A 55153-nucleotide genomic window follows, 5' to 3' on the forward strand; every position below is an offset into this window, starting at 1 on the left:
ACCGTCAGCCGGTAGGTGGCCTTGAGGTCGGGCTGGTCGAAGCAGGCGAACATGCGCTTGGCGTCGGCTGTCTCGAACTGCGTGTACAGGTACACGGCGTCGTCGACCGGGTCGACGAACCGGTGCAGGCCCTCGCCGGTGTTCATGTAGCGGCAGTCGGCCTTGACGACCAGCTCGTTGGTCGCGGCCAGGTCCGGCAGCGCGACGCCGTTCTCCTCGGTGTAGCCGGAGACGTCCAGCGCCCGGCCGTTCAGCGTCGCGGAGCGGACGGAGCCGGCGACGATGTCGACGAACGTGCTCGCGCCGGGCTTGGTGGCGGCGAACCGGATCGTGGTCTTCGAGTCGAAGCTTCTCTCGCCCGGGCCGCCGTTACCGTCCGTGAGGTCGAGGGCGATGTCGTAGGACTCGACCTCGAGCAGCTCGGCACGCTGTTTGGCTTGGTCACGGGTCAGGTTAGGGGCGGGCACAGGCACCTCGGAAACGCTCGCGGTTGTCATTCTCGGTGATCCCGCTATCCAATCATGTCTCGGCGGGGAACAAGTGCACTCCGCGCGCTGTTGGCCGGATTGACCCCCCCCACCACCCACAGGGAGAACACTGATGACCGCAGCGCGCACACGCGTGGACTTCTACTTCGACCCCGTCTGCCCGTTCGCCTGGATCAGCTCACGCTGGATCCTCGAGGTGGAGAAGCAGCGCGACCTCGACCTGAACTTCCGCGTCATGAGCCTCGCGGTCCTCAACAGCGGGCGCGACCTCCCGGCGGAGTACCAGGAGCTGCTCGACAAGGCGTGGGGCCCGGTGCGCGTGGCCACGGCGCTCGCGCAGGAGAAGGGCGAGGCGATCCTGCGGGACTTCTACACCGAGTTCGGCATCCGCTACCACAACCAGGGCAACAAGGACATCCCCGAGGTCATCCGCCAGGCGCTGGAAGCCGTGGGCGCGCCCGCCGACCTCGCCTCCGCGGCCGACTCCGCCGAGTACGACGACGCGCTGAAGAAGAGCCACCACGAGGGCATGAACCCGGTCGGCATGGACGTCGGCACCCCGACCATCCACATCGACGGCGTCGCGTTCTTCGGCCCGGTGCTCAGCTCGATCCCGCGTGGCGAGGACGCGCTCAAGGTGTTCGACGGCGCCCGGCTGCTGGCGAGCTACCCCGACTTCTACGAGCTGAAGCGCACCCGCACCGGCGAGCTCAACTTCGACTGAGCTCGTCCCGCTGGGCGGCCACGAAATCCGGGTCGACCGGGTCGCCGTGCCCCGGGACGATCGTGCCGGGCCGCAGGGCGAGCAGCCGGTCCAGCGCGGACGGCCAGTCCGCGGGGTGCGCGTCCGGCCCGATCGACGGCGGTGCGCCCTGCTCGACCAGGTCACCGGCGAACACCACACCGGCGTCCGGCACGTGCACGGCCACGTCGTGGTCGGTGTGCGCCACGCCGGGGTGGACCAGCTCGACGGTCCGCCCGCCGAGGTCGAGCTGGACGCGGTCGGTGAGCAGGTGGTCCGGCAGCACCAGGCGGGCGGCCGCGAGCCGGTCGGCTTCCGGCTTGCCCGCCAGGCGGCGCACCCACTCGGCCCGGTCGGACTCGCCTTCGCTGACGAGCGCGTCGCGGCAGCGTTCGTGCGCCCACACCGGGCACGGCAGGAACGCCGCGGTGCCGAAGTGGTGGTCGAAGTGGGCGTGGGTGATCACCACCGTCCACGGCAGGTCGGTGATCTCGCGGATCTCGGCCGCGAAGGCCGCGCCCTGCACCTCGTCCCCGCCGGTGTCGATCACCAGGCACCGCTCGGTTCCGACGACCAGCCCGAGCGTCTGGTCCAGGTGCGCGTAGCGCCGGGCGAGGACGCCGTCGGCGAGTTCGAGCCAGGTCACGCGGCCTCCAGCAGGTCGTCGACGAGAACGGGGGCCGCGGTGTGTGCCGCTTCACCGCCGCTGGTGCCAGTCCGCTGAGTACCGGGTGCGGCGGAGTGGCGGTCCGGGCAATGGCGAATTCGCCGGCCCCGACCGGCACCTCCGCAGCCGGGCTGCGTCTCGCAGGCGGCAGCGGTGGCGTTGCGCAGGCAGCCGACGAGCACGGTCGCGCCGGTGCCGGCGGCCGCGGCGCACCCCGGATCCGGCCCGACCGCGGCCGGCCGCGGCACCCGGCCGCCGCGCCACCGCACCGGGCGCACCCGGCCACCCCGGCCCGTCACCAGGTCCACCGTCGTGCTGAACGACAGGACGTCCACGATGACCAGCACCGCGCACTCCCGCCCCAGCCCGGCGACCCCTTCCGCGCCCCACTCCACCCGCAGGTCATGCCCGTCCTGGGCGAACACGTCCACACCCCCAGCATGCCCGGCTCGGGTCCGGATGCGAGACTCCAACCCGTGCGCGTCTACTTGGGATCAGACCACGCCGGCTTCGAGCTGAAGAACCACCTGGTCGAGTACTTGAAGGGCCAGGGCCACGAGGTCACCGACATCGGCCCGGCCGTCTACGACGCCGCCGACGACTACCCGGCCTTCTGCATCGAGACCGCCCGCCGAGTGGTGGCGGACGAGGGCAGCCTGGGCATCGTCATCGGCGGTTCGGGCAACGGTGAGCAGATCGCCGCGAACAAGGTGAAGGGCGCCCGGGCCGCGCTGGCCTGGAAGCCGGAGATCGCCGCGCTCGCCCGCGAGCACAACCACGCGCAGCTGATCGGCATCGGCGCCCGCATGCACACGGTCGACGAGGCCACCGCGATCGTCGACACGTTCCTGTCCACCCCGCCGTCGGAGGACGCGCGGCACGGCCGTCGCGTGCAGCAGATGCTCGACTACGAGCGCACCGGCACGCCGCCGCCGCTGCCTGCCTGATGCCCGAAGGGCACACCCTCCACCGGCTCGCCCGCCTGCACCAGCGGCGCTACGCGGGCGCGCCGGTGGGCGTCTCCAGTCCGCAGGGCCGCTTCGCGAGCGAGGCGGCCCTTTTGGACGGCCGGGTCATGCTCGGGGCCGAGGCCTACGGCAAGCACCTGTTCCACGACTTCGGACCGCTCGGGTCCGTGCACGTCCACTTGGGACTCTACGGCACGTTCACCGAGGCGAAACTGCCGGAAACCACGCCGGTGGGCCAGGTCCGGCTGCGGCTGACCGGCCGGACACATTGGACGGACCTGCGCGGCCCGACCCGCTGCGAGCTGCTGACCCCGGACGAGGTCGACGCGATCAAGGCGCGCCTCGGCCCGGACCCGCTGCGCCGCGACGCCCGCCCGGATGAGGCGTGGCAGCGGATCTCGGCCTCCCGGACCTCGATCGCCGCGCTGCTGATGGACCAGTCGGTGATCTCCGGTGTCGGCAACGTGTACCGGGCCGAGGTCCTGTTCCGGCACCGGATCAACCCGATGGTGCCCGGCCGGGCGCTGGACCACGTGCAGTGGAAGGAGATGTGGACCGACCTCGTGGCGCTCATGCGCAAGGGCGTCCGGATCGGCCGCATCGACACCGTGGACGACGAGCACCTGCCCGAGGTCACCGGCCGCGCGCCGCGGCAGGACCGGCACGGCGGCGAGGTCTACGTCTACCGGCGCACCGGGCAGCCGTGCCTGGTGTGCGGCACGCCGGTCGCGCACACCGAGCTGGCCGGGCGGAACCTCTACTGGTGCCCGGTCTGCCAGACGGCATGACCGAGCGGGCCGGACTGCGCGTCCGGCCCGCCGTCGGGTGAATCAGAAGTCGCCGAAGCCGCCGAAGTCCCCGCCGCCGAAGTCGCCGCCCATGTCGCCGCCCGCGTCGCCACCGGCGTCACCCATGTCGCCGCCGTCGGCTCCCGCGTCGGCCATGGCGTCCTCCTGGCCCGCGTCGTAGCCGGACTCCCACGCCGAGGCGCTCGCGATGCCGGCCATGCCGCTGAACATCGCGCTGAACAGGAACATCGAGCCCAGGCCCCACGCGCCGGCCACGAGCGCCGGCTTCCACCACGGCTCGCTGTACCAGCCCTGCGGCACCGGGCGGCCGGCCACGCGGCCGCCGGGGTAGTAGTACGGCGTGTTGTCGCCCGGCTTCGGCGAGGCCTCGTAGTGCCTGCCCTCGACGTCGACGCTGCGGTGCTCGGTGACCTTGCCGGCGCGCTCGCGCTCGGTCTCCTCGGGCAGCTTCGGGCCCGGGTCCATGCCCATCGCCTCGCGGGCCGCGCGCACGTAGTAGAGGCCCTCCAGGGCGGTCTCCTTGACGAGCTTGGCCTGCTCGGCCGTCTGCGCCTGCTCCAGCTGCGAGCCCGCCGCGTTGTAGCGCTCGGACGCGTCGGCCAGCGCCTGCTTCGCCGGCTCGTTCGAACCCACGAGGTTCAGCACCTGCCCGCCGAGGCGCTCGACCAGGCGCCGGGCGTCGGCCTTGGCGTCGTCGAGCTGGCGCCGCCGGGTGGCGGCCTGAGCCTTCGCGAAGTAGGCGATGCCGCCCACGATGAGGACGAGGAGCACGATCACGGTGATCGTGGTGCCCATGGCTTACTCCCGGAAGTTCGGTGTCTTGAACCGGACAACGCGGGCGCTACGCCGATGGTTCCCAGGTTCCGCACAGCACCCGCACCGGCACTTCCTCGGTGAACACGCCCTCGGGTTCGGCCGCCAGGAGCGCGGCCCGCAGGTCGGTGTCGAAAGCGCGCCGACCTGCGGCGTCGAGCTTCTCCAGGGCGCCGGCGGAGTAGAAGGCGCCGACCACCTCGTCGAGGCCGAGCCGTTCGGTGTGATCAAGACGATGTTCCCGCACCCGGGTGAACCCGGCCCGTTCGAGCAGGTCGCGGTAGCGCGCGCGCTCGTCCTCGCTGCTGCCGCACGCGGGGAACTCCAGCGCGCCCAGCCAGCGGGTGGACACCTGCCGGATCGCCGCCGCCCACGGGCTGCGCTGCGTCCACACCGGCGTGCCGTTGGCGATCACCGCGACCCCGCCGCCGGACCGCAGCAGGCGGGTCAGCGCGGCGAACAGCGGACCCGGATCCATCCAGTGCAGTGCCTGGCCGATGGTGACCAGATCGAGGCTGCCGCCGCCGAGCAGCGGCTCCAGGGCCGGCACGTCGCTGTCCGCGCCTACGACCCACACGATGTTCGGGACCTCCGCGGCGCGGGCGTGCGCGAGCATGTCGGGTGAGGGGTCCATGCCGATCACCGCGCCGGCCCTGGCGGCCATCGGCACCGTCAGCTGCCCGGTGCCGCAACCCAGGTCGAGCACCCGGCCGAGCGGGAACTCCGCCGCGAGCAGGTCGAGGACCTCCGGCCGGTACCCGCGGCGGAACTTCGCGTAGTTCGACGCCACCTCGCCGGCGAATTCCTGGATCATCCGCCCAGTCTGTGACCTGCGGGAATCGCGGCGCAAGCGGTTCCGCTCTCGACGAAAACTAGAACAGGTTATAGTCTCGGGCGCATGAAGTTCACCCTCTCGGTCGCGATGAACCCCCTGGACCAGTTCACCGAGTTGGCGCGCACCGCCGAGGAGTGCGGCTTCTCCTCGATCGCGCTGCCGGACTCGCTGTTCTACTCCGAGCACGTGTCCGCCGAGTACCCGTACACGCCCGACGGCAGCCGGTTCTGGACCGCGGACACGCCGTGGGCGGACCCGCTGGTGGCGGTCGCGACGATGGCCGCGGTGACGGAGCGGATCGAGTTCTACACGTCGGTGCTCAAGCTCGGCTCGCGCAACCCGGTGCTGCTCGCGCGTCAGGTCGGGTCGGTCGCGGTGCTGTCCGGCAACCGGTTCGGGCTCGGGCTCGGGGTGGGCTGGTCGCCGGAGGAGTTCGAGTGGTGCGGCGCGCCGTACGCCAACCGCGGCAAACGCGTGGACGAGGCGATCGAGGTGCTGCGGCTGATCCTGGACGGCGGGATGGTCGAGTACCACGGCAGGTTCTTCGACTTCGACAAGCTGCAGATGAGCCCGGCGCCGTCGGAGCACGTGCCGTTCTACATCGGCGGGCACACCGAAGTGGCGTTGAAGCGGGCCGCGCGGGTGGGCGACGGCTGGTCCTCGGCGATGATGAAGTTCGACGACCTGCGCTCGACGATCGCGCGGCTGGCCGAGTTGCGCGCCGAGTACGGGCGGGCCGACGTGCCGTTCGAGGTCCAGGCGGTGTGCATCGACCGGTTCGGGCTGGACGGCTACCGCGAGCAGGCCGAGATCGGCGTGACGGACATCGTGACGCAGCCTTGGGTGTTCGAGGGCATCGGGTTCGGCGACCCGATCGGCCCGAAGAAGGACGCGATCCGCAAGTTCGCCGACGAGATCATTTCCCGGTTCTGAAGGGGTGTGCCATGGGTGTTCAGGTGTGCTGGGACGTCGATGCCGAGCAGCCGCCGGCGCGGGTCGCTTCGTGGAAGTCGATGAACGCGACCTGCCGCGGCGCCAAGGACGAGTGGCTGGCGCTGTTCGCTGACGACGCGGTGGTCGAGGACCCGGTCGGCAAGTCGATGTTCGACGAGGAGGGTCGCGGGCACCACGGGCACCAGGGGATCGCGGCGTTCTGGGACCTGACGATCGCGAAGGTGGAGCGGTTCGAGTTCGTGATCAAGGATTCCTTCGCGGCGGGGGACGAGGTGGCCAACGTCGGCACGATCACGACGTACCTGCCCGGCGGGTACCGGGTGGATACGGACGGCGTGTTCGTGTACCGCGTGGGAGCGGACGGGCTGGTCCGATCGATGCGGGCGTTCTGGGAGACGGAACGCGCCATGGCGACGGCGCGGCAGGTGAGCGGGTAGGCGGGGCGCGCGATGCCGGGGAGGGCGTGTCGTCGCTGGCTGCCTCAGGCTGATCGGTGAGCGGCAGGGTGCGCCCCGTGGGAACCACTAGACGAGGCGCTTGGTGAAGCCGGCGTCGATGAGGCGTTGCAGGGCGGCCCGGACGGTCGCCGGGAGCGGTTGCGGGATGGCGAACCCGCGCTCGGCGTAGGCGGTGATGCGTTGGGTGTCGCCGACGAGCATGTTGATCACCCGGTCGTCGTCGGCGATGGTGTGCAGGTATTCGTCGAGGGTTTGTGGCTTGGCGGCGCAGACGACGTCGACCTCGGGCCAGAGCTTGCGGCAGGTCGCGTAGGCGCGGCGCTGCTGGTAGGGGCGCGAGACAAGGGTGACCTCGCGGATGTCGTGGTCGCGGAGCAGGTCGCGGGTGAAGGTGATGTTCTCGCCGGTGTTGGTGGCGCGGGTCTCGAGCCGGATGGCCGTCGCCGGCACCCCCAGGGCGCGCGCGTGCTCGCCGAAGTGGACGGCTTCCCCACGCGGGAACATCCCGACGGTGGTGGGCGCGTTGGCCCCGGTGAAAACGACCAGCGGGAACCGGCCCGCGTGGTACAGCTCAGCGACGTACCCGGCGACGCCGAGATCATGACTCCCGAGCCCGATGCCGACATCCGTCCGCCGGGGCTCGTGGCGCAGGTGGTGGTAGTGCCAGAGAACCTCGGCGTCGGCGCGCAGCTGTTCGTCCACGTCGCTTGTCTGCCTCACGCGAGGTTGCGCAGCAGTGCTTGGTACGTCAGGTCCACCTGACCTTCCTCGACGTGGACGATCCGCGCCCCCGGCCGTGCGGCGATCACCGCTCGATCATCTCCTGGGCCTCGACGTGCAGCGGATCCGCCGCCGCGCGCGTGCGCTCAACGAAGCGCCTCACCGTGTTCTCCTTGCTGCCGAGCAGCACGATCTCGTGGCACGTGGCGTCCACCTCGGGCGAGGCCCTCGAGTTGTTCGATGAACGGCGTCCGGCCCAGGAACTGCGGAATCACCACGTCGTGGCCGGATGCCAGGTGGGTGCGTGCGGCAGCGAGCGCGACACCGCGAGCAAGCCGGCCGGCGGCGCGCGGGTCGTCGCGCCGGCGGCCGATCAGGTTTCGTAGACGGTCGACGTCCAGGTTCAGCGCCAGCAGATGCTCGTCCACATACCGCCCAGCGAGCGTCGACTTACCACACGCGGGCGGCCCGTTGAGCAAGATCAGCCGCGGCACCGGGCGACGGTACCAACGACCCGCGAACAACGAGAGCGGGCGACGGGAATCGAACCCGCACCACCAGTTTGGAAGACTGGGGCTCTACCATTGAGCTACGCCCGCATGCACCCGCATCGCACGGGCGCGTCTGCGAGTCTAGCGGGCCACGCTAGAGTGATCGCACCGCCCCGGGCTCTGGGGCGACCGGGATGTGGCGCAGCTTGGTAGCGCATCCGCTTTGGGAGCGGAGGGTCGCAGGTTCAAATCCTGTCATCCCGACCACGCCGGCCGGCTCGTGGTCCTTGGGGCTGTTCGGCCGGGGCCGACCTGATCCGTTTCTAGCGTGAGCGGCATGAACGTCACGGACGAGCACGTCGTGATCAGCCCGAGCATCCTCTGCTTCGGCACCCCGGTCGTGCTGCTGTCGACCGGGAACGCCGACGGCAGCGCCAACCTCGCGCCCATGTCCTCGGCCTGGGCGCTCGGCCAGGTGGTCGTGCTCGGGCTGGCCGCGGCGTCGCACACGGTGGCCAACTTTCGCGTCCGTCCGGACCTCGTGATCAACCTGCCGGGGCCGGACCAGTGGCGGGCGGTGGAGCGGCTGACCCCGCTCACCGGGGCGGACCCGGTGCCGGAGCACGAGCGCGGCGCCTTCCGCCACGAACCGGACAAGTTCGGGGCGGCTGGGCTGCAGCCGGTGGACTCCGACCTGGTCCGGCCGCCGCGGGTGGCGGACTGCCCGATCGCGATGGAAGCGCGTGCGGCCGAGGTGCGGGAGGGCTGCACGGGCGGCTTCGTCGTGGTGCAGGCGGAGGTGCTGCGCGTGCACTGCGAGTCACGGCTCGTGGTGCCGGGGACGCAGCACGTCGATCCAGGGGAGTGGAGCCCGCTGATCTACAACTTCCGGCACTACTTCGGCCTCGGGCCGGAGCTGGGGCACAGCTTCCGCTCGGAGACGCCGCGGAGTTAGCGATGTGGTCCCGCTGGGGTGGTGGCGACGGGCCGGGTGGTGGGGCGGCGGGCAGTGCTGCTGGTGGCTGGCCGGACGACCGTGGGCTGCTGCGGGGTGCACTGGTGGCGTGGCGGGCGGCCCGGGGCGCTTTGCTGCGGCGGGGGGCGGCGCGGCGGTTGGTGGGGCTGGTGCCGCGAGTGCTGCTGGTCGCGTGGTGGCCCGCTTCGCTGGGGTGGGTGGTGGCCGGCCCGGCGGCGCGGGCCGGTGCGGCGAGTGCTGCCCATGGCTGCCTTCCGCGGCGGAGGGCGGCGGCGCTGACCCCGCGAACCACCAGCCGTCAGGAGTCCTGCTCCCGGCGGGCTCGGGCTCGGCGTTTGCCCTCGTGCATTGCCTGGACCCGGGCGATCGGGATGGTGCGGCCGTGCTCGATCAATTCCTCCGGCAGGCTCTGCGGCTCCGGCAGCGAGTCGGCCCACGGATCCCCGGAACCCAGCAGCCGGACGGCCTCGCGCAGGGTGAACGTCGCCGGGTGCACGTTGTCGAGCTCCTCCCATGGCACGGGGAACGACACCGGCAGCCCGGGGCGCACCCGCGGGCTGTACACCGCCACGACCGTCGCGCCGCCGGCGCGTGTCGAATCCAGGAACACCTTGCCGCCGCGGTCCTCGCGGATGAACGCCGTCGTCGCCAGGTCCGGGTCGAGCTTCTCGGCGCGGGCGGCCAGCGCCCGGGTCGCCGCGGCGGCCTGCTCAGCGTCGGCGCCGCGCACCGGCACGAAGATGTGCACGCCCTTGGACCCGCTCGTCTTCACCGCGCCCGCCAGCCCGCAGTCGGCCAGGGCCTGGCGCACCAGGTGGGCCGCGCGCACCGCCAGCCCGAACGCCGCCGACCCCTCCGGCGGGTCCAGGTCCAGCACCAGATGCGTGGGCGTCTCCAGGTGCCCCGCGAGGCCCAGCGTCGGGTGGTACTCGATCGCCCGCTGGTTGCCGAACCACAGCAGCGTGCGGCGGTCGTTGCACAACGCGTACGACACCTGCCGGTGCGAACTCTCCGCCCACATGCTCACCCGCGGCACCCACTCCGGCGTGTACTTCGGCAGGTTCTTCTGCATGAACGGGTCCTGGCCGCGCAGCAGCCGCACGACCGACAGCGGCCGGTCCCGCAACGCCGCGACCATCCGGTCGGCGACCGCGTCCAGGTAGTCGACCAGATCGCGCTTCGTGGCGCCGGCATCGGCGAACAGTGACTGGTCGAGGTTCGTCAACGACACGCCGTCCCGCACCTCTGCGCTGCTCATGGCCCCACTCTTGCCGATCCGGGTCGCCGCGGCCACCCCTGGCGGGGTTTGCCCGCACCCGCGCAGGGGTAGCGATTCCTCGTGGACATGGGTGAGCGGTACCGGCTCGGGGAGCGGATCGGCGGCGGTGGCAGTGCCGACGTGCACCGCGCGTGGGACCGCGTCGCCGAACGCGAGGTCGCGGTCAAGCTCTTCCACGCGCGCCCGACGCCCGCCCAGCAGCGGCGGCAGGCGCGGGAGTTCCGCATCCTGGACCGGCTGCGGCACCCGGCCCTGGTGCCGCTGTACGACTCCGGCGTCCGCGACGGCCGCGTCTTCTTCGTGATGCGCCTGGTCGACGGCCCCACCCTGGCGGACCGCATCGCCGAGGGACCGCTCTCCGTGGACGAGACCATCGAGCTGGGCGCCCGGCTGGCGGACGCGCTGGCCTACGTCCACCGCGCCGGCATCACGCACCGGGACGTCAAGCCCGCGAACATCCTGCTCGCCCCGGACGGGGCCGTGCTCGGCGACTTCGGCATCGCGCAGGGCCACGACACCACCCGGTTCACCACCACCGGCACCGTCGTGGGCACCGCCGCGTACATGGCGCCCGAGCAGGTCCGCGGGGAACCGGTCGGGCCGTCCGCGGACGTCTACTCGCTGGCGCTGGTGCTGCTGGAATGCCTGTCCGGGCGGCGCGAGTACCCGGGATCGCTCACCGAGTCGGCGGTGGCGCGGTTGCTCCGCCCGCCCGCGGTGCCGGACGGCCTCCCACCGCACCTCGCGGACTTGTTGCGGCGCATGGGAGATCGCGACCCGGACGCGCGGCCGTCGGCGCGGGAAGTGTCGGCCGTGCTCGGCGGGGTGACGCGGCCGCTGGCCGTGGTGAAGCCGCGTCGCCGGCTGGCGGTGGCCGCGGGCTCCGCGGTGACGGCCGCCGCGGCCGCTCTCGCCTTCGCACTCCTCAACGGGTCCACCGCGGAGGTCCCCGCCTCGTCCGTTCCGGCGCCCGCCCCGGTTTCGGCCGCCCCGCCGCCGGTGACGAGCGACGCGCCGGCACCGGTGGCGAAGACGGCCCCGGTCACCCAGGCCGAGGAGACCACGGCCGCCCCGGACAACCGGGGCAACGGCGAGGACAAGGGCAAGGACAAGGACAAGGGGCAGCAGAAGAAGCCGCACAAGGACAAGTGATCAGACCGCCTTACTCATGTGCACCAGCGCCCCGTCGAGGAACGGCTCCTCGCGGTCGACCCGGTAGCCCAGCCGCCGGTAGAAGCGGATGTTCTCGGTGAACAGCGCGTTGGTGTAGAGCCGCACGCCGTGCAGGCCCATCGACTGGGCCAGGAGGTCCGCGTGCCGCATCAGCAGCCGCCCGTATCCGGTGCCCTGCGCCGACGGCCGCACGGCGACGTTCTCGATCAGCAGGTGGTCCACCGCCGGGATCATCTCGATCAACGCGACCAGCTGGTCGTCGTCGTAGAGCAGGTCGATCCGGTGGGCGGTCACGGCCTGCCGGTAGTCGGTCTGCATCGGCAGGGGTTCGCGCCGGATCAGATCCGCCCACTTCGCGTACGCGGCGTGGACCAGGTCCCGGATCGCGTCGGCGTCCTCGGGCGTCGCGCGCCGGAAGAGGTATTTGTGTTGCGGCATTTCTCCTCCTTCGCGGCGGTGTGGTTGCCCGCGGACCTCGGGGGTACCCGGTGGCCGCACGAACAGCCGAGCAACAGGAGAACGAATGGCGCAGCACGCCGGACTCCGGGACCTCGCCGCCGCGGGTCGCGCCGAGGCCGACGCCTACCGGGGCGACCACGACCGTCCGCTGGGCGGCTATCTCGTCGTCATGATCGTCTACACCTCGCTCGTGGTGGCGGCGGCACTCGCGGCCGTGCTCACCGGCCGTAAGCTGCCCCGTGACCTGCGGGTTTCCGATATCGCCCTGATGGCGATGGGTACCCACAAGCTGGCCCGGACCATCAGCAAGGACGCCGTCACCAGCCCCCTGCGCGCCCCGTTCACCCGATACGCTGACACCGGCGGCCCCGCCGAGGTCATGGAGGAGGTGCGCAAGCCCTCCGGGCTCCGGCACAGCGTCGGCGAACTGCTCAGCTGCCCGTTCTGCCTCGACATGTGGGTGGTGACCGGGTTCACCATCGGCCACGTCTTCGCCCCCCGCCTCACGCGCCTGGTCGCGTCGGCGCTGGCCGCGCTGACCGGCGCCGACTTCCTGCAGCTGGCCTACGCGAAGGCGCAGCAGATCGCCGAGGACTGACCCGCCCGGGTGTCGCGGAGGAGAAGCAGGGGTACTCGCACCGCGGACAGGAGGTGCGATGACTGAGCTGATGACCCGGGAAGACGCGGCCATCGAGGTCCACGACCCCGCGAGCGGTGAGCTGGTGGGACGCGTGCCGAGCGCGACCGAGCAGCAGGCCGCCGCGGCGGTGCGCGCGGCGCGGGCGGCGTTCGCGGACTGGGCGCGGACCGCGGCGGGGGAGCGGGCCACCGCGTTGAAGGCCGCGGCGGCCGAGCTGCGCGAGCGGGCGGACGAGCTGGCCGCGATGAACCACCGCGAAACCGGCAAGCTGCTCGACGAAGCGCGCGAGGGCGTGCTCGCCGGAGCGGGAACCCTGGAGCAGTACGCCGAGCTGGGCCCGGCCCACCGCGGGCGGAGCCTGCAGGGCGGCTGGGACGCGACGGACCTGATGGTGCCCGAGCCGCGCGGGGTCGTGGTGGCGCTGACGCCGTGGAACGATCCGGTCGCGGTCGCGTGCGGGCTGCTCGGCGCGGCGCTGGCGACCGGCAACGTCGTGGTGCACAAGCCGAGCGAGCGGTGCCCGCACGTGGGACGGATGCTGACCGAGCTGCTGGCGCGGCACCTGCCGGCGGACGTGCTGTCCTGCGTGGACGGTGACGGCCGGGTCGGGGCGTGGCTCGCGGAGTCGGCGGACGTGGACGTGATCGCGCACGTCGGCAGCACCGCGACCGGCCGGTCGGTGGCGGTGGCCGCGGCGCGGACCGGGGCGAAGGTGCTGCTGGAGAACGGCGGCAACGACGCGCTGATCGTCGACGCCGGGGTCGATCCGCGGTGGGCGGCCGCGCAGGCCGCGCTGGGGGCGTTCGCGAACGCCGGGCAGATCTGCGTGTCGGTGGAACGGATCTACGTGCACCGCGCGGTGGCCGGCGAGTTCCTGGACGCGCTCGTGGCGGAGGCGCGCAAGCGCCCGTCGGAGGTGCCGATGGCGCCGCTGGTGGACGAGCGTCAGCGCGAGCACGTGCACTCGCACGTCGAGGACGCGGTGTCGCAGGGTGCTTCGCTGCTGGCCGGCGGGACGTTGCCGGACGGGCCGGGCGCGCACTACCCGGCGACCGTGCTGAGTGGATGCACGCCGTCGATGCGGGTCCTGACGGAGGAGACGTTCGGGCCGGTCGCGCCGGTGCGCGTGGTGGACAGCTTCGACCAGGCGCTCGAGGAGGCGGCCGACGACCGGTACGGCCTGACGGCGACGGTGCTGACGGAGTCGATGGCGCACGCCCAGCGCGCGTGGCGGGAGCTGCCGGTGGGGACGGTGAAGGTGAACAACGTCTTCGGCGGCGCGCCCGCCGGGGCGGCCCACCCGCGGAAGGCCAGCGGCGAGGGGTTCGGCTACGGACCCGAGCTGCTGGACGAGATGACCGTCACGAAGGTCGTCCACATCGGACCCGCAGGCGGCTGACCGGCGGACGTCCGGTGGCGCCCCGCTGCCGGACGTCCCTAGGCCGATTCCCGCAGGGTGAGCGACACCGGCAGCACCTGCCGCCGCGGGGGCAGCGTTTCGCCGGCCAGCAGGGTAGTCAGGGTGGCCACCATCTGGCGCACCTGGGCGGCCGGGTCCTGGTGCACCGTCGTCAGCGGGGGGTTCATCGCGGCGGCCAGTGCCGGGTGGTCGTCGAAGCCGACGACCGCCACGTCGGCCGGGACTCGGCGGCCCGCGGCGCCCAGTGACTGCAGCACCCCGGCGGCCATCACGTCGCTGGCGACGAACACCGCGTCCAGCGTAGGCTCCCGGGCCAGCAGGCGGTCCATCGCGATCCGGCCGCCGTCCAGGGTGAAATCCGCCTCCTCCGCCAGGCCCGCCGAGTCCAGTCCCGCGTCGGCCAGGGTCTTGCGCCACCCGGACAGCCGGTGGACCGCCGCGGTCTGGTCCTGCGGGCCGGCGACCGTCGCGATGCGACGGCGGCCCCGGGAAACCAGGTGCTCCACCGCGAGCCGCGCGCCGGACTCGTTGTCGAAGTCGATCACGTGCACCCCGCGCGCCACCCCGCCCGCCGGACCGCCGAACACCACCGGCAACCGCAGCAGCCGCAGCGCCCGCGGCAACGGGTCCGCCTGGTGCGGCGCGAACACCAGCGCGCCGTCGACGTGCCCGCCCTCCAGGAACCGCAGCGTCCGCGTCAGGTCGGCGCGCCCGTCGCAGAACATCAACACCATCTGGATCCCGGTCGCGGCCAGCTCCCGGTACCCGGCGCGCATGACCGCCGTCCGGTACGGGTCCCCGAGCAGGACCTCCTCCGGCTCGGACAGCACCACCGCCACCGCGCCCGTCCGCCGCGTCACCAGCGACCGCGCCGCCTGGTTCGGCGAATAGCCCAGATCGGCGGCCGCCGCGCGCACCGCCTCCCGGGCACGCGCGCTGACGTTCGGGTCGTCGTTCAGCGCCCGGGACGCCGTCGAGCGGGAGACCCCGGCGAACGCGGCGACGTCCTCCAGCGTCGGCCGGCCCTCGTGGTTGCCGTGTGCGGTCACCGGGTCACCTTCCGCCATTGATGGGAGCGCTTCCAACAATAGCGCATCTTGACAAGGCTGGTGACTAGCGACACACTCAACCCCGTTCTGGGAGCGCTCCCAAAATCTCTCTCCCCGGAACCCCACGAGTTAGGGAAACGACGTGCGACATCTTCACAAGGGCGTGAGCTTCGCGATCGGCCTGGCTGTGCTCGGCGCGAGCCTGGCCGCCTGTGGTGGCGGCGGCTCGTCCGGAACCTCCGGCGACGGACGGATCGAGCTGTCCATCGGCACCTTCACCGAGTTCGGGTACGAGGAACTGATCCCCGAGTACGAACGCCTGCACCCCAACATCAAGATCACCCACCACAAGACGGGCGAGGGCGGCCCCTACCACCAGAACCTGATCACCAAGCTGGCCGCGGGCAACGGCCTGGAGGACGTGGTCGCGGTCGAGGAGGGCCACTTCTCCGACATCATCGACAAGTCGTCCAAGTTCAACGACCTCACCGAGATCGGTCCCAAGGACGTGACCGCCGACCGGTGGCTGAACTGGAAGTACGAGGCCGGCAAGGACTCCGACGGCAGGCTGATCGGCTACGGCACCGACATCGGCCCGCTGGCCCTGTGCTACCGCAAGGACCTGCTGCAGGCCGCCGGGCTGCCGTCCGACCCCGAGGGCGTCAAGTCGCTGTTCGCGACCTGGGAGTCCTACTTCGCGGCCGGTGACCAGTACGTGCAGCGCACCGGCGGCAAGGCGTGGTTCGACGCGTCCTCGCAGCTGTACAACTCGATGGTCAACCAGCTCGAGACCGGCTACCTGGACCGCAACGACGACCTCACCATCGAGTCCAACCCGGGCATCAAGGCGGCCTGGGACCGCATCACCGGCGCGATCCAGCGCGGCCAGTCCGCCAAGCTCATCGCGTTCGGCAACGAGTGGAAGACCGGTTTCCAGCAGGGATCCTTCGCCACCACCGTGTGCCCGTCGTGGATGCTCGGCGTGGTCGAGGAGAACGCCGGGCCGGGCAACGCGGGCAAGTGGGCGGTCACCGACGCGTTCCCCAACGGCGGCGGCAACTGGGGCGGCTCCTACCTGACCGTGCCCAAGCAGAGCCAGCACCCGAAGGAGGCCGCGGAGTTCGCGGCGTGGCTGACCGCGCCGGAGCAGCAGCTCAAGGCGTTCCAGGCACGCGGCAACTTCCCCAGCCAGACGCAGGCGCTGTCCTCGCCGCAGCTGCTGCAGCAGACCGAGCCGTACTTCGGCGACACCCTGGTCGGCCGGCTCTACTCCGAGCAGGCCAGGAAGGTGACCCGCGCGCAGTACAAGGGCCCGGGTGACGGCCAGATCCAGGAGAACGTCACCAGCCCGGCGCTGCAGGCGGTCGAGCAGGGGACACCGCCCGACCAGGCCTGGCAGCAGGTGGTCGACGAAGCCAAGAAGATCGTGAAGTGAGCCGAGGGGGAACAGGCCGATGACCACCGTGGCGGAGAAACCGCCGAGGCAGGACGTGCCGCCGGAACCGGCGAGACCGACGCTGCGGCAACGCCTCTCGCGCTGGGACGTCAAGTTCTCGCCGTACCTCTACATCGCGCCGTTCTTCGTGGTGTTCGGCCTGACCGGCCTGTTCCCCCTGCTCTACACGGGCTACGTGTCGCTGTTCGACTGGGAGATCGGCGACGACGACCCGAAGTTCATCGGGCTGCAGAACTTCGTGACGCTGCTCGGTGACCCGCAGTTCTGGAACGCGGTCGTCAACACGATCTCGATCTTCGTGCTGTCCAGCGGGCCGCAGCTGGTGATCGCGGTGCTGCTCGCGGCGCTGCTGTCGCTGCGGCTGCGCTTCCCGGCGAGCTGGCGGGTCGGGATCCTGCTGCCGTACTCGGCCAGCCTGGTCGCGCTCGGCATCATCTTCGCGAACCTGTTCGGCCCGCGCTACGGGCTGGTCAACGCGATGCTGGAGACGTTCGGGCTGGACCGGGTCGAGTGGCAGGCCAACCGGTTCGCCAGCCACCTGGCGATCGCCACGATGGTCAACTGGCGCTGGACCGGCTACAACGCGCTGATCGTGCTGGCGGCGATGCAGGCGCTGCCGCGGGACGTCTACGAGGCGGCGGTGGTCGACGGTGCCGGCGCGGTCCGCCGGTTCTTCTCGATCACGCTGCCGATGCTGCGGCCGACGCTGATCTTCGTGGTGATCACCTCGACGATCGGCGGGCTGCAGATCTTCACCGAGCCCAAGCTGTTCGACGCGATGCCCGGGTCGAACAACGGTGGTTCGCAGCACCAGTTCCAGACGCTGACGCTGTACCTGTACCAGTCCGCGTTCGAGAGCTTCGACCTCGGCTACGCGTCGGCGATCGCGTGGCTGCTGTTCCTGCTGATCGTCCTCATCGCGCTGGTCAACTTCCTGATCACCCGGCGGCTCGCCGCGACGACGGGACTGAAACGATGACCGTACGGATACTTCCCCGGCGGCGGGGCGGGTCGCGCTTCTTCGTCTACGCCACGCTGATCGCGTTCGTCGCCGGTTCGCTGTTCCCGTTCTACTGGTCGTTCCTGGTGGCCAGCCGCGACACCGGCATGCTGTCGGACCACCTGCCGCCGCTGCTGCCGGGCGGCAACTTCTGGGCCAACGCCAGCCGCGTGTTCGACGCGGTGCCGTTCTGGAAGGCGCTGGGCAACAGCCTCATCGTGGCGGGCACGGTGACACTCACGACGGTGCTGTTCTCCGCGCTGGCCGGGTTCGCCTTCGCCAAGATGCGCTTCCGCGGCTCCAACGGCCTGTTCGTGTTCATCGTGGTGACGCTCGCGGTGCCCACGCAGCTGGGCGTGATCCCGCTGTTCATCATGATGTCCGAACTCGGCTGGGCCGGGCACCTGCAGGCGGTGATCGTGCCGAACCTGGTCACCGCGTTCGGGGTGTTCTGGATGCGCCAGTACATCGTGGACGCCGTACCGTACGAGCTGATCGAGGCGGCGCGGGTGGACGGGTGCAGCGTGTTCGGCACGTTCGTGCACGTCTGCCTGCCCGCGATCCGCCCGGCGGCCGCGGTGCTCGCGATGTTCACGTTCATGATGTCGTGGAACGACTTCCTGTGGCCGCTGATCGTGCTCGACGCGGGCAACCCCACCGTGCAGGTCGCGCTGGAGAAGCTGCAGAGCGGTCACTACGTCGACTATTCGCTGGTGCTGGCCGGGACCACGCTGGCGACCATTCCGGTTCTGATCGTCTTCCTGCTGCTCGGGCGCCAGATCGTGTCCGGGATCATGCAGGGCGCGGTGAAAGGGTGAGCATGTCGGTTCTGGGTGAAGAGGTCACCGCCGGGCTGGAGTTCCCGCCCGGGTTCGCGTGGGGGGCCAGCACGGCGGCCTTCCAGATCGAGGGGGCGACCACTGTGGACGGTCGCACCGACTCGATCTGGGACGCGTTCTGCCGCCGTCCGGGCGCGGTCGCGGGCGGTGACACCGGGGAACCGGCGGCCGACCACTACCACCGGTTCCGCGACGACGTCGCGTTGATGGCCGAACTCGGGCTCGGGGTGTACCGGTTCTCGCTGGCCTGGTCGCGGGTGCGGCCCGACGGCGGCGAAGTCAACCCGAAGGGGCTGGACTTCTACGAGCGGCTGGTGGACGCGTTGCTGGACCGGGGCATCACGCCCTGGGCCACGCTGTACCACTTCGACCTGCCGCAGGCGCTGGAGGAGCGTGGCGGCTGGGCCGTCCGCGACACCGCCTACCGCTTCGCCGAGTTCGCGGCGTCGGCGGCGGACCGGCTGGGGGACCGCATTCCCTTCTGGTCCACGTTGAACGAGCCGTGGTGCTCGGCGTTCCTGGGCTACGCCAAGGGGATCCACGCGCCGGGGCGGCAGGAGCCGCGGGCGGCGGTCGCGGCCGCGCACCACCTGCTGCTCGCGCACGGGCTCGGGCTCGCCGAGATCCGGCGCGCGGCGGACGTCCAGGCCGGGATCACGGTGAACCTGTACCCGGTGCGGGCGGCTTCGGATTCGGCGGCGGACGCCGACGCGGCGCGGCGGGTGGACGGGTTGCAGAACCGGCTGTTCCTCGACCCGGTGCTGCGTGGCCGGTACCCGGCGGACCTGCTGGCGGACCTGGAGCCGTTCGGTCTGGGCGAGTGCGTCCGCGACGGGGACCTGGCGCTGATCGGGGCGCCGATCGACCAGATGGGGATCAACTACTACCGCGGCTACGAGGTCACCGGCACGCTGCGGCCGGGCGTCGAGCCGGGCGGGCTGGAGTGGGTGGGCGCGGACGGGATCGGGTTCGTGCCCGACGCCGCGGCCTCGGTGACGCACTCGGGCTGGTCCGTGCAGCCGGAGGGGCTGACCGAAACGCTGGTGCGGGTGCACCGCGAGTACCCGGCGGTGCCGTTGTACGTCACGGAGAACGGCGCGGCCTACGACGACTCGGTGCGGCCGGACGGCTGGATCGACGACGTCGAGCGGGTCGAGTTCCTGGCCGCGCACCTGCGGGCGGCGCACGCGGCGCTCGCGCAGGGGGTCGACCTGCGGGGGTTCTCGTACTGGTCGCTGCTGGACAACTTCGAGTGGGCGGAGGGTTATTCGAAGCGGTTCGGCCTGGTGCACGTCGATTACCGGACGCAGGTCCGCACGATGAAGCGCAGCGCCCACTTCTACGCGCAGGTGATCCGCGCCAACGCCGTGCCGGTCACGTCGTGACGGCGCCTCGTCACTCGTCGTCGGGTTTCGAATCGCCGTCGAGGTCGGCCGCCAGACCCAGGTGTTCGACGAGCCACTTGTCGAACTCCATCGACGCGCGGATCCAGCTGACCGTGCTGTTGACGAAGTGTTCCAGCGCGACACCGGTGCCGATCAGCATCGACTCCTCGCCGATCAGGCGGACCGTCCCGTCGTCGTCGGTGTGGGTGTAGACCTTGGGGAACAGCGTGCGGCGGTTCCAGTCGTCGATCGCCTCCAGCAGCATCGGCTTGTGCTCGATGGCGTGCGGGCGGTCGTAGAAGGCGCGCACGGCGTAGGTCTGGTTCTCCTGCTCGCCCCGGAAGAGGAAGTAGATGCGGTAGTGCTCCCACGCGGCGCCGAGGTCGCCGTCCTCGTCGAGGGCGTGCTTCAGGTCGATCTGGTCCAGGAGCTGTTCGACCAGGCCCTGGTCGGGCACGACGAGGTCCGGCACGGGGGAGGGATCGGTGGTCATCGTGGAGATCCTTCCGCATGCCGCCGGCTCACGCCGGGGTGGCCGTCGGCAGTGGGGTGGTCGTCAGGTCGGGCAGGGCGGGCGCCAGGTCGGCCATCAGGGCGGTCGCGTTGTCCCGGCCGCCCGCGGCCAGTGCGGCGTCCACCAGGGCCTGCGCGCTGTTCGCCGGCACCCGCAGCAGCTCGGCCATCGCGGCACGCGCCAGCGGCTTGTGGACGCCGTCGCTGGTCAGGAGGAGCCCCGCCGGGCCCACCGCCTCCGCGCGGCCGAACTCCTCCGGCCGCGCCGTCCGCACGCTGGTCGTGACCAGGTGCTCCATCCCGGGGGTGGGCACCTGGCCACGATCGCGGAAGTACTGGGCCACCGTGTGGTCCCTGGTCAGCTGCCGCAGCGAGCCGCCGTTCCAGGCGTAGGCCCGCACGTCCCCGACCCACGCCACCCGGTAACCACCGTCGAACGGGGTCGCGACCACCAGCACGCAGTCGCCGGCCGCCTCCGCCCGCACGGCCCGCTGGGCGGCGGCCAGCGCGGCCGCGGGGCCCTGCGACGCGGGCACCTGGACGGCGGTGGACACCGCGACCTGGGCGGCCCGCGCGGCGGACCGCTCGTCCCCGACGCCGTCGGCCAGGGCGAACACGACCTCCCCGGTGCTCGGGTCGGTGTAGGCCGCAGTGGCGTCGGCGTTCACCGAACGCGGGCCGCGGGCGGTCGCGGTGGCCCACACGGGGCTGGAGGTGAGGCGGTACATGGTGACCTCCTTCGTGCTGTTATACCTCCACTTTCCGCGTCGCGCCTGAGGTCAGCCTGTGACCGGCGTGAACCCGGGCTGTGAGCCAGCTCAACTCACCGGCGCCCCGCATGCCCTGCCCGTCGGCGGGGTAGTACTTGATCTCGCCGGCCGCGACGGAGGCCCGGAACTGCTCCAGCGTCGGTGAGTCGTCGCCGCCGTCCCAGCCGCCGATGGCGATGACCGCCTTGCCGCCGACTGCGACCCGCCGCCGCCCGCTTGGTCGTGGTCTGGGACAGCGCCGTGGTGAGCTCCGCCGAGGAAAGCTCCCGGCCCAGGCCGCTCATCGTGCTGCTGACCGGGCCGGACGCCGGGGTGGAGCCGGTGTGCGCGACGCTCGCGGTGGTCACCGCATACGCCGCGCCGCCCAGGCCGAAAACCAGCACCGCCGCCGTGACGAGCACGGTCCCGATCCGCTTGAACTGCGTTACGCCGACCAGCAACCCGGTCGACACCAGCAGCCCGAGCGCGACGACCGCGAACTTCAGCCACGGCAGGTAGTCCGGCGTGCGGGCCAGCAGGATCTAGTCCCACACCGCGGCGACCGCGACCATCCCGGCCAGCACCGCGCGGGCGGAGGAGTTCGCCCGCGCCCGCCACAGCGCCCGGCCCGCGATCGCGATCAGCGCGGCGATCGCCGGGGCCAGCGCGACCGAGTAGTACGGGTGGACCGTGCCGCTCATGAAGCTGAACACGCCCGCCGTCACCACGAGCCAGCCGCCCCACCGCAGCAGCGACAGCCGGGTGCGGTCGGTGCGCGGCGCGCGCCGGGTGAACCACAGCCCGGCGACCAGGCCGAGCACCGCGGCGGGCAGCAGCCAGGAGATCTCGGTGCCGAAGGCGGAGCCGAACATCCGGAAGACGCGGGTGCGGCCGCCGAAGCCGGTGCCGCCGCCGCCCATGTTGCCGTCACCGCCGAAGATGCGGCCCAGGCCGTTGTAGCCCAGCGCCAGCTCCAGCAGGCTGTTCGTGGTCGAGCCGCCGATGTAGGGCCGGGCCGACGCGGGCCAGAGCTCCACCAGCGCGACGTACCAGCCGGCCGAGACGACCACGGCGACCAGGGCGCCGAGCAGGTGCAGCACCCGGCGGCGCACCGAAGCCGGGGCGGCCACCAGGTACACCAGCGCGAACGCCGGGAGCACCAGGAACGCCTGCATCATCTTGGTCAGGAACGCGAAGCCGATCGCGACATCCGCCAGCGCGAGCCACTTCCCGCTGGCCTTCTCGGTGGCCCGCACGGTGCAGTAGGCGCCCGCGAGGAGCAGCAGCACCAGCAGCGCGTCCGGGTTGTTGAACCGGAACATCAGCACGGCCACCGGTGTCAGCGCGAACGCGGCCCCGGCGAACAACCCTGCCACGGGACCGGAGGTGCGCTTCACGGTCGCGTACAGCAACCCGACCGAGGCGACGCCCATCAGCGCCTGCGGCGCCAGCACGGTGAAGCTGGGGTCATGGGGTGAACTCCCGCTCGTTGGTGGACCGGGTCAGTGCTGCCGGCGCGGGTGGAACACCCAGCCGCGCAGCAGGACGAATCGCAGGACGGCGGCGAGGTTCGCCGGCACCAGGACGGCCAGCTCGAGCACGAGTCCGGGCGCGGTGAGGCCGTGCAGCAGCGCGAGCGATCCGCTGGTGAGGACGAGCCCGAGCCCGAACACGATCAGGCCCTCGAACTGGTGCCGTCCCGCGCCCTTCGCGCCGCGCACGCCGAAGGTGAACCGGCGGTTGGCGGCCGTGTTGGCGATCGCGGTGACGCCCAGGGCCAGGAAGTTGGCGAGCTGCGCACCCGTGCCCAGGCGCAGCACGAGGAACAGCACGAGGTAGGCCAGGGTGCTGCCGACGCCGATCGCCGCGAAGCGGACCAGTTGCGTGGCGAGCCGTGGTGGCACCCCGGGCGCCGCGACACCGATCGGCAGCGTGCCCTTGGGAACGCGCGCAGCAGGCGGGCCACGCCCTTGAGGTCGGCGGTGGCGGTCGCGACGATGTCCACCGACGAGTCCGGGTCGTCGACCCAGTCCACCGGGACCTCGTGGATGCGCAGGCCGGCGCGCTGCGCGAGGACGAGCAGTTCGGTCTCGAAGAACCAGCCGGTGTCCTCGACCAGCGGCAGCACTCCGCGCACCACACGCGCGCCGCGGGCGAGCCGCGAGCCGATCGCGACGTCCGAGTGCCCGGAGATCAGCGGGGCGACGAGCGGCGCCAGCGCGGCGAGATCGGTCGACAGGTCGACATCCAGGTAGGCCGGCACCTGGGCGTCGGAGGCGGACCAGACGGCGTTGAGCGCGCGCCCGTGGCCCTTGAGGTCCAGGTGGTGCACCTCGACCTCGGCGAACTCGCGCGCGAGCCGTTCGGCCACCAGCAGGGTGGTGTCGGTGCTCGCGTTGTCGGCGATGGTGATGCGGAAGCGGTAGGGCAGGGTGGCGACCAGGTGCGCGTGCAGCCGGCGGACACTCGGTTCGAGGTCGGTTTCCTCGTTGTGGACCGGGATGACGACGTCGAGAACCGGGTTGGCGGTCCGGGTGTCGATGCTGGTGGTGCCGGGGCTGTGCGCTGACTTTGCAGAAGTCTTGTGCTGCCTAGGAAGTCAGGTCGTACACCGTGACACCGTCCACAGTGGTCGCCGTGAACGTGGCCGCCACCCATGCGGCGATCTCCTCCGCCGCGTCGCTGCCGCCGGTGCTGTTGATCTCCGTGGGTTCGCCGATGAAGTAGTGGATCCGCCCGTCGGCGACGTAGGCCTGGAACTGCTCCAGCGTCGGGGACGGGTCGGTGCCGTTGAACCCGCCCAGCGCCATCACCGGGAAGCCGGACGCCAGCTGGTAACTCGCCGCGGGGTTGGAGCCGACCGTGGCCGCCACCCACGTGTAGTTCTCCGCGTCGGCCTGCAGCAGTGCGGTCATCTCCGCGCTCGGTGTCGTCGTGATGAGCAGGCTGCCGACACCGCCGCCGCGAGGACCGCCTCGTCCGCCGAACCCACCGAACCCGCCGCTGTCCGGCCCGGCCGAGGGGATCGCCCCGGAGTGCGGCGTGGCCGCGGTCGCGACGGTGTACGCGCCGGACCCGAGCAGCGAACCGACCAGCGCCACCACCGCGACCACGCGGGCACCGGCGCGCGGCAGCCGGTCGGACACCAGGATCAGCACCGCGGCGGCCAGCCCGGACAGCAGCACCACGTACTTCAGCCACGGCAGCCACGTGGATTCCCGCGTCAGCAACAAGTACGCGGTCAGCGCGGTGAGCCCGACACCGCTGGACAGCAACCCGGACGCGATCGGGTGCGCCCGCGCCCGCCACAGCCGCACGGCCCCGGTCCCGGCGAGCGCGGCGACCGCCGGGGCCAGCGCGACCGTGTAGTACGGGTGGATGATCCCGCTCATGAAGCTGAACACGCCACCGGTCACGACCAGCCAGCCGCCCCACAGCACCGCCGCGGCACGCGTGCGGTCGGTGCGCGGCGCGCGCCAGGTCAGCCAGACGAGCGCGCCGAGCGCGATCGCCGCCGCCGGCAGCAGCCAGGCGATCCCGCCGGCCATCTCGCTGCCGAACAGCCGCGCCCAGCTGCCGTCGCTCTGCGCGCCGCCCAGGCTGCCGACCTCGTCGCCGGTGATCCGGCCGACGCCGTTGTAGCCCAGGGTCAGCTCGAGGATGCTGTTGGTCTGCGAACCGCCGATGTAGGGCCGCGCGGACGCCGGCCACAGCTCGGCGACCGCGAGGTACCAGCCGGCCGAGACGACCACCGCGCCCAGCGCACCGAGCAGGTGCAGCAGCCGCTTGCCCAGCGACGTGGGCGCCGCGAGCAGGTAAGCGATCCCGAACGCGGGCAGCACCAGGAACGCCTGCAGCATCTTCGCCAGGAAGCCGAACCCGGCCGCGACCCCGGCCAGCGCCAGCCACTTCGGGCTCGCCTTCTCCAGCGCCCGCACCACGCAGTACGCGCCGAGCACGAGCAGCAGCACCAGCAGCGCGTCCGGGTTGTCGAACCGGAACATCAGCGCGGCCACCGGGGTCAGCGCGAGCACCGCGCCGCCCAGCAGGCCCGCGGCCGGTCCGGACACCCGGCGCACGGCCGCGAACAGCGCCCACACCGAGCCGACGCCCATCAGCGCCTGCGGCACGAGGACGCTCCACGAGCTCAGCCCGAACAGCCGCACCGACAGGCCCATCACCCACAACGCGGCGGGCGTCTTGTCGACGGTGATCGCGTTGGCCGCGTCGCTGGAGCCGAAGAACCACGCCTGCCAGCTCTCGCCGCCGGCCTGCGCGGCGGCCGAGTAGAACGCGTTGGCCCAGCCGGACGCGCTCAGTCCCCACAGGTAGAGCACGGCGGTGACCAGCAGCAGCCCGGCCAGCGCCGGGCGCACCCAGACCGGCCGGGGGCGCGGACTGGCGGGTTCGGGGGTCGGGGGTGCGGAGTCACGCTCGGCGAGGGCCGTCATGACGTCACTGTCACCGGCCGAGCTTGGTCGTCGTTGTGGCGTTCCTGTGCGAAACCTGTGCGTGGCAGCCGCACCTCGAACTCGGTGCGGCCGGGTCTGCTGTGGACACCGACCGTGCCGTGGTGCGCGTGCACCACCGCGGCGACGATCGCCATGCCGAGACCGGTGCTGCCGGCCGCGCGGGAGCGCGAGGAGTCGCCGCGCGCGAAGCGTTCGAAGACGTGCGGCAGCAGGCCGGGGGCGATCCCGGGGCCGTCGTCGGTGACGGTCAGGACCGCGGTGCCGTCCGCGGACACCGCGAGCCGCGTGGTCACGGTCGTGCCGGGCGGGGTGTGGGTGCGGCCGTTGGTGAGCAGGTTGCCGAGCACCTGGTGCAGGCGCTGGGCGTCGCCGGTCACCACGACCGGGTCCGGCGGCAGTTCGAGCCGCCACCGGTGCTCGGGCCCGGTGATGTGCGCGTCGCCGACCGCGTCGGCGACCAGGCGGGTGAGGTCGACATCCCCGGCGTCGAGCGGGCGGCCCGCGTCCAGGCGGGCGAGCAGCAGCAGGTCGTCGACCAGCGTCGTCATGCGGTCGGCCTCGGACTCGACCCGGCTCATCGCGTGCGCGATCTCCGGCGGCACGCGCCCGCCGCCGCGCCGGGTCAGCTCGGCGTACCCGCGGATCGCGGCGAGCGGGGTGCGCAGCTCGTGGCCGGCGTCCGCGACGAACTGGCGCACCCGCATCTCGCTGTTCGCACGGGCGTCGAGCGCGTTGTCGATGTGCACGAGCATCCGGTTCAGTGCGTGGCCGACCTGCCCGACCTCGGTCGAGGGATCGGTGTCGGTCACCGGGACGCGCACCGACAACGCGACGTCGCGGCGGTCCAGCGGCAGCTCGGTGACCTGCGCCGCGGCCGCGGCCACGCGGTCCAGCGGGCGCAGGGTCCGGCGCACGACGAACGCGCCCACGAACCCCGCGCCCAGCACGGCGATCGCGGCGACCGCGGCCAGGATGATCCCGACGGTGACCAGCGTGTCCTCGGCCTGGTCCAAGGGCAGGCCGAGGATCAGCACGGCGCCGTCGTCGATCGTCGCGATCACCCGGTAGTCGCCGCCGGACAGCGAAATCGTGTGTGCGTGACCGTCGACCGGCACCTCCAGCAGGGCCACGGCGTCGGTGGCGGGCAGCGCTTGGGCCTCGTTCTCCGGCGAACCCGGGATCTGGGCGAGGGTCGCCGCCGCGCGGACCTGGCCGCCGGAGAGCTGCGCGTACAGCGTGCCCTCCGCGGTGCCCGGGATGTGCAGCGGATCGTCGCCGGCCGGCCCGTCGAAGTGCCGGGTCCGCTCGACCGCGTCGCGCACCTGCGCGTCGACCTGCTGGGTGAGGAACCTGCTCAGCGCGAACTCGCTGATCACGCCGACCACCAGGCACACCACGGTGAGCAGCGCGACGAGTGCCGCGATCAGCTTGGTCCGCAGCGGCCGGACGCGCCGCGGTCGCGTCCCGGCCCGCGGATGCGGGGTCATGCCACGACGATCCGCCTGGATCGTGTGGAGTCCTTGTGGAGTTCCTGTGCGGCGGCTGTGTCCGGCCGGGCACAGAAATCCTTTGGCCCTGCCACAGTCCGCGCACAGCGGAGCCGCTGAAGTGGTCGACGCGCAAGACCGTCGCTGCGATCGCCGTCGCGATCTACGCGGCCGGCGGGTCGGCCGACGCCTCGGCGACGGAACGCGCTGCACGGCGAGTACGTCGTCTCCGACGGCAACGGCGGCTACACCGCCCACACGCTGACCGAGGGCGACCAGGCCGGCACCGGCACCCCCGGCGGCAGCCAGCAGGGCGTCCTCCCACGCCGCGACGACGGCACCGCGGACTCGGGTTCGAGCTGACCTCGGTCCACGGCGCGACGGTGGCCGGTGTGGAGCACGACTTCCGTGGTTGCGCCGCTAGCGGGCCCGCGCGCGGAGGTGGATGCGTTCGCCCTGCCGGCCGAACAGGCTGAGCACCTCGACGCCGCCCCGGCCGGCCGCGCCGAACCAGTGCGGGATCTGGCAGTCGAACTCGGCCGCTTCGCCTGCGGCCATCACGAAGTCGTGGTCGCCCAGCCGGACCCGCAGCCGCCCGCGCAGCACGTAGAGCCATTCGTAGCCGGCGTGGGTGCGCAGGTGCGGTTCCTCGTCGTGCGCGGGGATGATCATCTTGTACGCCCGCGGCTCGCCCTGGTGCCGCGACAACGGGATCAGCACCCGGCCGTCCTTGCGCGTCGGCTCCTGCGGCACGCGTGGATCGACGATCCGGGGCGCGGCGACGATCTCGTCGAGCGGGATGCCCAGCGCCGTGGTGACCGGCAGCAGCAGTTCCAGGCTCGGCTTGCGCTGCCCCGATTCCAGCCGGGACAAGGTGCTCGTCGAGATCCCCGTGGTCCGCGCGAGATCGGTCAGGCTGACGCCCTTCCGTTCCCGGGCGCGCCGCAGCCGGGGTGCGATCTGCTCGATGACGGCGCCGACGGCCGGTTGTGAGTCCACGGCACGCAGTGAACCAAGGCGTCCCGGTTTTGGCAACGTTCGTTGTCGGGACCGGCCGGATCTCCGGATGCTCGTGGCGGAGGTGATCCGACATGGAGAACACACTGTGGGACGCGGTGATCATCGGCGGCGGGGCGGCCGGTCTGTCGGCGGGGGTGGTGCTGGCGCGGGCGCGGTTCGCGACCCTGGTCGTCGACGCCGGCGAGCCGCGGAACGGGCCCGCCGGCCACATGCACGGCTACCTGACCCGGGACGGCATGGCGCCCAAGGAGTTCCTCGCCACCGGGCGCGACGAGTTCACCCGCTACGGCGGCACCGTCGAGCGGGCCACGGTGGCCGCCGCCCGGCGCGACCCGGACGGCACGTTCGAGATCCGGCTCGGCGACGACCGCGTCCTGCGGGCGCGCTCGGTGCTCGTCGCCACCGGGCTGACCGACGAGCTGCCGGACATCCCGGGGCTGGCCGAGCGGTGGGCGTCCGAGGTGCACCACTGCCCGCACTGCCACGGCTACGAGGTGCGGGGGCGGGCGGTGGTGGTCATCGGCAGCGCCCATCTGGCGGCGCTGATGCGCCGGCACAGCCCCTCGGTCACGTTCTGCCCCAACGGCACCGAAGTCGGCCCCACCGAGCGGCACCGCCTCACCGCGTACGGCGTGCGCGTGGTCGACGCGCGCGTCACGCGGGTTAGCGACGGGCTCACCCTTGAGCTCGACGACGGCGGGACGCTCACCTGCGACGCGATCTTCGTCCAGTCCCGGCCGGTGCCGCACGACGCCGTGCTCAACGCGCTCGGGGCGCGCCGCGACCCCGGGAGCGGGCTCGTCGACGTCGACCGCCAGGGTGCCACGGACGTGCCCGGCCTGTGGGCCGCCGGCAACGTGGTCAACCCGAGGGCGCAGGTCGTCGCGGCCGCGGGGCGGGTGGCACCGCGGCCATCGCCATGTCCTCCTGGCTGCTGGAGCGGGAGCTCGCCGGGGGCGCGGCCCGATGATCGCCACGCAGACCCGCAACCGGCTGCTCGCCGGGGTCTACCTGCTCGGGTTCAGCCTCTTCGCGATGGGCACCGCGGAGTTCCTGCTGGCCGGGGTGCTGCCCGCGGTGGCCACCGACCTGGACGTCCCGCTGTCGTCCGCCGGGTTCCTGATCACCGCGTTCGCGCTCGGGGTGGTGCTCGGCGGGCCGCCGTTCGCCGTGCTCAGCCTGCGCTGGCCCCGCCGAGCCACGCTGGTCGTGACCCAGGCCGTCTTCGCCGCGAGCGTGGTCGCCGGGCTGCTCGGCGACTACCCCGTGCTGCTGGTCAGCCGGGCGGTCTCCGGCATCGCCTACGCCGGATTCTTCGCGGTGGCGTCGGTGACCGCGATCAGCCTGGTGACACCCGACCGGACCGCCCGCGCCTCCGGGGTCGTGGTGAGCGGGCTCAGCGTGGCGATGGTCGCCGGCGGGCCCGCGGGCACGCTGCTGAGCCACTTCACCGACTGGCGCGGCGGCTTCTGGGCGGTGGCGGCGCTCACGGTCGCCGGGATCGGCGGGTGCCTGCTCGGCATCCCGGCGGCGCCGAACCACGCGGCCCGGCCCAGCGTGGCGCGCGAACTGGCGACCATGCGGAAACCGGCGTTGTGGCGCCTGTTCGCGATCACGATCCTGACCACGGCCGCCTACATGATCACGTTCAACTACCTCGCGGCCATGCTCACCGTGCCCGGGGTGTGGATCCCGGCGATCCTCGCGCTCTTCGGGGCCGGCGCGTTCGCCGGGCTGTCGATCGGCGGCCGCGTGTCCGATCGGCGTCCGCACCTCGCGCTGGTCACGGGTGCCGCCGCGATCGTGGTCCTGTCGGTGGTGATGGCTGTCGCGGTCCGGCACGGATGGGTGGTGGTGCCGGTGGTCTTCCTGCTCGGCGTGGCGGCGTTCGTGCTGAACCCGGCGATCTACGGGCGCGTCTTCACCGTGGCGGCGGACGCGCCGACGCTGGCCGGCGCCACCACCGTGTCGGCGTTCCAGCTGGGCATCAGCATCACCCCGGTCCTGGCGGCCGCCGCGCTGAGCCGGGGCGCGCCGCTCACCTCGGTCTGCCTGATCGGGGCCGCGCTCGCCGCCACCGCGATGCCGCTGATCCGGCTCGACCGGCGCTAGGCCTCGTCCGCGATCCGGGCCAGCATCGCGCGGAACGCACGCTGCTCGGCCGCGCTCAGCGCGCCGAGCAGTTCGTCCTCCAGCGCGCGGATGCCGGCCCGGGCCGCGGCGTGGCGGGCTTCGCCGTCCGGGGTCAGCCGCACGATGTGGGAGCGCCGGTCGGCCGGGTCCCGCTCGCGCACGACCAGACCGGCCTCGGCGAGTTCGTCCAGCAGGCCGATCAGGCGGGTCTTGTCGTAGCCGATGGCCTTCGCCAGCGCGAGCTGCGACGTCGCCGGGCGCTCGGCGAGGCTCGACAACGCCGCGTACGCCCACATCGAGAGCCCGTGTTCACGCAGCACGGGCTCTTCCGCCTTCATCAACCGCCGCACGATGCGCGCCAGCGAAGCGCCGAGATCCGTCACGCCCCGAATCGTAGAGTGACAAAACGATACGCAAGCGCGTACGATCAGCGCATGCAGACAATCACCGAGTCCATCTCGATCGCCGCCGCGCCCCAGACCGTCTTCGACCTCGTGTCCGACCCCGGGCAGCTGCCCAAGTGGGCTCCCGGCGTGGACGCCACGCGGGTGAACGTCCGCGCCTCCCGCGAGCACGGCACCGTCGACTTCTTCGCCGCCGACAACCCGGACGCCGGCGTCTACACCCGCGTGCTGCCCAACGGCCCGGGCGCGGAGTACCAGTTCACGATGTTCTTCCCGGACGGCACGCCGGAGACCGCGGTCGCGGAGCAGGCGTCGGTCGTGCGGGGCGAACTGGAGACCGTGCGCGCGCTCTGCGAGTGAGCGCTCAGGGCCGGTGGAAGTGCTCCACGTGCACGACGTCGTCCGGCACCCCGTGCTCGGCCAGCGCGGCCCGCACCGGCCCGGCGACCTCGGACGGCGCGCACACCAGCCACTCGTCCACCTTCGCCGGGTGCAGGCGCACCTCCAGCAGCGCCCGGATACGCCCCGGGTCCAGCCCGCCCGGCACGTACCGCTCGTACGAGATCGCCAGCGCCTGCCCGATGCTGTCGAACGGCCGCGACCCCCGCGAGTAGCGCAGCGACGGGTCGCGCTCGTCGGTCCGGTAGTGGGTCACCCGCAGCCGCCCCTCGAAGCGGCGCGTGTATTCCGACAGCTCGTCGGCGAACAGCGCGTCGTCCCCCGACCGGTTCACGTACAGCAGCGTCACCCGGCTGCGGGGCGAGGTCTCCAGCAGGTGCACCACGACCGGCAGCACCGGGGCGATCCCCGAACCCGCCGCCACGGCCACCACGTGCCGCGGCCGCGAGCGCAGGGTGAACGTCCCGGACGGCGGCCGGGCCAGGACCCGGTCGCCGAGCCGCAACCCCGTCGCGTATTCCGAGAACCGCCCGCCGGGCACCCGCTTGATCGCCACCCGCAGCTCCGGCTCGTCCGGGCACGCGCAGATCGCGTAGCTGCGCTCCACCGGCTCGCCGCCGATCTCGGCCCGCAGCACCAGGTGCTGCCCCGGCGCGAACCGGAACACCTCGCGCAGCCCGTCCGGCACGGCGAGGGTGACCGCGACGGCCTCCCCGGTCAGCCACCGCACGCCGGTGACGGTCAGCGGGTGGAACTCCGCGGGCGGCGCCTCGGCGACCGACGCCGGCGGCTCCGGCGCACGCGGCGCGGGGATCGCGGCGTAGCGGTAGAACGGCTGGCTGGGCCGCTCGGCGTGCATCCGGTGGTAGCCGGTCGGCCGCCGCCGGGGATGCCAGTCGTGGCACCACGACACGAGCGTGAGCGCGAGCCGCTGCGGCAGCAGGTAGACCACCGCCAGCTCCCACCCGTGCCCGGTGCCGACCACGGCGGCCAGCACGCACGGCAGGAACACGAGCATCGCGAGCATCTCGGCGCTCTCCGCGGTCGGCCGCCCGGGTGTGGACAGGTAGCGCCACGCGTACCAGAGGTCGACGGTCGCCCAGCGCGCCGGGAGCGTCCACGCCGGGCCGCGCGTGTTCCACGGCGTGAGGTGCTCCGGCGAGCCGGACCGGTGCTGGGTCAGGTGCACGTACCGGGCCGCGGGGAAGCCGCCGAACGGCGACACGAACGGCACCGTCAGCCGGCCGAGCACCTCGTTCACCCACGTGAGGCTGCCCGCCGCGTGGTGCGCGGCCTCGTGCAGCACGGTGAAGAGGGCGACCACGGCGAGGGTGTGCAGCGGGACGGTCACCCACGCCGGTGAGTGCCAGACGAGCGCGAGCAGGGTCGCCCAGCCCCACAGCGCGAGCCCGGCGACCAGCAGCCCGGCGGTCGGCACGACCACCACCGGCAGGCGCGTCCGGGGTTCCGCCAGAGCCTGCGGAACGCCCTGGACCTGGGCATCGGCTATCACGAACCGGGCTCCTGGGGACGGCGGGACGGCTGGACCAAGACCGTAGACAAAGGGTGTGGAAATGTAAACGGAGAGTCCGCGCCCGGACCCGGCGGCCGGGGAAGCAGGGTCCGGCCGGTGCTGTCAAGTCGCTGGCCTAGACTCGGCCTTTGGGCACCGCCGTGCCCGCTTGTCGGCTACCACCCGAAAACCAGGTTTTCACGGCTCGAGGAGAACACGTTGAAGAGCACCGTCGAGCAGCTCAGCCCGACGCGAGTCAAGATCAATGTCGAGGTGCCGTTCGACGAACTCAAACCGAACTTCGACCGCGCCTACTCCAAGATCGCCTCGCAGGTCCGCATCCCGGGCTTCCGGCCCGGCAAGGTGCCCGCCCGCGTCCTGGAGAGCCGGATCGGCCGCGCGCCGGTGCTCGATGAGGTCGTCAACGAGGCCATCCCGGCGAAGTACCTGGAGGCGGTCCGGGCCGGCGAGGTGCGCACCCTCGGCCAGCCCGACTTCGAGGTGACCAAGCTCGAGGACCGTGAGGTGCTGGAGTTCACCGCCGAGGTGGACATCCGCCCGGAGATCACCCTCCCCGACTTCAGCGGCCTGTCGGTCAGCGTCGACGACGTCGAGGTGACCGACGAGGAGGTCGAGGCCGAGCTGGACAACCTCCGCGCCCGCTTCGGCACCCTCAAGGGCGCCGAGCGCCCCGCCCAGGACGGCGACTTCGTGTCGATCGACCTGTCGGCCACCGTCGACGGCCAGGAGGTCGAGGAGGCCGCCACCACCGGCCTGTCCTACGAGATCGGTTCGGGCCAGCTGGTCGAGGGCATCGACGAGGCCATCATCGGCGCGAACGAGGGCGAGACCAAGACCTTCACCACCAAGCTGGTGGCGGGTGAGTACGCCGGCCGCGACGCCGAGGTGTCGGTGACCGTGCAGAGCGTCAAGGAGCGCGAGCTCCCCGAGGCCGACGACGAGTTCGCCCAGCTGGCGAGCGAGTTCGACACCATCGACGAGCTCAAGTCCGACCTGCGCGAGCGCCTCGGCAAGATGAAGAAGGTCCAGCAGGGCGTGCAGGCCCGCGACAAGATCCTGGACGAGCTGCTGGAGACCGTCGACGTCCCGCTGCCGGAGAAGGTCGTCGAGGCCGAGGTCGAGAACCGCAAGCACGACGCGATCCACGACCTGGACCACAGCGAGGAGAACCTCGCCAAGGTGCTGGAGACCCAGGGCAAGACCCTCGAGGAGTTCCACGCCGAGCTGCAGACCGAGGCGGAGAAGGCGGTGCGCACCCAGCTGCTGCTGGACACCGTCGCCGACGCCGAGCAGGTCCAGGTGGGCGACGCCGAGCTGACCGAGCGGATCATCTACCAGGCCCAGCGCTTCGGCATCAGCCCGGACGAGTACGTGCAGCGGGCCCAGCAGTCCGGCCAGCTGTCCGCGATCTTCGCCGACGTGCGCCGCGGCAAGGCGCTGGCCTCGATCGTGCGCAAGGCGACGGTCACCGACGCCTCCGGCGCCGAGATCGACCTGAGCGACCTCTTCGGGGACGAGGAGGAGGCCCCCGCGGCCACCACTGAGACCGAGGTCACCGAGGAACCCGCGGCTGCTTCCGAGAAATAAAGCTGTCAGCGAACTTGGGCGGTACCGGGCATGCCGGGCCGCCCGAGTTCGTTAGGGTCGGTTACAAGATCTCAGCATCTTCGACAGTGCACAGTGGATCTCCCTCCCCGGGAGAGCCACAGCGGTGAAAAGGCAGGCAGACGTGACGCAGCACAAGGCAGAGGCACGCAGCTCGACCGCGGGCCTCAATCTGACCGACTCGGTGTACGAGCGGCTGCTCCAGGAGCGCATCGTCGTCCTCGGCTCCGAGGTCAACGACGAGGTGGCGAACCGGATCACCGCGCAGCTCCTGCTGCTGTCCGCGGAGGACTCCGAGTCGGACATCCGCTTCTACATCAACTCGCCGGGCGGCTCGGTGACCGCCGGGTTCGCCATCTACGACACGATGCAGCTCATCGAGCCGGACGTGGCGACCTACGCGATGGGCCTGGCCGCCTCGATGGGGCAGTTCCTGCTGTCCTCGGGCGCCCCCGGGAAGCGCTACTCGCTCCCGCACGCGCGCATCCTGATGCACCAGCCGTCGGCCGGTGTCGGCGGCACCGCATCCGACATCGCGATCCAGGCCGAGGTCTTCGGCAAGTGGAAGCAGGAGCTGGCCCGGATCACCGCCGATCAGACCGGTCAGACGGTCGAGCAGATCATCGCCGACGGCGACCGGGACCGCTGGTTCACCGCCGAGGAGGCGCGGGAGTACGGCTTCGTCGACCACGTCCTCACCCGGGAGAACCAGCTCCCGTCCAGCAACGGCAGCCGCTGACCGGGCCTGACGAGGAGAAAGCTCTCATGAACAACTTCCAGCTTCCGCAGTCCCGGTACATCCTGCCGTCGTACGTGGAGCGCACCAGCTACGGCGTCAAGGAATCGAACCCGTACAACAAGCTGTACGAGGAGCGGGTCATCTTCCTCGGCGTGCAGGTGGACGACGCGTCGGCCAACGACGTGATGGCCCAGCTGCTGCACCTCGAGCACGAGGACCCGGACCGCGACATCACGATCTACATCAACTCGCCGGGTGGCTCGTTCACCTCGCTGATGGCGATCTACGACACCATGCAGTTCGTGCGCCCGGACATCCAGACCGTCGCGCTGGGCCAGGCCGCCTCCGCGGCCGCGGTCCTGCTGGCGGCCGGTACCAAGGGCAAGCGGCTCGCGCTGCCCAACGCCCGCGTGCTGATCCACCAGCCGGCCACCGAGGGCACCTACGGGCAGGTCTCGGACCTGGAGATCCAGGCCAACGAGATCCAGCGGGTGCGCCGCCTGATGGAGACCACGCTGTCCAAGCACACGAACAAGACCGCCGACGAGGTCCGCGCGGACATCGAGCGGGACAAGATCCTGACGGCCGAGCAGGCCAAGGAGTACGGCATTATCGACGAGGTGCTGCCGTACCGCAAGGCGTCGCAGATCGGCTGAGTCCTGGCCCCGGGACTCTGGCCCGGGCCGGTGCGTGTCCTACCCGGCACGCCCCGTCCCCCGGTTTAGGGTCTCGGGGCGCCCGGCGCCCGCTGGTCCTCCCGCGCGGCGCTCCGGGCGGGTACCGTCTAGGGGCAGCGGCCATTTTTCCCGCTGGCTCGGCGGTGAGGGCAGGAACACGATCAGGTGTGCCGGCAGGTGCACCGGAGGGGAACAGGTCAACGGTCATGGCACGGATCGGCGACGGCGGGGACCTGCTGAAGTGTTCTTTCTGCGGGAAGAGCCAGAAACAGGTGAAGAAGCTCATCGCCGGACCTGGCGTCTACATCTGCGATGAGTGCATCGACCTGTGCAACGAGATCATCGAGGAGGAGCTGGCCGAGGCCGGCGAGGTCAAGCTCGACGAGCTGCCCAAGCCGCTCGACATCCACGAGTTCCTCGACCAGTACATCATCGGCCAGAGCGACGCCAAGCGGACGCTCGCCGTGGCGGTGTACAACCACTACAAGCGCATCCAGTCCGAGGACAAGACCGGTCCGAAGGACGCCAAGGACGAGCCGGTCGAGCTGGCGAAGTCGAACATCCTGCTGCTCGGGCCCACCGGCTGCGGCAAGACCTACCTCGCGCAGACCCTGGCCAAGATGCTGAACGTGCCGTTCGCCATCGCGGACGCCACGGCGCTGACCGAGGCCGGGTACGTCGGCGAGGACGTCGAGAACATCCTGCTGAAGCTGATCCAGGCGGCGGATTACGACGTCAAGCGCGCCGAGACGGGCATCATCTACATCGACGAGGTCGACAAGATCGCCCGCAAGTCGGAGAACCCGTCGATCACCCGGGACGTGTCGGGTGAGGGTGTGCAGCAGGCGCTGCTGAAGATCCTGGAGGGCACGACGGCGTCGGTGCCGCCGCAGGGCGGACGCAAGCACCCGCACCAGGAGTTCATCCAGATCGACACCACGAACGTGTTGTTCATCGTGGCGGGCGCGTTCGCGGGCCTGGAGAAGATCATCAACGAGCGGGTCGGCAAGCGCGGCCTGGGCTTCGGCGCCGAGATCCGCACGAAGGCCGAGATCGACGAGAGCGACGTCTTCTCCGACACGATGCCCGAGGATCTGATCAAGTTCGGGCTGATCCCGGAGTTCATCGGCCGTCTCCCGGTCGTGGCGAACGTGACGCACCTGGACAAGCATTCGCTGGTCCGGATCCTCACCGAGCCGCGCAACGCCCTGGTGAAGCAGTACAAGAAGTTGTTCGAGATGGACAACGTCGAGCTGGAGTTCACCAAGACGGCGCTGGAGGCCATCGCCGACCAGGCGGTGCTGCGTGGCACGGGCGCCCGCGGCCTGCGCGCGATCATGGAGGAGGTGCTGCAGCCGGTGATGTACGACATCCCGAGCCGCACCGACGTCGCCAAGGTCGTCATCACCGAGCAGACGGTCCGCGAGAACGTCAATCCCACGATCGTGTCGCGCCAGCCCTCGCGGCGCCGCAGCAGCGAACGTGGCGAGAAAACGGCCTGATCTGCGTGAAGGCGGTTCCGCCGCGCTCGCTAAGCTAGTCCGATGAGCGTGGAGGGGGCTGGTCCCCGTTCGGGTGCCGGCGAGGGCACCGCTCCGGCCGAGGCCGGGGACACCGTCGTTCCGGAGGGGCGGGACGACGTGCGCGGCATCAGCGATCTGACGTTCCGGATCGTCGCGCCGTACCTGAGCAGCGCGGCGCTGTACAAGGTCACGCTGGTGCTGTTGGGGCTGATGACGGCGGCCTGCGTGATCGCCGCCCCCGTGCGGCTCTCGGCGCTGCCCCTGATCCCGCTCCCCGTGCTCGGCCTGGGCTTCTACGCGCTCCGCCGGGTACGCGCAGCAGGCACCGAGTACCGCCCCTTGCTGCGCTGGTCATGCGTACTCTTCGCGGCGACGCTGTTCGGGTTGTGGCTGCTGTCGGTGGTGGGCCGCTGGGTCAGCTGACCTGGCACTGCCGGCGGCCGGCAACGCAAGGGAACCGGCACTCGGCTGTCCGCGCGGCAGCCCAGCAAACCGCCGGCCGGCAACGCGAGCCGACCAATACACACTCAAAGAGAGGGGGCGGGGGAGGTGGCACCCAAGGTGACCGTCCGGCGCCGTAGGCGCCTCCGCCCGTAGGGCGGGCTCTTCGCCTGCCTAACGTCACCTCTAAAGATCAAAAGATGTCCTCGCCGGACGGGCAGGCTCCGGGATGACGGGGGACCGTTGTTGTCTCGCCTCGGGCAGGTGGTCGCTGGGTGGTCATCCCGTCGCCTTCCGGTTTGTGTGTATCACTTTGAGCCAGGCCCGCAAGGTTGGCATGTCATCTCGCGTTGGCAGCGGATGTTGCGGGCCTGGCTCAAAGTGATCGTTGCGGTGTCAGGCGACGGGATGACCACCCAGCTTCGTTGGGGTCAAAGATCAAAAGCGGGCGCTACGCGCCGGGGTGGTGCCTGCCGAGGAAGCTCACCATGCTTGGCACCACCGTGCGGTTGAACGAGTCGCCGTGTTTGCCCTTCGCCGTGTAGCCGATTTCCGGTCTCGTCTCGGCGATGAAACGTCGGGCGCCGCTGATGAACGCGTCTTCCGTGCCGCACCACACGGCCGTGGGGATGCCGGCCGTCGCGCCCAGGTTCCTCAGCGGGTCCATCGATGCCCAGTCGGCCTCGTCGCGGAAGGCGTTGCGCTTCGCCATCTCCGTCCAGGACAGGATCAGCGCCGGCGCCAGCAGGGCCAGCGCCCCCACCGGCTGACGCCGCTCCACCCGGCGGCGGGCGTACAGCAGCGAACCGAAACCGCCCATCGACATCCCGGTGCAGGCGAACGGCAGTCCGTCGACGCCGCCGAGGCCGCGTTCCCGCAGCCACTGCGGAACCTCCTCCAGCAGCATCCCCATCGGATCGTCACCGGGGATGTTCTCGTGCCAGTAGTTGTCCCCACCGTCCACCGCGACGAACCCGAACGGCTGAACCCGCTTCCGGGCGACCTGGCTGGCCAGCTCGGCGAGCGTCCCCGTCGGCGCCGCCGTCCTGGCCCGTCCGCGCAGGCCGTGCAGCAGCAGCGACACCGGCAGGTTCCGCGGCGGCGACTTCGACGGCAGCAGGGTCACCAGGTCGACCATCCGGTTCCGGTACCGCGACCACACCCGCTCGACCTTCGCGACCCCGATCTGCGTCGCCGGGGAGGACGACGTCACACCGAGCGCCCGCTGCAGCGCCTCGCTCACCGGCAGCACCCCGGTGGCGGTCCCGGCGGCGAACGCGGCGATCCCCAGGCCCGAAGCGCCCGCGATCAGCACCGAACGGCGGCTCGGCCGCCTGCGCGGTTCGGTCGCTTCGTCCTCGTTCACCTGGCCTCCCGGCGCCATTGAACATCAATCCCGCTACCCATGTCGTGGGAAGGGCCGGAAGCGATACACCGGACGGGACTAGTCTCGTGATCGTGCGGTTCGCGATCTCGATTCCCCAGTTCGTGGCGGACGGAGCCTTCGACCCCGGCGCCTTCCGCGCCTACCTGCGGCGGGCCGAGGACCTCGGTTTCGAGAGCGGCTGGACCCAGGAACAGGTCCTCGGCGCCTTCCCGCACCTCTCGGCGAACGAAACCATGGCCTACGCGTTCGCGTGCACCGAGCGCCTGCGCCTGGGCTGCGCCGTCCACGTCACCCCGCTGCACATCCCCGCGCACCTGGCGAAGAGCCTCGCCACACTCGACCAGCTCAGCCGCGGCCGCTTGGACGTCGGCGTCGGCAGCGGCGGGCGCAACCGCCCGTTCGGCGCGTTCGGCCTCGACGGCGAGGCGCACGTCGCCCGGTTCACCGAAGGCATCCGCCTGCTCAAGGCCCTGTGGACCGAAGAGGAGGTCGACTTCGACGGCCGCTTCTGGCAGCTCGAGGGCGCCACGATGGAGCCCAAGCCGTTCCAGAAGCCCGGCCCGCCGCTGTGGTTCGGCGGCAGCCACCCGAACGCCCTCGCCCGCGCCGTGAAGCACGGCGACGGGTTCTTCGGCGCCGGCTCCTCGACCACCGCGGCCTTCGCCGAGCAGGTCAAAACGCTGCGCGAGCTGCTGGGCGGGCGCGAGGACTTCCAGATCGCCAAGCGCGTGTACATCTCGATCGACGACGACGGGAACGCCGCCCGGCGCCGCGCCGCCGACGGTCTCGCCGGCATCTACGGCAAGCGCGGCCTGGAGGCCGTCGCCGTGGCCGGCACCCCCGAGGAGTGCGTGGCCGGGGTCCAGGAGGTCGCCGACGCGGGTGCGGAGCTGATCCTGTTCACCCCGTTCGCCGACCAGGCCGAGCAGATGGAACGCGTGGCCGCCGAGGTCATGCCGCGGATCTGACGCTCACACCCCGGCCGGCTCCAGCACGCGCTGGTCGCCGGTGTAGAGGTTCATGCTGGTGCCGCGCAGGAACCCGACGAGGGTCATCCCGTTCTCCTCGGCCAGCTCCACCGCCAGGGACGACGGAGCGGACACGGCCGCGAGGAACGGGATGCCCGCCATCGCGGCCTTCTGCACCAGCTCGAACGACGCCCGCCCGGAGACGAGCAGCCCGCAGTCCGACAGCGGCACCCGGCCCTCCAGCAGCGCCCAGCCCAGCACCTTGTCGACCGCGTTGTGCCTGCCCACGTCCTCCCGCACGGCCAGCAGCGACCCGTCCGCGCGGAACAACCCGGCCGCGTGCAGGCCGCCGGTGCTGGCGAACACGCGCTGCTGCGCGCGCAACGCCTCCGGGAGCCCCGCGAGCACGTCGGTGGTCACGGCGAACGCCGACTCCCCGGGCGCGAAGCGGGTCTTGAGCTTCACCGCGTCCAGCGCCGCCTTGCCGCACACCCCGCACGAGGACGTCGTGTAGAAGTTGCGCTCCACGCCCGTCTCCGGCGGCGCCACGCCCTCGGCCAGGGTGAGGTCGAGGACGTTGTAGGTGTTGCGGCCCTGGTCGTCGACGCCGTCGCAGTACCGGGCCGTGAACACGTCGTCCCGCGACGCGATCACGCCTTCGGACAGCAGGAACCCGTGCGCCAGCTCGACGTCGTGGCCGGGCGTGCGCATGGTGACGGCCAGGGCCTTGCCGCCGACCCGCAGCTCCAGCGGCTCCTCGGCCGCCAGCAGGTCGGCGCGCCGCGTCCGCCCGCCGTCGGTCAGCTTCCGCACCGGTCGTCGCACCGTCACGCGCCCCATCGGGCACTCCATTCCACTCATCGACGACAGGAGCTTGCCGTGCCGTCGCGCATCTAGTAAGAAATTGCAGGCTCAATCACCAGCGTAGGGGAGCCCGCCGTGGCCGTCACATTCCTCGACCGTTCGCACAGCATCGCGCCTCCGGACTGGAGCCGGTGGCTGATCCCGCCGGCGGCCCTGTCGGTGCACCTCGCGATCGGCCAGGCCTACGCGTGGAGCGTGTTCAAACCGCCGCTGGAGAAGGCCCTGGGCCTGTCCGGCACGCTCAGCGCGCTGCCGTTCCAGCTCGGCATCGTCATGCTCGGCCTGTCCGCGGCCTTCGGCGGCACGCTGGTCGAGCGCAACGGGCCGCGCTGGGCGATGTTCGTGTCGATGACCTGCTTCTCGACCGGCTTCCTGGTGTCCGCGCTGGGCGCGTTCACCTCCCAGTACTGGCTGGTGGTGCTCGGCTACGGCCTGATCGGCGGCGTCGGACTCGGCATCGGTTACATCTCGCCGGTGTCGACGCTGATCAAGTGGTTCCCGGACCGGCCGGGGATGGCGACCGGGATCGCGATCATGGGTTTCGGCGGGGGAGCGCTCATCGCCTCGCCGTGGTCGAGCCAGATGCTGGAGTCGTTCGGGTCCACGCCGAGCGGTATCGGCACGTCGTTCCTGATCCACGGTGTGGTGTACGCGTTGTTCATGTCGCTCGGGGTGTTCCTGGTGCGCGTGCCTGCCGAGGGCTGGAAGCCGAAGGGCTGGGAGCCGGCGGCGGTGAAGGCCCGGTCGATGATCACCACGGCGAACGTGTCGGCGGCCAACGCCATCAAGACGCCCCAGTTCTGGTGCCTGTGGGTCGTGCTGTGCTTCAACGTGACCGCGGGCATCGGCATCCTGGAGAAGGCGTCGCCGATGATCACCGACTTCTTCCGGGGCACGCCGGTGCCGGTCGGCGCGACCGCGGCCGCCGGTTTCGTCGCGTTGCTGTCGCTGACCAACATGCTCGGCCGGTTCGTGTGGTCGTCCACTTCGGACATCGTGGGGCGGAAGAACATCTACCGGATGTACCTCGGTGTGGGCGCGCTGCTGTACCTGGTGATCGCCCTCGCCGGCAATTCGTCCAAAGTGGTCTTCATCCTCGCGGCCATGGTGATCCTGTCCTTCTACGGGGCGGGTTTCGCCACGATCCCGGCGTACCTGAAGGACATGTTCGGCACCTACCAGGTGGGCGCCATCCACGGCCGCTTGCTCACCGCGTGGTCGGCGGCCGGCGTGCTCGGGCCGCTGATCGTCAACGCGATCGCCGACAGCCAGAAGCACGCCGGCAAGCAGGGACCCGACCTCTACACCACGTCGTTCTACATCATGATCGCGCTGCTGGTGGTCGGCTTCATCGCCAACGAGCTGGTGCGCCCGGTGAACGCGAAGTACCACGAGCCGGAGAGCGCGGACGCCGCGCGCGAGGAGGCGAAATGAGCACGACGGAGCAGAGCCCCGCGCGCCGCCGGGTGTGGCTGATGACCCTGGCCTGGTTGTGGGTGGGCGTGCCGTTCCTCTACGGGCTCTACGAGCTGATCCTCAAGGTGATCAAGCTGTTCGGCGGCTAGAACAGCCCGCCCCCGGCGTGGATGGTCTTGCCGGTGATCCAGCCGCCGTCCGCCCAGGCGAGGAACGCCACGACCGAGGCGATGTCCGGCGGCTCGCCCAGCCGCCCCAGCGGGGTCTGGGCGACCGTCGCGGCGAGGCGGTCCGCGCTCATGCCCGCGTCCAGCGCGTCGCTGCGGGTGGCGCCGGGCAGGACGCTGTTCGCGGTGATCCCCCGCGGGCCGAGTTCCTTGGCGGCCGCGCGCACCAGCTGGTCGCCGGCGGCCTTGCTGGCCGCGTAGACGCCCGTGTGCGGCCGGGTCGTCGCGACGGTCCCGCTGGAGATCAGGATGGTCCGCCCGCCGTCCCGGAGCCGGCCGGCGGCTTCGCGCAGGGCGGTGAAGGTCGCGCGGGTGTTGGTGGCGAAGACCAGCTCGAAGTCCTCGTCGGTGGCCTCGGCGAGCGGCGCGAACCGCGCGATGCCGGCGTTGGCGCGAGCCGCCCGGTCTGGCCAGGGCGGTCGCCGCGCTGCACCGCGAGGCGGCGGTGCTGTACGCGGGCATCGCGCGGGAGTTCGACCTGACGAGCCAGCAGACGCAGGTGCTGTGCGCGCTGTCGCGGCGCCCGTCGTTCGGCGAGCTGGCGGCGCTGCTGGGCTGCGACAAGACGAACGTGACCGGGATGGTCGACCGACTCGGCAAGCGCGGCCTGCTGGCGCGCGAGCCGGACGAGAAGGACCGGCGCATCAGCCGCATCGTGCTGACCGCCGCGGGGGAGGAACTGCGGGAGCGAATCCGGCGGCGGTTCGCCGAGCTGGTGGCGGAGCGCTTCGCCGCGTTGAGCGACGAGGAACGCGCCGGCTACGCGAGCCTGGTCGAGGCGCTCGGCGGCTCAGGCGCGCAGGCTCTCGATCAGCCCCCGGCACGCTGACTGCACGTGCTCCTCCGCCAGGTCGCCCAGCCCCTCGGTCCGTCCGGCACGCAGCAGCGTCGCCAGTTCGCGGTGTTCGTCCACCACGCGGGTCCGGTAGTGCTCGTGTGACAGCCGCACCCGGTGGGCCTGGAACAGGTGCACCTGCGACCGCACGGCCTCCCACGCGCTGGTCAGCCTTCCGTTGCCCGCCATCGCGTACACGCAGTCGTGGAACTCGATGTCCAGCGCCACCAGCCGGCCGCCGTCCGCCGCGCCGTCCACCTCCCGTTCCATCGCCGCGACCAGGCGGTCCAGCTCGTCGAACTGCTCCGGCCGTCCCCGCGCCGCCGCGGTCAGCGTCGCCAGCCGGTCCAGGGCCGCGCGCACCGCGTAGACCTCGGTGATGTCGGTCTCGCTCAGCTCGATGATCCGCGTGCCCCGGTGCCACTCGCTGCGCACCAGCCCCTCGCGCTCCAGGATCGCCAGCCCCTCGCGCACCGACCCGCGGCTGACCTGCAGCGACGCGGCCAGCTCGACCTCCCGCAGCGCGCTTCCGGGCGCGAAGCGGCCGGACAGGATCTCGTCGCGGATGCGGTCGGCGGCCTCCTCGGCCAGACCGCGCCGCCGGGCGGGTTGCATGTACTAATGTTGACATTACGACATACCTCGGGTCAAGCTGGAGCCACCGACTGAGAAGGAGGCACTATGACCCGCCCCGCGTTCCACCTCGCGATCCCGGTCGACGACCTCGGCCGCGCCCGGGAGTTCTACGGCGGGGTGCTCGGCCTGCCCGAGGGCCGCTCCGACACCAAGTGGGTGGACTGGAACTTCCACGGCCACCAGGTCGTCACCCACGTGGTCGAGGGCGCGCGCAACGAGGCCGGCCGCAACCCGGTCGACGGCCACGACGTCCCGGTGCCGCACTTCGGCCTGGTCCTGACGGTCGAGGCCTTCCACGAGCTGGCCGGCCGCCTCAAGGACGCCGGCACCCAGTTCGTCATCGAGCCCTACCAGCGCTTCGCGGGCGAGCCGGGGGAGCAGTGGACCATGTTCCTGCACGACCCGGCCGGCAACGCGCTGGAGTTCAAGGCCTTCCGCGACGAGTCCCAGCTGTTCGCCAAGTGAGCCGCGGCGTTCTCGTCACCGGCGCGTCGGCGGGCCTGGGCCGCGCGATCGCCACGGCCTTCGCCGAGCGCGGAGACCGTGTCGCGGTGCACTACAACTCCAACCAGGCCGCCGCGGAAGCCACCTTGACCGCCCTGCCCGGCGACGGGCACGCGCTGGTCCAGGGCGACATCCGCGAGGCGCGGCACCTCGCCGACACCGCCGAAGACGCGCTCGGCGGGGTCGACGTCCTGGTCAACAACGCCGCCGTGGTGACCACCACCGAGACCGCGCACCCGCTCGCGGACACCACCTTCGAGCACTGGCGCGAGGTCTGGCGCCAGTCGGTGGAGGTGAACCTGCTCGGGGCGGCGGACATCACGTTCTGCGTCGCCCGGCACATGATCGCCCGCGGCGCGGCCGGACGGGTGGTCAACGTCGGCTCGCGCGGCGCCTTCCGCGGTGAGCCGGACCACCCCGCCTACGGCGCGACCAAGGCCGCGCTGCACTCGCTCGGGCAGTCGCTGGCGGTGCACCTCGCGCCGCACGGCATCGCGGTCGCCACGGTCGCGCCCGGGTTCATCGCGACCGAGCGCGTCGCGGGCTGGCTGACCGGCGAGCGCGGCGACGCGCTGCGGGCCCAGTCGCCGTTCGGCCGCGTCGCCCAGCCGCAGGAGATCGCCGCGGCCGTGGTCTACCTGGCCTCGGCGGAGGCCGAGTGGGCCTCCGGCGCCATCCTCGACCTCAACGGCGCCTCCTACCTGCGGTCCTAGGGACAGTCCTCCGGGCGAACCACCTTCAGGATCCGTTCCGAGATCGCCCGGAGGGCTTCCACCTGGTCCCGGGTGAGCACGTCGAACACCAGCTCCCGCACGCTGTCCACGTGGTGCGGCGCGGCCTGCTCGATCGCCTCCCGGCCCTCCCGCGTCAGCACGATGAACGCGCCGCGCGCGTCGTCCGCGCACTCCTCGCGCGCCACCAGCCCGCGCTTCTGCATGCGCCGCAGGTGGTGCGACAGCCTGCTCTTCTCCCAGTCCAGCGCCCTGGCCAGCTCGAACACCCGCACCCGGCCCTCGGGTGTGTCCGTGAGCTGCACCAGCACCTCGAAGTCGGGCAGCGACAGCCGGGAGTCCGCCTGCATCCGGCGGCCCAGCGCGGCGTTGAGGTGACTCTGCATCTTCACGTACGCGCGCCACGCCTGCTGTTCACCGTCGTCGAGCCATCGGGTCATGCCACCGAGTATAGCGGGAATAGTTGACGCGTCATCTAAGTTGTGTCACTGTGTCGATGACACATCAACCGGACCTTCACGGGAGGAACCCACAATGACCACCCAGACCAGCTACGCGAACCTGACCGGCGAGTACACCCTGGACCCGACCCACACGCGGATCGGCTTCGTCGCCCGCCACGCGATGGTCACCAAGGTGCGCGGCGCGTTCAACGAGTTCACCGGCACCGCCCACATCGACGGTGACGACCCGGCCAAGTCGTCGGTGACGATCGCCATCAAGGCGAACAGCATCGACACCCGCAACGCCGACCGCGACGCCCACCTGCGCAGCAACGACTTCCTGTCGATGGATGAGTACCCGGAGATCACCTTCGCGTCCACCGCGATCCGGCAGACCGGCGACGCGAGCTTCGACGTGACCGGTGACCTGACGATCAAGGGCATCACCAAGTCCGTCACGGTCCCGTTCGAGTTCGAGGGCACCGCCCAGGACCCGTTCGGCAACACCCGGATCGGCTTCGAGGGCTCGACCACCATCAACCGCAAGGACTTCGGCGTCACCTGGAACGCCGCGCTGGAGACCGGCGGCGTCCTGGTGAGCGACAAGGTCACCCTCGAGTTCGAGGTCTCCGCGATCAAGGCCGCCTGACGCGGATGGCGGTGGTGCCCGGCGGGTACGCCGGGCACACCACCTCCGCCCCCAGAAAGGAACGCAGGCCATGACCTCCGTCGACCTCGACGCGGTCCGCCGGGAGCGCGACCGCATCCGCGACACCCACCTCAAGCCGGCCGGGCAGCGCCCGCCCTCGTCCGCCCGCGGGCTGCACCACACGGCGCTGATCAGCAGCGACGTCGAGCGGACCGTCCGCTTCTACCAGGACCTGCTGGAGTTCCCGCTCACCGAGCTGATCGAGAACCGCGACTACCCCGGGTCGTCGCACTTCTTCTTCGACATCGGCAACGGCAACCTGCTGGCGTTCTTCGACTTCCCGGGCCTGGACGTCGGGCCCTGCGCCGAGGTGCTCGGCGGGCTGCACCACATCGCCATCTCGGTCGACCCGCAGCGGTGGCAGCGGCTGGTCGCCAAGCTCGACGAGGCCGACGTGGAGCACGCGGTGCACAGCGACGTGTCGGTCTACTTCCGCGACCCGGACGGCGCCCGCATCGAGCTGATCGCCGACCCGCTCGGCGAGATGTACGGCAGCCAGGTGCTCTAGGACGCCGCCGGCACGGCCGCGCCGAAGACGGCGCGGTGCCCGCGGGCGGTGTCCAGGTACTCGCGGACCCGGTGGATCAGCCCGTCCCGCAACTCGAAGACGAAGCAGTAGTCGTTGCGGTAGGCGTTGCCGTTCGCCAGCGTGGCGCTCATCGTCTCTTCCACGACCACCCGGTCGCCATCTGCGTAGAAGCCGTGGAACTCCACCGAGACGTCGCTGACGAACAGCCGCGAAAAGTCGTGCGCCAGGAAACGCGTGATCGCCTCCCGGCCCACCATGTGGCTGGGCGCGTCGAGCGCGACGGCCGTGGCGTTGCCCGCCGGTGCCAGCCACTCGGCGTCCTCGGTGAAGAACGCCGCGATCTGCTTCGCGTCATGTGTGGCGAACGCGCGCCACGCGGCCTGTACCACGGCTCTGTTGTCCATCCGGGGGACGTCACTGGTCGGCGCCCCGGCCACGCTGGCGGAAATCGGACAAGATCGTCGCGTCAGGACGCGGGCTCCAGGCGGAGCACGATCGCCTTCGAGACCGGCGTGTTGGACTTCTTCGCCACCGAGTCCAGCGGCACCAGCGCGTTCGCCTCCGGGAAGTAGGCCGCCGCGCAGCCGCGGGCCGTGGGGTAGGCCACGGTCCGGAAGTGCTCCGCCCGCCGCTCGCTGCCGTCCTCCCACTCCGACACCAGGTCGACCAGCTGCCCGTCGGCGAAGCCCAGTTCGGCCAGGTCGTCGGCGTGCACCAGCACCACCCGGCGCGCGTCCTCGATGCCGCGGTAGCGGTCGGACAGGCCGTAGATCGTGGTGTTGTACTGGTCGTGGCTGCGCAGCGTCTGCAGCAGCAGCCGGCCCGCCGGCACCCGCGGGAACTCCAGTTCGCTCGTCGTGAAGTTCGCCTTGCCGGTGCTCGTCTGGAACGACCGCGAGTCGCGCGGCGGGTGCGGCAGGACGAACCCGTCCGGCTGCCGCACCTTCGCGTTGTAGTCCTCGCACCCGGGCACGACGGCCGCGATCCGGTCGCGGATCAGGTCGTAGTCGCCCTCGAAGTCCCGCCACGGCACGGCGTGGTCGTCGCCGAACAGCTCGCGCGCCAGCCGGCAGACGATCGCCACCTCCGACAGCAGGTGCTCGCTCGCCGGCTTCAGCCGCCCGCGCGAGACGTGCACGCACGACATCGAGTCCTCGACCGTGACGAACTGCTCGCCCGTGGCCTGCGTGTCCCGCTCGGTGCGGCCCAGCGTCGGCAGGATCAGCGCGGTCCGGCCCGGCACCACGTGCGACCGGTTGAGCTTGGTCGACACGTGCACCGTCAGCTCGCACGAGCGCAGCGCCCGCTCGGTCAGCTCCGAATCCGGCGTGGCGGCGGCGAAGTTGCCGCCCATGCCGAGGAAGACCTTGCCCCGGCCGTCACGCATGGCGCGGATCGCGTCCACCGTGTCGAACCCGTGCTTGCGCGGCACCGGGATGCCGAACTCGTCCTCCAGCTTGCTCAGGAACGCCTCGGGCATCTTCTCCCAGACACCCATCGTGCGGTCGCCCTGCACGTTGGAGTGCCCGCGCACCGGGCACAGGCCCGCGCCCGGCTTGCCGATCATGCCGCGCGCGAACGCGAGGTTGCTGATCTCCTGGATCGTCGCGACCGCGTGCCGGTGCTGCGTGACACCCATCGCCCAGCAGTAGACGGTGCGCTCGGACGCGGCGATCATCCGCGCGATCCGCTCGATCTGGCCGCGGTCCAGGCCGGTGGCCTCGTCGATCGCCGCCCAGTCGATCTCCCGCAGGTTCTTGGCCCAGTCGTCGAAGCCGTGCGTCGAGGAGTCGACGAACGCGCGGTCGACGATCGTGCCCGGCGCCTCCTCCTCCCACGACAGCAGCAGGTGCCCGATCGCCTGGAACAGCGCCAGGTCGCCGCCGAGCCGGATCTGGGCGAACTCGTCGGACAGCGGCGTGCCCTTGCCGACCACCCCGCGCGGGTTCTGCGGGTTCTTGAACCGCATCAGCCCGGCCTCGGGCAGCGGGTTCACCGCGATCACCTTCGCGCCGCGGCCCTTCGCCTCCTCCAGCGCGGACAGCATGCGCGGGTGGTTGGTGCCCGGGTTCTGGCCGACGACGACGATCAGGTCGGCGTGGTGGATGTCGGCCAGGCTGACCGACCCCTTGCCGATGCCGTAGGCCTCCGACAGCGCCGCGCCGGAGGACTCGTGGCACATGTTGCTGCAGTCCGGCAGGTTGTTCGTGCCGAACGAGCGCACCAGCAGCTGGTACAGGAACGCGGCCTCGTTGCTGGTGCGGCCCGAGGTGTAGAAGATCGCCTCGTCCGGGTTGTCCAGTTCCCTGAGCCGGCCGGCGATCAGGCGGAAGGCGTCGTCCCAGCTGATCGGCTCGTAGTGCGTGCCGCCCTCGCGCAGCACCATCGGCTCGGTGAGCCTGCCCTGCTGGCCGAGCCAGTAGTCGGTGCGGCCGTGCAGCTCCTCGACGGAGTGCTGGGCGAAGAACTCCCGGCCGACGCGCCGTTTCGTGGCCTCCTCGGCGACCGCCTTCGCGCCGTTCTCGCAGAACTCGGCGAACTTGCGGTGCTCACCGTCCTCGGCGCGGGGCTCCGGCCAGGCGCAGCCGGGGCAGTCGAAGCCGTCGCGCTGGTTGAGCAGGCGCAGGGTCTTCACCGTGCGGCCGGTGCCCATCTGCTCGACACCGCGCAGGAGTGACACCGCCACTCCCGGGATGCCGGCCGCCCATTCCTTGGGTTTGTGCACTTCGAGGGCGGCTTCGTCGATGTCGGCGCGAGGAGCGTTGCGTGTCACGTCCCCTATCTTGCGTTAGCGGCCGCCCCGGGTCGAGTACCGGATTTCGGGAGTTTCCGGTCGGCCAGCGTCACGGCGAACAGCACGACGCCGATCACGATGAGCGCCGTCGCCAGTTCGTGCAGGCCACGCGAGGTGGCCTCGTCGCCGAAGCACAGGGCGATCAACGTGGACGCCGCGATCGCGCCCAGGTACTGCGCGGTGCGGAACAGCCCGCTCGCGGTGCCGATCACCTCGGGCGGGGCCTGGCCGTAGAGGACGGTCTGGTTGGTCACGCTCGTCAGGCCCTGGCCGAGCCCGAACACCGCGGCGAGCACGACCAGCGCGCCGATCCAGGTCCCGTCGCCGACGAACAGCAGCAGCACCGACCCGGCGAGCAGGGCCAGCGAGTTGACGATCAGGCGGCCCTTGAGTCGCGTCGGCTTGCCCGCGAAGGCGGCCGCCAGCACGGCGGCGACCGACATCGGGGTCAGCAGCGCGCCCGCGGCCGACTCGGTGAGCCCGCGCGCCGACTCCAGCCACTGCACGTAGCCGAACATGATCGAGTAGACGATGAGGAACGCCAGCGACTGCCGCAGGTAGGTGCGCAGCAGCGGGCCGTTCCCGGCGAGCATCCGCAGGTCGACGAACGGGCGGCGGGCGCGCAGCTCGACCCGGACGAACAGGGCGCCCAGCACCAGCGCGACACCGATCAGGTACAGGTCGGACACCGCGGGCGCCATCACGTAGAGGAGCACCGCGAGCAGGGTCGCGGAGAACAGGGCGATACCCGCGGCGTCGATCGGCTCCCGCGGGCCGGTGCGCGGCGGGTCCCTGGGCACCCAGACGAGCGCGAGCACGAACGCGACCGCGGCGAGCGGGATGTTGACCGCGAAGATCGCCGGCCAGCCGGCCAGGCCGATCAACGCGCCGCCCAGCGTCGGGCCGATGACCATGACGGTCTGCGCGGACATCGCGAGGATCGACAGGATGCGGCTCGGCACGCCGCCGCCGGTGGCGTCCGCGCGTTTGCGCAGCACCGCCATCGCGGCCGGGAAGCCGGCGCAGGTGCCGATCCCGAGCACCACCCGGACCGCGACCAGCCAGCCCAGCGAGAACGCGAGCAGCCCGCCGACACCGGCGAGCAGCACGGTGACCGCGCCGGCCAGCAACACGCGCCGCGCGCCGAACCGGTCGACGAACAGCCCCACCACCGGCTGCCCGACGGCGGTGGCCAGGTAGAGCGAGGTGATCAGCCACGCGGTCTGCCCCGGCCCGGCGCCGAACGCCTGGCCGATGGGCACCAGCGCCACGGCGATCAGGGTGGAGTTGATCGGGTTGAGCACCGCGCTGGCCACCAGGGGCAGGACCAGGCGCGGCGGGTAGGCGGTTCGCGTGGGCTGGGTCGTCCGCTGAGGCGTCGTCACCACTTCCTCATCGCTGCGCCAGCTTCGCGAGCAGGGGCAGCGCTTCGTCGAGCTTGCGGCGTTCCTCGGCGGTGAGGTCGTCGGTCAGGGCGCGGGCCAGCCACTCCTCGCGGTGCTGGTGCACGCCCCGCACGGTCTTCTCGCCCAGGTCCGACAGGGCGACCAGCACGCGGCGCCCGTCGTGCGGGTCGCGGGTGCGGCTGAGGTAGCCCAGCTCGTCCAGGGCGCCCAGCGTGGCCGCCATGGACTGCTGCCGGACGTGCTCGGCCGCCGCGAGCTGCGCCTGGGTGGCCGGCCCGTCCCGGTGCAGGCGCGCGAGCACCGCCGACTGGGAGGGCGTCAGGACACCCGCGTTGTCCACCTGCCGGAGGCGGCGGTGCAACTGCCCGACCACGGCGCGCACGGCTCCCGCGAGGCGCGCCGCGTCGTTCGGTACCCGCGTCATATAGACAGGCTAGGCTGTTGAGCCTGGACTGTCGAACTGACTACTCGCAACCCCCGGTGAACTCGGGCATCGGCTTGGTCACGTCGTACATCGCGGCCTCGTCGAAGCCGACGGCCTCCGGGTCGTCCGGATACGGCTCGCTGTACGCCGGTGCCAGGTAACCGCGCTTCGACGGCTCGCAGGCCATCGAGTAGACGACTCCCTGCGTGCTCGTCACCCACAAACCGCGGTCGTTCTTCTGGTAGGTGGTGCCCCGGACCAGTTCGAAATCCACCTCGTAGCGGAGGAACACGTCGATGTCACCGGGGCCCAGGATCGGTGCGTGGCTGCCGGGGTCGAACGCGTAGGCCACCGAATAGTCGGCGTGCAGGGCCAGGGTGTTCGGCTCGCGTCCGGGGGCCGCGGTGATGGTGCCCGTGATCCGCGGGCCGGCCGGGAGCAGCCGGTAGCCGTCCTCGGCGAAGCTGACCACCTCGCGAAGGCCCTCGGTGCGGTCGGTGATCGCCTTGGCGAACTCCGGCCGGGCGTTCGGGGCCAGCAGGTTCAGCAGCAGCGATCCGTCGTGGCCTTCGATGGTGCGGCGGTCGAGCCTGCCCGCCCGGATGACCTCCTTCACCTGGGCGACAGCGTTCTGCACCTCGCCGGCGGAGAACTTGCCGACCGGGCCGGGCGGCGGGGTCAGCAGGCTGTCGACCGACTCGCCCCAGGTCTCGGCGGGCGTGCCGTCGAAGGGACGCTCCAGGTTCACCCGGGCGAGGTCCGGCAGCACGCTGGGCGCGGTCGGGCGCATCTCGGCCGCTGGGGGAGCGCTGCCGTCGTAGTGGGCGGACGTCGAGCGGCCCCACTGGACGAACCCGAACACGGCCCCGGCCACGACGACGAGCGACACGCCGGTCCACGCGAGCCGCTTGCCCATCCGCGCCCGGCGGCGCTGCCTGCGCAGGTCGACCCACGCCTCCTTGACCGCGTGCCGCTGCCAGTCCGGATCCCGCAGATCCGGGTGCTGCCCGATGTCGTAGTCGTCCACTTCGGACCCGCCCTTCCGGTTCGATCTCGACTGGTGATCGACGGGCGGCGAAGATCGTTACGTGGTGCAAGCATCCTGAGACCGATCCGCAAACAACGGTGCGATCAGGTTCACGCGGGCGTACCGGCAGGCGGCGCCCTCCAGGAAGGCCTGGCCGCCGACGACGTGGATCCCGGCGGTGGTGGCCTTGAACGGCGGCGACCTGCGCACCACGAAGTCGAGCTGGAAGGTGCGGAGCACGACCAGTTCGGCCGGGTCGAACACCTTCGCGCCCGCCGGGTCGAACGCGTACGCGACGCGCAGGTCCACCCGCACGGACAGCTCGGCCCGGCTCGTGCCCGGGCCCACCGACATGGTCCCGTCCGTCTTGGGGCCCGCCGGCAGCAGCCGGTAACCGTCGGCGACCACCGCGAGGTAGGGCGGAAAGTTCTCCGTGCGCGCGAGCACGGACGGCTCGGCGATCTCGCGCGCGCTGGGGGACAGCAGGCCCAGGAAGCGGTCGAAGCGGCGCTGCTCGATCACCTCGCGGTCCACGTTGAGCGCCGCCGTCAGCTGCCGGACCTGCTCCGCCGCCGCGGCGACCTCGGCGGCGGAGAAGTCGCCGACCGGGGTCGCCGCGGGCAGGCGCAGCCCGTCGATGCCATCCGGCCAGGCGGCCGCGGGAGTGGCGGCGAACGGTGCGGCGAGGTCGACCGGCACGGCGACCGGCAGCGCGACCGGCAGGCCCGCCGCCCGCACCGCCGACAGGACGGCCGCGGGTCTGCTCGCGGGCACCACCAGCAGCGCCGCCACGCCGGCGAGGGCCAGTGTGGCCGCCGTCACCAGGGCCGCCGTCATTCGCCACGGCACCGGCCGCGCGTTGTCCAGGGTGTGCTCGTAGCCGTCCACTTCGGACCCATCGCTGGTGCCCGGAGATCGTTACCGGCCCCGGGAGGCAATGCGGATGCGGCGCTGATTACCAGGTTCGTACACTTACCGGTTGTGACGGAGAACGCCCCTGACCAGCAGCCCGCCCTCCCGGCCGCGTGGAACCCGGCCGACGAAGAAGCCGCCCTCTACCAGCGGTGGGTAGACGCGGGCTACTTCACGGCCGACGCCGGGTCGGACAAGCCTCCGTTCACCATCGTGCTGCCGCCGCCGAACGTCAACGGCAGCCTGCACATGGGGCACGCGCTCAACCACACCCTGATGGACGTGATGACGCGCCGCCGCCGCATGCAGGGCTACGAGGTCCTCTGGCTGCCGGGCACGGACCACGCCGGTATCGCCACCCAGAACGCGGTGGAGCGCGAGCTGGCCAAGCAGGGCAAGTCGCGCCACGACCTGGGCCGCGTGAAGTTCGTCGAGCGCGTCTGGGAGTGGAAGGCCGAGTACGGCGGCAAGATCCTCGGCCAGATGCGCCGCCTCGGCGACGGCGTCGACTGGTCCCGCGAGCGCTTCACCATGGACGAGGGCCTGTCCCGCGCCGTCCAGACCGTGTTCAAGCGCCTCTACGACGACGGCCTGATCTACCGCGCCGAGCGCATCATCAACTGGTGCCCGCGCTGCATGACGGCGCTGTCGGACATCGAGGTCGACCACTCCGAGGACGAGGGCGAGCTCGTCTCCATCCGCTACGGCGACGGCGAGAACTCGATCGTCGTGGCCACCACGCGCGCCGAGACGATGCTGGGCGACACCGCGGTCGCCGTCCACCCCGACGACGAGCGGTACCGGCACCTGGTCGGCACCGAGGTGGAGCTGCCGCTGACCGGCCGCCGCATCCCGGTCATCGCCGACGAGCACGTCGACCCCGAGTTCGGCACCGGCGCCGTCAAGGTCACCCCGGCGCACGACCCGAACGACTTCGAGATCGGCCGCCGCCACGACCTGCCGATGCCGACGATCATGGACGAGCGCGCCACGATCACCGTGCCGGGCCCGTTCCAGGGCCTCGACCGGTTCGAGGCGCGCCCGGCGGTCGTCGCGGCGCTGCGCGAGCAGGGCCGGATCGTCGCGGAGAAGCGGCCGTACGTGCACGCCGTCGGGCACTGCTCGCGGTGCGACACGGTCGTCGAGCCGCGGCTGTCGCTGCAGTGGTGGGTCAAGGTCGAGCCGCTGGCCCGCGCGGCCGGTGACGCGGTCCGCGACGGGCGCACCAAGATCCACCCGCCGGAGCTGGCGAAGCGCTACTTCGACTGGGTCGACAACATGCACGACTGGACGATCTCGCGCCAGTTGTGGTGGGGCCACCGCATCCCGGTCTGGTACGGCCCGAACGGCGAGACCGTGTGTGTCGGCCCGGACGAGCAGCCGCCCACGGGCGAGGGCTGGAAGCAGGACCCGGACGTCCTGGACACCTGGTTCTCCTCGGGCCTGTGGCCGCTGTCCACGCTCGGCTGGCCGGAGAAGACGCCGGACCTGGCGAAGTTCTACCCGACCAGCGTCCTGTCCACCGGCTACGACATCCTCTTCTTCTGGGTCGCCCGGATGATGATGTTCGGCCTCTACGCCGGCGACGACGTCCAGCCGTTCGACCACGTCTACCTGCACGGGCTGATCCGGGACCAGTTCGGCAAGAAGATGTCCAAGTCCCGCGGCAACGGCATCGACCCGCTCGACTGGATGGACAGCTACGGTGCCGACGCCACGCGCTTCACCCTCGCCCGCGGCGCGAACCCGGGCGCGGACATGGCGGTCGCCGAGGAGTGGGCCGCCGGCTCGCGCAACTTCTGCACGAAGCTGTGGAACGCCACCAAGTTCGCGCTGATGAACGGCGCGACGGTGGCGACGCCGCTGCCGCCGGCCGCCGAGCTGACCGAGGCCGACCGCTGGATCCTCGGCCGCCTCGCCACCACGGTGTCCGAAGTGGACGACCTGCTGGAGGACTTCCAGTTCGCCAAGGCCATCGACCGGCTCTACCACTTCACCTGGGACGAGCTGTGCGACTGGTACCT

The 55153-nt window shown here is 71.6% G+C and carries 57 protein-coding genes, 2 tRNA genes and 3 pseudogenes (2 of these 62 only partly in view); 31 read left to right on the forward strand and 31 right to left on the reverse strand.

Going from position 1 to position 55153, the window contains the following annotated elements; translation table 11 throughout:
• Positions 1 to 467, reverse strand: partial view of an aminopeptidase N gene (gene pepN, locus L1857_RS11125; protein ID WP_249464970.1) — the beginning only. Its footprint begins 2095 nt before the window's first position; the window shows 467 of its 2562 coding nt (coding positions 1-467); it begins with the start codon at positions 465 to 467; its stop codon lies off the left edge, out of view.
• 133 nt (positions 468 to 600) lie between these two features.
• On the opposite strand from pepN, the gene L1857_RS11130 reads away from it, so the two are divergent.
• Positions 601 to 1212: a mycothiol-dependent nitroreductase Rv2466c family protein gene (locus tag L1857_RS11130; protein ID WP_094007804.1), complete on the forward strand. Its 612-nt coding sequence runs from the start codon at positions 601 to 603 to the stop codon at positions 1210 to 1212.
• Here the strand turns inward: L1857_RS11130 and L1857_RS11135 are convergent.
• Both L1857_RS11135 and L1857_RS35665 read right to left on the reverse strand, forming a co-directional pair.
• Complete coding sequence (locus L1857_RS11135) at positions 1199 to 1876, reverse strand: MBL fold metallo-hydrolase (RefSeq protein ID WP_249464973.1); 678 nt, start codon at positions 1874 to 1876, stop codon at positions 1199 to 1201. The two genes, L1857_RS11130 and L1857_RS11135, sit on opposite strands and share 14 nt — an antisense overlap.
• Positions 1873 to 2328, reverse strand: a complete 456-nt coding sequence (locus tag L1857_RS35665) for a hypothetical protein (RefSeq protein ID WP_429727751.1) — start codon at positions 2326 to 2328, stop codon at positions 1873 to 1875. Before L1857_RS35665 ends, L1857_RS11135 begins: the two co-directional genes overlap by 4 nt.
• Positions 2329 to 2373: 45 nt before the next feature.
• Here L1857_RS35665 and L1857_RS11145 point away from each other — a divergent pair, with 45 nt between their 5' ends.
• Both L1857_RS11145 and L1857_RS11150 read left to right on the forward strand, forming a co-directional pair.
• Positions 2374 to 2844 (forward strand): ribose-5-phosphate isomerase, encoded by a 471-nt coding sequence (locus tag L1857_RS11145; RefSeq protein ID WP_094007802.1) that lies wholly within the window; start codon positions 2374 to 2376, stop codon positions 2842 to 2844.
• Complete coding sequence (locus L1857_RS11150) at positions 2844 to 3653, forward strand: Fpg/Nei family DNA glycosylase (RefSeq protein WP_094007801.1); 810 nt, start codon at positions 2844 to 2846, stop codon at positions 3651 to 3653. Before L1857_RS11145 ends, L1857_RS11150 begins: the two co-directional genes overlap by 1 nt.
• A gap of 42 nt (positions 3654 to 3695) precedes the next feature.
• On the opposite strand, the gene L1857_RS11155 is transcribed toward L1857_RS11150, so the two are convergent.
• A complete protein-coding gene (locus tag L1857_RS11155) occupies positions 3696 to 4469 on the reverse strand; it encodes a hypothetical protein (RefSeq protein WP_094007800.1) in 774 nt (257 codons plus the stop codon).
• Positions 4470 to 4515: 46 nt separating this feature from the next.
• The gene (locus tag L1857_RS11160; RefSeq protein WP_116111301.1) at positions 4516 to 5301 is read right to left on the reverse strand and encodes a class I SAM-dependent methyltransferase; all 786 of its coding nucleotides are present in this window, start codon (positions 5299 to 5301) and stop codon (positions 4516 to 4518) included.
• 84 nt (positions 5302 to 5385) lie between these two features.
• Between L1857_RS11160 and L1857_RS11165 the strand changes: the two genes are divergently transcribed.
• Together L1857_RS11165 and L1857_RS11170 are read left to right on the forward strand one after the other, a co-directional pair.
• Positions 5386 to 6255 (forward strand): LLM class F420-dependent oxidoreductase, encoded by an 870-nt coding sequence (locus L1857_RS11165; protein WP_094007798.1) that lies wholly within the window; start codon positions 5386 to 5388, stop codon positions 6253 to 6255.
• An 11-nt stretch (positions 6256 to 6266) separates the two neighbouring features.
• Complete coding sequence (locus L1857_RS11170; protein ID WP_116111302.1) at positions 6267 to 6713, forward strand: nuclear transport factor 2 family protein; 447 nt, start codon at positions 6267 to 6269, stop codon at positions 6711 to 6713.
• Between the two features lie 87 nt (positions 6714 to 6800).
• Here the strand turns inward: L1857_RS11170 and L1857_RS11175 are convergent, their stop codons facing one another.
• From L1857_RS11175 to L1857_RS11185, 3 genes are all read right to left on the reverse strand, one after another.
• On the reverse strand, positions 6801 to 7436 hold the full coding sequence (locus tag L1857_RS11175) for a YdcF family protein (RefSeq protein ID WP_116111303.1): 636 nt from the start codon (positions 7434 to 7436) through the stop codon (positions 6801 to 6803).
• 164 nt (positions 7437 to 7600) lie between these two features.
• Positions 7601 to 7948, reverse strand: a complete 348-nt coding sequence (locus L1857_RS11180; RefSeq protein WP_240323250.1) for an ATP-binding protein — start codon at positions 7946 to 7948, stop codon at positions 7601 to 7603.
• A 34-nt stretch (positions 7949 to 7982) separates the two neighbouring features.
• A tRNA-Gly gene (locus L1857_RS11185) sits at positions 7983 to 8053 on the reverse strand.
• Between the two features lie 82 nt (positions 8054 to 8135).
• On the opposite strand from L1857_RS11185, the gene L1857_RS11190 reads away from it, so the two are divergent.
• Positions 8136 to 8212 (forward strand) — tRNA-Pro (locus L1857_RS11190).
• Between the two features lie 70 nt (positions 8213 to 8282).
• Complete coding sequence (locus L1857_RS11195) at positions 8283 to 8900, forward strand: flavin reductase family protein (RefSeq protein ID WP_116111304.1); 618 nt, start codon at positions 8283 to 8285, stop codon at positions 8898 to 8900.
• Between the two features lie 319 nt (positions 8901 to 9219).
• Here L1857_RS11195 and L1857_RS11200 read toward each other — a convergent pair whose 3' ends face one another.
• Entirely contained in the window at positions 9220 to 10179 is a 960-nt protein-coding gene (locus tag L1857_RS11200) for a DNA polymerase domain-containing protein (RefSeq protein WP_116115161.1), read from the reverse strand.
• Between the two features lie 87 nt (positions 10180 to 10266).
• Here L1857_RS11200 and L1857_RS11205 point away from each other — a divergent pair, with 87 nt between their 5' ends.
• Positions 10267 to 11352: a serine/threonine-protein kinase gene (locus tag L1857_RS11205; RefSeq protein WP_249467409.1), complete on the forward strand. Its 1086-nt coding sequence runs from the start codon at positions 10267 to 10269 to the stop codon at positions 11350 to 11352.
• On the opposite strand, the gene L1857_RS11210 is transcribed toward L1857_RS11205, so the two are convergent.
• Positions 11353 to 11811, reverse strand: coding sequence for a GNAT family N-acetyltransferase (locus tag L1857_RS11210; protein ID WP_094007787.1), 459 nt, complete (start codon positions 11809 to 11811; stop codon positions 11353 to 11355).
• Positions 11812 to 11896: 85 nt separating this feature from the next.
• Here L1857_RS11210 and L1857_RS11215 point away from each other — a divergent pair, with 85 nt between their 5' ends.
• Positions 11897 to 12430 (forward strand): DUF1360 domain-containing protein, encoded by a 534-nt coding sequence (locus L1857_RS11215; protein ID WP_094007786.1) that lies wholly within the window; start codon positions 11897 to 11899, stop codon positions 12428 to 12430.
• Positions 12431 to 12488: 58 nt separating this feature from the next.
• On the forward strand, positions 12489 to 13871 hold the full coding sequence (locus L1857_RS11220; RefSeq protein ID WP_249464975.1) for an aldehyde dehydrogenase family protein: 1383 nt from the start codon (positions 12489 to 12491) through the stop codon (positions 13869 to 13871).
• Positions 13872 to 13909: 38 nt separating this feature from the next.
• Here L1857_RS11220 and L1857_RS11225 read toward each other — a convergent pair whose 3' ends face one another.
• Positions 13910 to 14959 carry a LacI family DNA-binding transcriptional regulator gene (locus L1857_RS11225; protein ID WP_249464980.1) on the reverse strand — a complete coding sequence of 350 codons (1050 nt, stop codon included), beginning with the start codon at positions 14957 to 14959 and terminating at the stop codon, positions 13910 to 13912.
• A gap of 124 nt (positions 14960 to 15083) precedes the next feature.
• Here L1857_RS11225 and L1857_RS11230 point away from each other — a divergent pair, with 124 nt between their 5' ends.
• Genes L1857_RS11230 through L1857_RS11245 form a run of 4 tightly spaced genes read left to right on the forward strand, consistent with a single transcriptional unit; the run spans position 15084 to position 19621 of the window.
• The gene (locus L1857_RS11230; RefSeq protein WP_162831266.1) at positions 15084 to 16376 is read left to right on the forward strand and encodes an ABC transporter substrate-binding protein; all 1293 of its coding nucleotides are present in this window, start codon (positions 15084 to 15086) and stop codon (positions 16374 to 16376) included.
• A 19-nt stretch (positions 16377 to 16395) separates the two neighbouring features.
• Entirely contained in the window at positions 16396 to 17376 is a 981-nt protein-coding gene (locus tag L1857_RS11235; protein ID WP_094007781.1) for a carbohydrate ABC transporter permease, read from the forward strand.
• Entirely contained in the window at positions 17373 to 18215 is an 843-nt protein-coding gene (locus tag L1857_RS11240; protein WP_094007780.1) for a carbohydrate ABC transporter permease, read from the forward strand. The genes L1857_RS11235 and L1857_RS11240 overlap by 4 nt, the downstream gene beginning before the upstream one ends.
• Positions 18212 to 19621: a GH1 family beta-glucosidase gene (locus L1857_RS11245; protein ID WP_429727752.1), complete on the forward strand. Its 1410-nt coding sequence runs from the start codon at positions 18212 to 18214 to the stop codon at positions 19619 to 19621. Before L1857_RS11240 ends, L1857_RS11245 begins: the two co-directional genes overlap by 4 nt.
• 10 nt (positions 19622 to 19631) lie before the next feature.
• Here the strand turns inward: L1857_RS11245 and L1857_RS11250 are convergent, their stop codons facing one another.
• From L1857_RS11250 to L1857_RS11280, 7 genes and pseudogenes are all read right to left on the reverse strand, one after another.
• Positions 19632 to 20114: a YbjN domain-containing protein gene (locus tag L1857_RS11250; protein WP_094007778.1), complete on the reverse strand. Its 483-nt coding sequence runs from the start codon at positions 20112 to 20114 to the stop codon at positions 19632 to 19634.
• 28 nt (positions 20115 to 20142) lie between these two features.
• A complete protein-coding gene (locus L1857_RS11255) occupies positions 20143 to 20862 on the reverse strand; it encodes a PP2C family protein-serine/threonine phosphatase (RefSeq protein WP_094007777.1) in 720 nt (239 codons plus the stop codon).
• Positions 20863 to 20881: 19 nt separating this feature from the next.
• Positions 20882 to 22346 (reverse strand): annotated as a pseudogene (locus L1857_RS11260) (glycosyltransferase family 39 protein); the annotation flags it as partial.
• Between the two features lie 39 nt (positions 22347 to 22385).
• A pseudogene (locus L1857_RS11265) lies at positions 22386 to 23425 on the reverse strand (glycosyltransferase).
• A gap of 49 nt (positions 23426 to 23474) precedes the next feature.
• Positions 23475 to 25334 (reverse strand): ArnT family glycosyltransferase, encoded by a 1860-nt coding sequence (locus L1857_RS11270; protein WP_249464986.1) that lies wholly within the window; start codon positions 25332 to 25334, stop codon positions 23475 to 23477.
• Positions 25331 to 26842: a sensor histidine kinase gene (locus tag L1857_RS11275; protein WP_116113016.1), complete on the reverse strand. Its 1512-nt coding sequence runs from the start codon at positions 26840 to 26842 to the stop codon at positions 25331 to 25333. The genes L1857_RS11270 and L1857_RS11275 overlap by 4 nt, the downstream gene beginning before the upstream one ends.
• Positions 26843 to 27262: 420 nt before the next feature.
• On the reverse strand, positions 27263 to 27841 hold the full coding sequence (locus L1857_RS11280; protein WP_094007774.1) for a helix-turn-helix domain-containing protein: 579 nt from the start codon (positions 27839 to 27841) through the stop codon (positions 27263 to 27265).
• A 92-nt stretch (positions 27842 to 27933) separates the two neighbouring features.
• Between L1857_RS11280 and L1857_RS11285 the strand changes: the two are divergent.
• Together L1857_RS11285 and L1857_RS11290 are read left to right on the forward strand one after the other, a co-directional pair.
• Positions 27934 to 28695: pseudogene (locus L1857_RS11285) on the forward strand (NAD(P)/FAD-dependent oxidoreductase); the annotation flags it as partial.
• 133 nt (positions 28696 to 28828) lie between these two features.
• A complete protein-coding gene (locus L1857_RS11290) occupies positions 28829 to 29974 on the forward strand; it encodes an MFS transporter (protein ID WP_116113011.1) in 1146 nt (381 codons plus the stop codon).
• On the opposite strand, the gene L1857_RS11295 is transcribed toward L1857_RS11290, so the two are convergent.
• Positions 29971 to 30378 carry a MarR family winged helix-turn-helix transcriptional regulator gene (locus L1857_RS11295; RefSeq protein WP_094007771.1) on the reverse strand — a complete coding sequence of 136 codons (408 nt, stop codon included), beginning with the start codon at positions 30376 to 30378 and terminating at the stop codon, positions 29971 to 29973. The genes L1857_RS11290 and L1857_RS11295 overlap by 4 nt on opposite strands.
• 51 nt (positions 30379 to 30429) lie before the next feature.
• On the opposite strand from L1857_RS11295, the gene L1857_RS11300 reads away from it, so the two are divergent.
• The gene (locus tag L1857_RS11300; RefSeq protein ID WP_094007770.1) at positions 30430 to 30759 is read left to right on the forward strand and encodes an SRPBCC family protein; all 330 of its coding nucleotides are present in this window, start codon (positions 30430 to 30432) and stop codon (positions 30757 to 30759) included.
• A 4-nt stretch (positions 30760 to 30763) separates the two neighbouring features.
• Here the strand turns inward: L1857_RS11300 and L1857_RS11305 are convergent, their stop codons facing one another.
• The gene (locus L1857_RS11305) at positions 30764 to 32311 is read right to left on the reverse strand and encodes an FAD-binding oxidoreductase (protein WP_249464990.1); all 1548 of its coding nucleotides are present in this window, start codon (positions 32309 to 32311) and stop codon (positions 30764 to 30766) included.
• Positions 32312 to 32530: 219 nt separating this feature from the next.
• On the opposite strand from L1857_RS11305, the gene tig reads away from it, so the two are divergent.
• The 5 genes from tig (at position 32531) to L1857_RS11330 (ending at position 37299) form a co-directional block, all read left to right on the forward strand.
• Positions 32531 to 33919: a trigger factor gene (gene tig / locus L1857_RS11310; protein WP_094007768.1), complete on the forward strand. Its 1389-nt coding sequence runs from the start codon at positions 32531 to 32533 to the stop codon at positions 33917 to 33919.
• Between the two features lie 142 nt (positions 33920 to 34061).
• Positions 34062 to 34676 (forward strand): ATP-dependent Clp protease proteolytic subunit, encoded by a 615-nt coding sequence (locus tag L1857_RS11315; protein WP_094007767.1) that lies wholly within the window; start codon positions 34062 to 34064, stop codon positions 34674 to 34676.
• 26 nt (positions 34677 to 34702) lie between these two features.
• Positions 34703 to 35332 (forward strand): ATP-dependent Clp protease proteolytic subunit, encoded by a 630-nt coding sequence (locus tag L1857_RS11320; RefSeq protein WP_094007766.1) that lies wholly within the window; start codon positions 34703 to 34705, stop codon positions 35330 to 35332.
• A gap of 227 nt (positions 35333 to 35559) precedes the next feature.
• A complete protein-coding gene (clpX, locus tag L1857_RS11325; RefSeq protein ID WP_094007765.1) occupies positions 35560 to 36855 on the forward strand; it encodes an ATP-dependent Clp protease ATP-binding subunit ClpX in 1296 nt (431 codons plus the stop codon).
• Between the two features lie 42 nt (positions 36856 to 36897).
• The gene (locus L1857_RS11330) at positions 36898 to 37299 is read left to right on the forward strand and encodes a hypothetical protein (protein ID WP_094007764.1); all 402 of its coding nucleotides are present in this window, start codon (positions 36898 to 36900) and stop codon (positions 37297 to 37299) included.
• Positions 37300 to 37768: 469 nt separating this feature from the next.
• Here the strand turns inward: L1857_RS11330 and L1857_RS11335 are convergent, their stop codons facing one another.
• A complete protein-coding gene (locus L1857_RS11335; protein ID WP_116113006.1) occupies positions 37769 to 38701 on the reverse strand; it encodes an alpha/beta hydrolase in 933 nt (310 codons plus the stop codon).
• Positions 38702 to 38775: 74 nt separating this feature from the next.
• On the opposite strand from L1857_RS11335, the gene L1857_RS11340 reads away from it, so the two are divergent.
• Positions 38776 to 39672 (forward strand): LLM class flavin-dependent oxidoreductase, encoded by an 897-nt coding sequence (locus L1857_RS11340; protein ID WP_116113025.1) that lies wholly within the window; start codon positions 38776 to 38778, stop codon positions 39670 to 39672.
• A gap of 3 nt (positions 39673 to 39675) precedes the next feature.
• Here the strand turns inward: L1857_RS11340 and fdhD are convergent, their stop codons facing one another.
• On the reverse strand, positions 39676 to 40512 hold the full coding sequence (gene fdhD, locus L1857_RS11345) for a formate dehydrogenase accessory sulfurtransferase FdhD (protein ID WP_116113003.1): 837 nt from the start codon (positions 40510 to 40512) through the stop codon (positions 39676 to 39678).
• A gap of 99 nt (positions 40513 to 40611) precedes the next feature.
• On the opposite strand from fdhD, the gene L1857_RS11350 reads away from it, so the two are divergent.
• Together L1857_RS11350 and L1857_RS35385 are read left to right on the forward strand one after the other, a co-directional pair.
• On the forward strand, positions 40612 to 41970 hold the full coding sequence (locus tag L1857_RS11350; RefSeq protein ID WP_116113001.1) for an L-lactate MFS transporter: 1359 nt from the start codon (positions 40612 to 40614) through the stop codon (positions 41968 to 41970).
• Positions 41967 to 42101, forward strand: a complete 135-nt coding sequence (locus L1857_RS35385) for an MFS transporter small subunit (protein WP_275895917.1) — start codon at positions 41967 to 41969, stop codon at positions 42099 to 42101. Before L1857_RS11350 ends, L1857_RS35385 begins: the two co-directional genes overlap by 4 nt.
• Here the strand turns inward: L1857_RS35385 and L1857_RS11355 are convergent.
• Entirely contained in the window at positions 42098 to 42559 is a 462-nt protein-coding gene (locus L1857_RS11355; protein WP_275895918.1) for an SDR family oxidoreductase, read from the reverse strand. The genes L1857_RS35385 and L1857_RS11355 overlap by 4 nt on opposite strands.
• Before the next feature lie 65 nt (positions 42560 to 42624).
• Here L1857_RS11355 and L1857_RS11360 point away from each other — a divergent pair, with 65 nt between their 5' ends.
• Positions 42625 to 43008 carry a MarR family winged helix-turn-helix transcriptional regulator gene (locus tag L1857_RS11360; protein WP_249464994.1) on the forward strand — a complete coding sequence of 128 codons (384 nt, stop codon included), beginning with the start codon at positions 42625 to 42627 and terminating at the stop codon, positions 43006 to 43008.
• On the opposite strand, the gene L1857_RS11365 is transcribed toward L1857_RS11360, so the two are convergent.
• Complete coding sequence (locus L1857_RS11365; RefSeq protein WP_249464998.1) at positions 42970 to 43629, reverse strand: GntR family transcriptional regulator; 660 nt, start codon at positions 43627 to 43629, stop codon at positions 42970 to 42972. The two genes, L1857_RS11360 and L1857_RS11365, sit on opposite strands and share 39 nt — an antisense overlap.
• Positions 43630 to 43695: 66 nt before the next feature.
• On the opposite strand from L1857_RS11365, the gene L1857_RS11370 reads away from it, so the two are divergent.
• On the forward strand, positions 43696 to 44115 hold the full coding sequence (locus tag L1857_RS11370) for a VOC family protein (protein ID WP_116112993.1): 420 nt from the start codon (positions 43696 to 43698) through the stop codon (positions 44113 to 44115).
• On the forward strand, positions 44112 to 44867 hold the full coding sequence (locus L1857_RS11375; RefSeq protein ID WP_094007758.1) for an SDR family NAD(P)-dependent oxidoreductase: 756 nt from the start codon (positions 44112 to 44114) through the stop codon (positions 44865 to 44867). The genes L1857_RS11370 and L1857_RS11375 overlap by 4 nt, the downstream gene beginning before the upstream one ends.
• On the opposite strand, the gene L1857_RS11380 is transcribed toward L1857_RS11375, so the two are convergent.
• Complete coding sequence (locus tag L1857_RS11380) at positions 44864 to 45325, reverse strand: MarR family winged helix-turn-helix transcriptional regulator (protein WP_116112987.1); 462 nt, start codon at positions 45323 to 45325, stop codon at positions 44864 to 44866. The genes L1857_RS11375 and L1857_RS11380 overlap by 4 nt on opposite strands.
• A gap of 94 nt (positions 45326 to 45419) precedes the next feature.
• Between L1857_RS11380 and L1857_RS11385 the strand changes: the two genes are divergently transcribed.
• Positions 45420 to 45977 (forward strand): YceI family protein, encoded by a 558-nt coding sequence (locus tag L1857_RS11385; RefSeq protein ID WP_116112985.1) that lies wholly within the window; start codon positions 45420 to 45422, stop codon positions 45975 to 45977.
• Positions 45978 to 46047: 70 nt separating this feature from the next.
• On the forward strand, positions 46048 to 46545 hold the full coding sequence (locus tag L1857_RS11390) for a VOC family protein (protein ID WP_116112983.1): 498 nt from the start codon (positions 46048 to 46050) through the stop codon (positions 46543 to 46545).
• On the opposite strand, the gene L1857_RS11395 is transcribed toward L1857_RS11390, so the two are convergent.
• From L1857_RS11395 to L1857_RS11420, 6 genes are all read right to left on the reverse strand, one after another.
• Complete coding sequence (locus tag L1857_RS11395) at positions 46542 to 46970, reverse strand: nuclear transport factor 2 family protein (protein ID WP_116112981.1); 429 nt, start codon at positions 46968 to 46970, stop codon at positions 46542 to 46544. The two genes, L1857_RS11390 and L1857_RS11395, sit on opposite strands and share 4 nt — an antisense overlap.
• A gap of 62 nt (positions 46971 to 47032) precedes the next feature.
• Positions 47033 to 49339 (reverse strand): FdhF/YdeP family oxidoreductase, encoded by a 2307-nt coding sequence (locus L1857_RS11400; RefSeq protein ID WP_116112978.1) that lies wholly within the window; start codon positions 49337 to 49339, stop codon positions 47033 to 47035.
• A gap of 5 nt (positions 49340 to 49344) precedes the next feature.
• Positions 49345 to 50748 (reverse strand): MFS transporter, encoded by a 1404-nt coding sequence (locus L1857_RS11405; protein ID WP_429727753.1) that lies wholly within the window; start codon positions 50746 to 50748, stop codon positions 49345 to 49347.
• Between the two features lie 4 nt (positions 50749 to 50752).
• Positions 50753 to 51190 (reverse strand): MarR family winged helix-turn-helix transcriptional regulator, encoded by a 438-nt coding sequence (locus L1857_RS11410; protein WP_094007751.1) that lies wholly within the window; start codon positions 51188 to 51190, stop codon positions 50753 to 50755.
• A gap of 40 nt (positions 51191 to 51230) precedes the next feature.
• Entirely contained in the window at positions 51231 to 52217 is a 987-nt protein-coding gene (locus tag L1857_RS11415) for a hypothetical protein (protein ID WP_116112973.1), read from the reverse strand.
• Between the two features lie 57 nt (positions 52218 to 52274).
• Positions 52275 to 53105 carry a hypothetical protein gene (locus L1857_RS11420; RefSeq protein WP_249465006.1) on the reverse strand — a complete coding sequence of 277 codons (831 nt, stop codon included), beginning with the start codon at positions 53103 to 53105 and terminating at the stop codon, positions 52275 to 52277.
• A 93-nt stretch (positions 53106 to 53198) separates the two neighbouring features.
• On the opposite strand from L1857_RS11420, the gene L1857_RS11425 reads away from it, so the two are divergent.
• On the forward strand, positions 53199 to 55153 hold the 5' portion of the coding sequence (locus tag L1857_RS11425; RefSeq protein WP_116112968.1) for a valine--tRNA ligase. Its footprint extends 670 nt past the window's final position; 1955 of the gene's 2625 nt are visible here — the first part of the coding sequence; the start codon lies at positions 53199 to 53201; the stop codon falls past the right edge of the window.

The organism is Amycolatopsis thermalba, assembly GCF_023376025.1.
GTDB classification, from domain to species: domain Bacteria; phylum Actinomycetota; class Actinomycetes; order Mycobacteriales; family Pseudonocardiaceae; genus Amycolatopsis_E; species Amycolatopsis_E thermalba.

What these genes read in the sequence shown, in the direction of transcription:
- L1857_RS35385 (WP_275895917.1), top strand. Translation starts at nt 41,967, where the DNA reads ATGAGCACGACGGAGCAGAGCCCCGCGCGCCGCCGGGTGTGGCTGATG.
- L1857_RS11215 (WP_094007786.1), top strand. Translation starts at nt 11,897, where the DNA reads ATGGCGCAGCACGCCGGACTCCGGGACCTCGCCGCCGCGGGTCGCGCC.
- fdhD (WP_116113003.1), bottom strand. Translation starts at nt 40,512, where the DNA reads ATGGGGCGCGTGACGGTGCGACGACCGGTGCGGAAGCTGACCGACGGC.
- L1857_RS11240 (WP_094007780.1), top strand. Translation starts at nt 17,373, where the DNA reads ATGACCGTACGGATACTTCCCCGGCGGCGGGGCGGGTCGCGCTTCTTC.
- L1857_RS11250 (WP_094007778.1), bottom strand. Translation starts at nt 20,114, where the DNA reads ATGACCACCGATCCCTCCCCCGTGCCGGACCTCGTCGTGCCCGACCAG.
- L1857_RS11395 (WP_116112981.1), bottom strand. Translation starts at nt 46,970, where the DNA reads ATGGACAACAGAGCCGTGGTACAGGCCGCGTGGCGCGCGTTCGCCACA.
- L1857_RS11220 (WP_249464975.1), top strand. Translation starts at nt 12,489, where the DNA reads ATGACTGAGCTGATGACCCGGGAAGACGCGGCCATCGAGGTCCACGAC.
- L1857_RS11200 (WP_116115161.1), bottom strand. Translation starts at nt 10,179, where the DNA reads ATGAGCAGCGCAGAGGTGCGGGACGGCGTGTCGTTGACGAACCTCGAC.
- clpX (WP_094007765.1), top strand. Translation starts at nt 35,560, where the DNA reads ATGGCACGGATCGGCGACGGCGGGGACCTGCTGAAGTGTTCTTTCTGC.
- L1857_RS11255 (WP_094007777.1), bottom strand. Translation starts at nt 20,862, where the DNA reads ATGTACCGCCTCACCTCCAGCCCCGTGTGGGCCACCGCGACCGCCCGC.
- L1857_RS11235 (WP_094007781.1), top strand. Translation starts at nt 16,396, where the DNA reads ATGACCACCGTGGCGGAGAAACCGCCGAGGCAGGACGTGCCGCCGGAA.
- L1857_RS11165 (WP_094007798.1), top strand. Translation starts at nt 5,386, where the DNA reads ATGAAGTTCACCCTCTCGGTCGCGATGAACCCCCTGGACCAGTTCACC.
- L1857_RS11390 (WP_116112983.1), top strand. Translation starts at nt 46,048, where the DNA reads ATGACCTCCGTCGACCTCGACGCGGTCCGCCGGGAGCGCGACCGCATC.
- L1857_RS11275 (WP_116113016.1), bottom strand. Translation starts at nt 26,842, where the DNA reads ATGACCCCGCATCCGCGGGCCGGGACGCGACCGCGGCGCGTCCGGCCG.
- L1857_RS11210 (WP_094007787.1), bottom strand. Translation starts at nt 11,811, where the DNA reads ATGCCGCAACACAAATACCTCTTCCGGCGCGCGACGCCCGAGGACGCC.
- L1857_RS11385 (WP_116112985.1), top strand. Translation starts at nt 45,420, where the DNA reads ATGACCACCCAGACCAGCTACGCGAACCTGACCGGCGAGTACACCCTG.
- L1857_RS11370 (WP_116112993.1), top strand. Translation starts at nt 43,696, where the DNA reads ATGACCCGCCCCGCGTTCCACCTCGCGATCCCGGTCGACGACCTCGGC.
- L1857_RS11380 (WP_116112987.1), bottom strand. Translation starts at nt 45,325, where the DNA reads ATGACCCGATGGCTCGACGACGGTGAACAGCAGGCGTGGCGCGCGTAC.
- L1857_RS11410 (WP_094007751.1), bottom strand. Translation starts at nt 51,190, where the DNA reads ATGACGCGGGTACCGAACGACGCGGCGCGCCTCGCGGGAGCCGTGCGC.
- L1857_RS11330 (WP_094007764.1), top strand. Translation starts at nt 36,898, where the DNA reads ATGAGCGTGGAGGGGGCTGGTCCCCGTTCGGGTGCCGGCGAGGGCACC.
- L1857_RS11225 (WP_249464980.1), bottom strand. Translation starts at nt 14,959, where the DNA reads ATGGCGGAAGGTGACCCGGTGACCGCACACGGCAACCACGAGGGCCGG.
- L1857_RS11320 (WP_094007766.1), top strand. Translation starts at nt 34,703, where the DNA reads ATGAACAACTTCCAGCTTCCGCAGTCCCGGTACATCCTGCCGTCGTAC.
- L1857_RS11205 (WP_249467409.1), top strand. Translation starts at nt 10,267, where the DNA reads ATGGGTGAGCGGTACCGGCTCGGGGAGCGGATCGGCGGCGGTGGCAGT.
- L1857_RS11195 (WP_116111304.1), top strand. Translation starts at nt 8,283, where the DNA reads ATGAACGTCACGGACGAGCACGTCGTGATCAGCCCGAGCATCCTCTGC.
- L1857_RS11290 (WP_116113011.1), top strand. Translation starts at nt 28,829, where the DNA reads ATGATCGCCACGCAGACCCGCAACCGGCTGCTCGCCGGGGTCTACCTG.
- L1857_RS11150 (WP_094007801.1), top strand. Translation starts at nt 2,844, where the DNA reads ATGCCCGAAGGGCACACCCTCCACCGGCTCGCCCGCCTGCACCAGCGG.
- L1857_RS11335 (WP_116113006.1), bottom strand. Translation starts at nt 38,701, where the DNA reads ATGGCGCCGGGAGGCCAGGTGAACGAGGACGAAGCGACCGAACCGCGC.
- L1857_RS11365 (WP_249464998.1), bottom strand. Translation starts at nt 43,629, where the DNA reads ATGCAACCCGCCCGGCGGCGCGGTCTGGCCGAGGAGGCCGCCGACCGC.
- L1857_RS11155 (WP_094007800.1), bottom strand. Translation starts at nt 4,469, where the DNA reads ATGGGCACCACGATCACCGTGATCGTGCTCCTCGTCCTCATCGTGGGC.
- L1857_RS11130 (WP_094007804.1), top strand. Translation starts at nt 601, where the DNA reads ATGACCGCAGCGCGCACACGCGTGGACTTCTACTTCGACCCCGTCTGC.
- L1857_RS11270 (WP_249464986.1), bottom strand. Translation starts at nt 25,334, where the DNA reads ATGACGGCCCTCGCCGAGCGTGACTCCGCACCCCCGACCCCCGAACCC.
- L1857_RS11160 (WP_116111301.1), bottom strand. Translation starts at nt 5,301, where the DNA reads ATGATCCAGGAATTCGCCGGCGAGGTGGCGTCGAACTACGCGAAGTTC.
- L1857_RS11170 (WP_116111302.1), top strand. Translation starts at nt 6,267, where the DNA reads ATGGGTGTTCAGGTGTGCTGGGACGTCGATGCCGAGCAGCCGCCGGCG.
- L1857_RS11300 (WP_094007770.1), top strand. Translation starts at nt 30,430, where the DNA reads ATGCAGACAATCACCGAGTCCATCTCGATCGCCGCCGCGCCCCAGACC.